The organism is Pseudoduganella albidiflava (assembly GCF_004322755.1).
Lineage (GTDB): Bacteria > Pseudomonadota > Gammaproteobacteria > Burkholderiales > Burkholderiaceae_D > Rugamonas > Rugamonas albidiflava.
In genome coordinates this window covers 1712819-1770489 of record NZ_CP036401.1, presented here as the reverse complement: position 1 = coordinate 1770489, position 57671 = coordinate 1712819, and the positions used below count along the sequence as shown (strand labels likewise).

General features: G+C 67.1%; 42 protein-coding genes and 9 tRNA genes (2 of these 51 running past the window's edge). 16 read left to right on the top strand and 35 right to left on the bottom strand.

From position 1 onward, the window contains the following. Positions 1 to 97, top strand: partial view of a GH39 family glycosyl hydrolase gene (locus tag EYF70_RS07595; RefSeq protein ID WP_131144861.1) — the 3' end only. Its footprint begins 1499 nt before the window's first position; only the last 97 of its 1596 coding nucleotides appear in the window; the start codon falls outside the window, past its left edge; its stop codon occupies positions 95 to 97. On the opposite strand, the gene EYF70_RS07590 is transcribed toward EYF70_RS07595, so the two are convergent. Beyond that, complete coding sequence (locus EYF70_RS07590) at positions 60 to 2909, bottom strand: ATP-binding protein (RefSeq protein WP_131144860.1); 2850 nt, start codon at positions 2907 to 2909, stop codon at positions 60 to 62. The two genes, EYF70_RS07595 and EYF70_RS07590, sit on opposite strands and share 38 nt — an antisense overlap. A gap of 132 nt (positions 2910 to 3041) precedes the next feature. On the opposite strand from EYF70_RS07590, the gene EYF70_RS07585 reads away from it, so the two are divergent. From EYF70_RS07585 to EYF70_RS07575, 3 genes are all read left to right on the top strand, one after another. Next, positions 3042 to 4172, top strand: coding sequence for an aldehyde dehydrogenase family protein (locus tag EYF70_RS07585; RefSeq protein WP_131144859.1), 1131 nt, complete (start codon positions 3042 to 3044; stop codon positions 4170 to 4172). Positions 4173 to 4182: 10 nt separating this feature from the next. Continuing rightward, positions 4183 to 4557: a hypothetical protein gene (locus tag EYF70_RS07580; RefSeq protein WP_131144858.1), complete on the top strand. Its 375-nt coding sequence runs from the start codon at positions 4183 to 4185 to the stop codon at positions 4555 to 4557. 165 nt (positions 4558 to 4722) lie between these two features. After that, positions 4723 to 7521 (top strand): ATP-binding protein, encoded by a 2799-nt coding sequence (locus EYF70_RS07575; RefSeq protein ID WP_165497587.1) that lies wholly within the window; start codon positions 4723 to 4725, stop codon positions 7519 to 7521. On the opposite strand, the gene clpB is transcribed toward EYF70_RS07575, so the two are convergent. From clpB to EYF70_RS07545, 6 genes are all read right to left on the bottom strand, one after another. Then, positions 7511 to 10120, bottom strand: a complete 2610-nt coding sequence (gene clpB, locus EYF70_RS07570; protein WP_131144856.1) for an ATP-dependent chaperone ClpB — start codon at positions 10118 to 10120, stop codon at positions 7511 to 7513. The two genes, EYF70_RS07575 and clpB, sit on opposite strands and share 11 nt — an antisense overlap. A 99-nt stretch (positions 10121 to 10219) precedes the next feature. After that, a complete protein-coding gene (gene moaE / locus EYF70_RS07565) occupies positions 10220 to 10702 on the bottom strand; it encodes a molybdopterin synthase catalytic subunit MoaE (protein ID WP_229420742.1) in 483 nt (160 codons plus the stop codon). After that, a complete protein-coding gene (locus EYF70_RS07560; protein ID WP_131144855.1) occupies positions 10699 to 13416 on the bottom strand; it encodes a DUF349 domain-containing protein in 2718 nt (905 codons plus the stop codon). Before EYF70_RS07560 ends, moaE begins: the two co-directional genes overlap by 4 nt. A gap of 108 nt (positions 13417 to 13524) precedes the next feature. Beyond that, positions 13525 to 14202 (bottom strand): hypothetical protein, encoded by a 678-nt coding sequence (locus EYF70_RS07555; protein WP_131144854.1) that lies wholly within the window; start codon positions 14200 to 14202, stop codon positions 13525 to 13527. A gap of 245 nt (positions 14203 to 14447) precedes the next feature. Further along, positions 14448 to 16889, bottom strand: a complete 2442-nt coding sequence (locus tag EYF70_RS07550) for a bifunctional acetate--CoA ligase family protein/GNAT family N-acetyltransferase (protein ID WP_131144853.1) — start codon at positions 16887 to 16889, stop codon at positions 14448 to 14450. 4 nt (positions 16890 to 16893) lie between these two features. Next, positions 16894 to 17886, bottom strand: coding sequence for a DUF2804 domain-containing protein (locus EYF70_RS07545; protein ID WP_229420741.1), 993 nt, complete (start codon positions 17884 to 17886; stop codon positions 16894 to 16896). Positions 17887 to 18181: 295 nt separating this feature from the next. Between EYF70_RS07545 and EYF70_RS07540 the strand changes: the two genes are divergently transcribed. The 8 genes from EYF70_RS07540 (at position 18182) to EYF70_RS07505 (ending at position 29316) form a co-directional block, all read left to right on the top strand. After that, positions 18182 to 20425: a diguanylate cyclase domain-containing protein gene (locus EYF70_RS07540; RefSeq protein WP_131144852.1), complete on the top strand. Its 2244-nt coding sequence runs from the start codon at positions 18182 to 18184 to the stop codon at positions 20423 to 20425. Between the two features lie 91 nt (positions 20426 to 20516). Beyond that, positions 20517 to 21266, top strand: a complete 750-nt coding sequence (locus EYF70_RS07535; protein WP_229420740.1) for a PEP-CTERM sorting domain-containing protein — start codon at positions 20517 to 20519, stop codon at positions 21264 to 21266. A gap of 119 nt (positions 21267 to 21385) precedes the next feature. Then, positions 21386 to 22618 (top strand): exonuclease SbcCD subunit D C-terminal domain-containing protein, encoded by a 1233-nt coding sequence (locus EYF70_RS07530; protein ID WP_131144851.1) that lies wholly within the window; start codon positions 21386 to 21388, stop codon positions 22616 to 22618. Beyond that, a complete protein-coding gene (locus EYF70_RS07525) occupies positions 22615 to 26397 on the top strand; it encodes an AAA family ATPase (RefSeq protein WP_131144850.1) in 3783 nt (1260 codons plus the stop codon). Before EYF70_RS07530 ends, EYF70_RS07525 begins: the two co-directional genes overlap by 4 nt. 45 nt (positions 26398 to 26442) lie before the next feature. Further along, on the top strand, positions 26443 to 26652 hold the full coding sequence (locus EYF70_RS07520) for a hypothetical protein (protein WP_131144849.1): 210 nt from the start codon (positions 26443 to 26445) through the stop codon (positions 26650 to 26652). Between the two features lie 60 nt (positions 26653 to 26712). After that, complete coding sequence (locus EYF70_RS07515; protein ID WP_131144848.1) at positions 26713 to 27759, top strand: hypothetical protein; 1047 nt, start codon at positions 26713 to 26715, stop codon at positions 27757 to 27759. Between the two features lie 90 nt (positions 27760 to 27849). Continuing rightward, positions 27850 to 28992 (top strand): methyltransferase, encoded by a 1143-nt coding sequence (locus tag EYF70_RS07510; RefSeq protein ID WP_131144847.1) that lies wholly within the window; start codon positions 27850 to 27852, stop codon positions 28990 to 28992. A 247-nt stretch (positions 28993 to 29239) separates the two neighbouring features. Further along, a tRNA-Met gene (locus tag EYF70_RS07505) sits at positions 29240 to 29316 on the top strand. A gap of 165 nt (positions 29317 to 29481) precedes the next feature. Here EYF70_RS07505 and EYF70_RS07500 read toward each other — a convergent pair. The 9 genes from EYF70_RS07500 to EYF70_RS07460 all read right to left on the bottom strand — a co-directional run bounded on the left by EYF70_RS07500 (position 29482) and on the right by EYF70_RS07460 (position 41290). Then, a complete protein-coding gene (locus EYF70_RS07500; protein ID WP_131144846.1) occupies positions 29482 to 30273 on the bottom strand; it encodes a hypothetical protein in 792 nt (263 codons plus the stop codon). Between the two features lie 57 nt (positions 30274 to 30330). Further along, the gene (locus tag EYF70_RS07495; protein ID WP_131144845.1) at positions 30331 to 31107 is read right to left on the bottom strand and encodes a hypothetical protein; all 777 of its coding nucleotides are present in this window, start codon (positions 31105 to 31107) and stop codon (positions 30331 to 30333) included. Between the two features lie 57 nt (positions 31108 to 31164). Next, entirely contained in the window at positions 31165 to 31953 is a 789-nt protein-coding gene (locus EYF70_RS07490; protein WP_131144844.1) for a hypothetical protein, read from the bottom strand. Between the two features lie 97 nt (positions 31954 to 32050). After that, a complete protein-coding gene (locus EYF70_RS07485) occupies positions 32051 to 32839 on the bottom strand; it encodes a hypothetical protein (RefSeq protein ID WP_131144843.1) in 789 nt (262 codons plus the stop codon). Positions 32840 to 32991: 152 nt separating this feature from the next. Beyond that, the gene (locus tag EYF70_RS07480) at positions 32992 to 33780 is read right to left on the bottom strand and encodes a hypothetical protein (RefSeq protein WP_131144842.1); all 789 of its coding nucleotides are present in this window, start codon (positions 33778 to 33780) and stop codon (positions 32992 to 32994) included. A 112-nt stretch (positions 33781 to 33892) separates the two neighbouring features. Beyond that, entirely contained in the window at positions 33893 to 34684 is a 792-nt protein-coding gene (locus EYF70_RS07475) for a hypothetical protein (RefSeq protein ID WP_131144841.1), read from the bottom strand. Positions 34685 to 34687: 3 nt separating this feature from the next. Continuing rightward, positions 34688 to 37540, bottom strand: a complete 2853-nt coding sequence (locus EYF70_RS07470) for a T6SS effector BTH_I2691 family protein (protein ID WP_307722128.1) — start codon at positions 37538 to 37540, stop codon at positions 34688 to 34690. Positions 37541 to 37589: 49 nt separating this feature from the next. After that, entirely contained in the window at positions 37590 to 38471 is an 882-nt protein-coding gene (locus EYF70_RS07465) for a DUF4123 domain-containing protein (RefSeq protein ID WP_165497586.1), read from the bottom strand. Continuing rightward, on the bottom strand, positions 38471 to 41290 hold the full coding sequence (locus EYF70_RS07460) for a type VI secretion system Vgr family protein (protein WP_131144838.1): 2820 nt from the start codon (positions 41288 to 41290) through the stop codon (positions 38471 to 38473). Before EYF70_RS07460 ends, EYF70_RS07465 begins: the two co-directional genes overlap by 1 nt. A 272-nt stretch (positions 41291 to 41562) precedes the next feature. Between EYF70_RS07460 and EYF70_RS07455 the strand changes: the two genes are divergently transcribed. Both EYF70_RS07455 and dbpA read left to right on the top strand, forming a co-directional pair. Next, complete coding sequence (locus tag EYF70_RS07455) at positions 41563 to 41787, top strand: hypothetical protein (protein WP_131144837.1); 225 nt, start codon at positions 41563 to 41565, stop codon at positions 41785 to 41787. Positions 41788 to 41861: 74 nt separating this feature from the next. Next, entirely contained in the window at positions 41862 to 43268 is a 1407-nt protein-coding gene (gene dbpA, locus EYF70_RS07450; protein ID WP_131144836.1) for an ATP-dependent RNA helicase DbpA, read from the top strand. Between the two features lie 10 nt (positions 43269 to 43278). Here dbpA and EYF70_RS07445 read toward each other — a convergent pair whose 3' ends face one another. Beyond that, positions 43279 to 44424, bottom strand: a complete 1146-nt coding sequence (locus EYF70_RS07445) for an MFS transporter (protein ID WP_229420889.1) — start codon at positions 44422 to 44424, stop codon at positions 43279 to 43281. Positions 44425 to 44633: 209 nt separating this feature from the next. On the opposite strand from EYF70_RS07445, the gene EYF70_RS07440 reads away from it, so the two are divergent. Continuing rightward, positions 44634 to 45428, top strand: a complete 795-nt coding sequence (locus EYF70_RS07440) for an AraC family transcriptional regulator (protein ID WP_131144834.1) — start codon at positions 44634 to 44636, stop codon at positions 45426 to 45428. A gap of 235 nt (positions 45429 to 45663) precedes the next feature. On the opposite strand, the gene EYF70_RS07435 is transcribed toward EYF70_RS07440, so the two are convergent. From EYF70_RS07435 to gltX, 17 genes are all read right to left on the bottom strand, one after another. Next, positions 45664 to 46239: an elongation factor P gene (locus tag EYF70_RS07435; RefSeq protein ID WP_130188430.1), complete on the bottom strand. Its 576-nt coding sequence runs from the start codon at positions 46237 to 46239 to the stop codon at positions 45664 to 45666. Positions 46240 to 46306: 67 nt separating this feature from the next. Beyond that, positions 46307 to 47503 (bottom strand): elongation factor P maturation arginine rhamnosyltransferase EarP, encoded by a 1197-nt coding sequence (earP, locus tag EYF70_RS07430; protein ID WP_131144833.1) that lies wholly within the window; start codon positions 47501 to 47503, stop codon positions 46307 to 46309. A 73-nt stretch (positions 47504 to 47576) separates the two neighbouring features. Then, a tRNA-Glu gene (locus tag EYF70_RS07425) sits at positions 47577 to 47652 on the bottom strand. 70 nt (positions 47653 to 47722) lie between these two features. Then, a tRNA-Glu gene (locus EYF70_RS07420) sits at positions 47723 to 47798 on the bottom strand. Positions 47799 to 47894: 96 nt separating this feature from the next. After that, positions 47895 to 48200 (bottom strand): cytochrome C oxidase subunit IV family protein, encoded by a 306-nt coding sequence (locus tag EYF70_RS07415; RefSeq protein WP_131144832.1) that lies wholly within the window; start codon positions 48198 to 48200, stop codon positions 47895 to 47897. Between the two features lie 9 nt (positions 48201 to 48209). Continuing rightward, positions 48210 to 48911, bottom strand: a complete 702-nt coding sequence (locus tag EYF70_RS07410; protein ID WP_131144831.1) for a heme-copper oxidase subunit III family protein — start codon at positions 48909 to 48911, stop codon at positions 48210 to 48212. An 11-nt stretch (positions 48912 to 48922) separates the two neighbouring features. Further along, complete coding sequence (locus tag EYF70_RS07405) at positions 48923 to 49588, bottom strand: cytochrome c oxidase subunit 3 family protein (RefSeq protein ID WP_229420739.1); 666 nt, start codon at positions 49586 to 49588, stop codon at positions 48923 to 48925. Then, on the bottom strand, positions 49585 to 51453 hold the full coding sequence (ctaD, locus tag EYF70_RS07400; protein ID WP_131144830.1) for a cytochrome c oxidase subunit I: 1869 nt from the start codon (positions 51451 to 51453) through the stop codon (positions 49585 to 49587). The genes EYF70_RS07405 and ctaD overlap by 4 nt, the downstream gene beginning before the upstream one ends. 161 nt (positions 51454 to 51614) lie before the next feature. Next, the gene (locus tag EYF70_RS07395) at positions 51615 to 52754 is read right to left on the bottom strand and encodes a cytochrome c oxidase subunit II (RefSeq protein WP_131148947.1); all 1140 of its coding nucleotides are present in this window, start codon (positions 52752 to 52754) and stop codon (positions 51615 to 51617) included. A 13-nt stretch (positions 52755 to 52767) separates the two neighbouring features. Beyond that, complete coding sequence (locus tag EYF70_RS07390; RefSeq protein WP_229420738.1) at positions 52768 to 53301, bottom strand: hypothetical protein; 534 nt, start codon at positions 53299 to 53301, stop codon at positions 52768 to 52770. A 193-nt stretch (positions 53302 to 53494) separates the two neighbouring features. Then, positions 53495 to 53570 (bottom strand) — tRNA-Glu (locus tag EYF70_RS07385). Positions 53571 to 53602: 32 nt separating this feature from the next. Next, a tRNA-Ala gene (locus EYF70_RS07380) sits at positions 53603 to 53678 on the bottom strand. A gap of 58 nt (positions 53679 to 53736) precedes the next feature. Continuing rightward, positions 53737 to 53812 (bottom strand) — tRNA-Glu (locus EYF70_RS07375). A 44-nt stretch (positions 53813 to 53856) separates the two neighbouring features. Beyond that, a tRNA-Ala gene (locus EYF70_RS07370) sits at positions 53857 to 53932 on the bottom strand. Between the two features lie 145 nt (positions 53933 to 54077). Next, a tRNA-Glu gene (locus EYF70_RS07365) sits at positions 54078 to 54153 on the bottom strand. Positions 54154 to 54210: 57 nt separating this feature from the next. After that, positions 54211 to 54286 (bottom strand) — tRNA-Ala (locus tag EYF70_RS07360). A gap of 76 nt (positions 54287 to 54362) precedes the next feature. Further along, a complete protein-coding gene (gltX, locus tag EYF70_RS07355) occupies positions 54363 to 55796 on the bottom strand; it encodes a glutamate--tRNA ligase (protein WP_131144829.1) in 1434 nt (477 codons plus the stop codon). An 86-nt stretch (positions 55797 to 55882) separates the two neighbouring features. Between gltX and EYF70_RS07350 the strand changes: the two genes are divergently transcribed. Next, positions 55883 to 57331, top strand: a complete 1449-nt coding sequence (locus EYF70_RS07350) for a serine hydrolase domain-containing protein (RefSeq protein WP_131144828.1) — start codon at positions 55883 to 55885, stop codon at positions 57329 to 57331. A gap of 27 nt (positions 57332 to 57358) precedes the next feature. On the opposite strand, the gene EYF70_RS07345 is transcribed toward EYF70_RS07350, so the two are convergent. Further along, positions 57359 to 57671: the end of a WD40/YVTN/BNR-like repeat-containing protein gene (locus EYF70_RS07345; protein ID WP_131144827.1), read on the bottom strand. 740 nt of this gene lie beyond the right edge of the window; 313 of the gene's 1053 nt are visible here — the last part of the coding sequence; its start codon lies beyond the right edge, outside the window; its stop codon occupies positions 57359 to 57361.

Below are 57671 nucleotides of genomic sequence, written 5' to 3'. Positions count from 1 at the left end.
CGGCGGCGACGGCAAGTTCAGCGTGGCGCTGCCGCTGCGCGAAAACGATGTGGTCCTGCTCAAGCTGAGCAGCGCTCCAGGCAAGCCTGCGCGGTGATCACGTCGCGCGAGGCACCGCCTTCGCGGTAGCGCGCCAGCACCGGCGCCAGCACGGCGGCCGCATCGCCGCCATGCCTGCCCGTGTCGTCGCAGGCATGCTGGCGCGACAGCAGTCCCGCCAGGCTGGTGCCGGCACGCAGTTCCCAGGCCAGCGCGCCCTGGCGATGTGCCAGCGCCAGCGCCTGGCGGAATACCCGTCCAGCCTGCGCACCGGCGCCCACCCGCGCCAGCTGTTCGCCCCAGCAGCGCAACAGCTCCGGCGCGGCCCAGCCGGCCCGGCCATCGCGGGCACGCGCCAGCGATGCCGGCGTCATCAACCCGGCGTGCAGCGTGGGCAGCATGTCCAGGTGCAGGCCGGTGCACGATGGATGGCGCAGCAGCGCATCGGCCGGTTCGGCCGTGTTGACCGAGAGGGCCACTTCCGCCCCCATGCCATCCGTCCCGCCATCGTGGCGCTGCAGCGCGGCGCGGAACGCGCGGGCCCAGAATGCCCAGTGGGCCAGGCGGTCGCGCGCCGCGCGCTCGGCCATCATGGCGATGCAGCGCCGCGCCATCGGCAGGTCGCCGCTCCACAGGGCCACCGGTATCGCCAGCACCAGCGCGAAGCACAGCGACACCGAATGATCCAGCCGCAGCGCCTCGTCGACGCCCTCGCGCGCGGCCAGCAGGGCCTGCTCCGGCATGCCTTGCAGCCACAGCACGCGGCCATGGATCGCCAGCGACGACACGCGCTGGTCGAACTGGAACCCGGCGGCACCAGGGGCGCGCCGCGCCGGATGCACCACCGCGTCCGCATGCGCGCGCGCCGCGTGCTGGTCGCCCAGGTAGTGCCGGGCGCGGGCCAGCAGCCGCTGCTGCGCCTGGCCGCCGTCGTCCATGCCGGCGGCGCGGGCCAGCGGGCCGAAGCGGCGGGCCAGCTCGAACGCCCGGGCGTAGTCGCCCTGCAGCAGCGCATCGGCATAGCAGCCCCACAGCGCGCGCACCGCGGCGCCGTGGTCGCCCAGCCGCTCGGCCAGCGCCAGCGCCCGGCCAAAGGCCTCGGCGCGCGGTGCGGCCACGTCGCCGGCGTGCAGCAGTGTGTGGCCGAGCGCCAGGTTCAGCGCGGCCGCCAGCGGCAGGCCGGCCGACCCGGCCGCGGTGGCGCAGGCCAGCGCCGGGCCGAGGCGGGCGCGGTAATCCTCCATCATCGAATGGCGGTACCACAGCGGCGCCGAGGCGGCGGCCAGCCGCGCCCCCAACAGCGGCGCGCCGCCCGGTCCGAAGGCCCAGTCGAGGGCGGCCCGCACGTCATCCAGGCGCAGCTCCTGCACCACCGCGTCCAGCGCGCTCGCATCATGGTCGGCGCGGGCCAGCAGCATGCAGCAGTAACGCAGGTGGCGCTCGGCCACGGCGCCCTCCTCGCCGGCCGCGCGCAACTGCTCGAGCGCATAGGCGCGGGTGGTATCGAGCAGGCGGTAGCGCCCGTCCGTGTCGGCGGCGAGCATCGATTTCGCCGCCAGCTGCCCCATGTGGCCGGCCAGCGCGGGTGTGCCGAAGTCGCCGCAGCCGGCGACCGCCGCGGCACCTTCGGCCGTGAAGCTGCCGCGGAACACGGCCAGGCGCCGCAATACTGCCTGCTCGGCGGGCGCCAGCAGCGCATGGCTCCAGTCGAGGGTGGCGCGCAAGGTCTGGTGGCGCGGCAGTGCCGTGCGGCGGCCGCGCGTCAGCACGGCGAAGCGGTCGGACAGCCGGCGCGCCAGTTCCTGCACGCCGAAGAAGGCCGCGCGGCCGGCCGCCAGTTCGAGCGCCAGCGGAATGCCGTCGAGCCGGCGGCAGATCTCGGCCACGGCAGCCGCGTTGTGCGCATCGAGCACGAAGCCGCCATCCGCGCTGGCGCGTTCGACGAACAGCTGCACCGATGGATAGGTGCCCAGTGCCGCAGGGTCGGCGAACTGCGAGGAACACTGCGAGGGCGGCTGCGCGGAAACCGGCGCGGCCGGTACCGCCAGCGGTGGCAGCCGGAACACCCGTTCGCCGTCGGCGCGCAACGGTTCCCGGCTGGTGGCGAGGAGGTGCAGCTCGCGCGTCTGCCCCAGCAGGGCGGTGGCCAGCGCGCGCGCCGCATCGATCAGGTGTTCGCAGCCATCCAGCACGAGCAGCCCGCGGCCGGTGCGCAAGGCCTGCGGCAGGGAGCCGGCCAGCGCCTCGGCGGACAGCGGCGCGGCCAGCCCGAATGCCCGCGCCACCGCCCCCGGCAGCAGCGCCGGGTCGGCCAGCGGCGCCAGGTCCGCCACATACACGTGCCGGCCGAAGCGTGCCGCGGCGCGCCCGGCAAGCGCCTGCGCCACCGATGTCTTGCCCATGCCGCCCGGGCCGGCGATCGTCAGCAGGCGCGTGCCGGCCAGCTCGCGCACCAGATGGTCGAGCACCTGGGCGCGGCCCACCAGCCGGGGCTGCGCCGGCAGGAGCGCGCAATGTGGCGCCACGATCGCCGGCTCGCGTGGCGGGTGCAGGGGCGCGACGAAGCTGTAGCCCCGGCCCACCACGTTCTCCACATAGGGCTGGTCGTTGCCCAGCGCCTTGCGCAGCGCGCCGATGTGCACGCGCAGGTTGCCTTCCTCGACCACCGTGTGCGGCCACACGCAGGCGATCAGTTCATCCTTGCCGACCACCGTGCCGGCCCGCTCGACGAGCGCGACCAGCAGGTCGAAGGCGCGCCCGGTCAGGCGCACCGGCATGCCGTGCCGGTACAGCGCGCGTTCATGCGGCACCAGGCGGAATGCGCCGAAGGCCACCTCGCCGATCGGAGGCCGCCACTGCTGTCGGTCCATGTTCCCTTACCTCGAAAGCCGGATTGATTTCCGGCCCGGCTGATTTTAACGTAACGCTTACCCGGCGTTCATCATCCGCCATCGTGAATCAGTCGTCATCGTTAGCCATCCACCACCTGAAAGAGGGATCCCATGATGTACACGTCCGCCACATTGCCGCTGGCGCAGGCGGGCGCCGAGCAGCGCGCCCGCCTGCTCGACGGCCTTGGCGCCGGGCTGGACGGCGTGCGGCACCGTTTGCCGCGCCAGGCCGCGTTCGATGCGGGCGTCGAACCCGCCATTGCGCTGCGCCAGCACGACATGCTGCGCGAGTGGCTGCGCACGCTGGCCCTGGCCCTGCGCGCCGACACGGGCGGCCCGCGCACCGTCCCGCTGGGGCCCGTCGCGGCGGTGGGCGCGCATGGCAGCGCGTACGGGCTCGCCGGCAGCTATGCGATGGCAGCACTGGCGGCGGGCTGCCCGGTGCTGGCGCGCGCGGCGCCGGCGCCCAGTTGCACCGAGCTGGCTGGATTGATCGCGGTCGCCGCGGCGGCGGCCCGGCTGCCGGACACGCTGTTCGAACTGGCCGTCGACGACGATGCGCTGCTGGCCCGGCGCACCGTGCGCGGCGTGATCTGCCGCGCCGGCGCGCGCCCGGTGCCCCGGCTGCTGCCGGCCCTGGCGGAACTGGACGGCAGCGAAGCCGCCTTCGTGCTGCCGTCCGCGCTGAACGGCCGCGCCGAATACCTGGGCCGGCAGTTGCTGGCGCAGCCCGGGGCATGCCCGGTGGTCGTGGCGATCGACGGCGACGGCTTCATCGACCTGCGCGAAACCATCATCGACCAGCTGGCCGATGCCGGCGCGACCTGTACCAGCCACGCCGGCGGTGCCGCCTTGCCCGCCGCCGGCGAGGTCCGCATGCTGGGCGATGCGCGCGACGGCCGCGCAGCCGCTTTCGCCGAAGTGCCGGCTGCGGCGCTGATCGCCAATCCGGCCCTGTGCGGCGCGCGCCACGCCGGGTTGCTGGTGCGCTGCGCCGATGCGGGGGAACTGCTGGCGCTGGCGTGGGCGCTCGGTCCGCTGGCCTGCGCCAGCCTGCACGTGGCATCCGGCGACGCGGCGTTGTCGGCCCAGTTGCTGCCGGTGCTGGAGCTGGCCGCGCGGCACATCCACGTGAACCGCTTCGGCAGCGCGCTGCGGCCCACGCGCGCCGCGGCGCTGGATGCGATCGGCAGGTTCCGCCGTCCAGTCTTCCACCATGCCGACGCGCCGCATGCCTCCTGAGCCGCCCGCCATGACAAAGCCCACGATGGAAACTCACCCGTTCGCGCGGGCCGAAAAGGTCGGCGTCGCGCAAATCCGCATCCGCAAGGCCGAGCACAGCACCGCCGTGCTGGGTTCCTTCATCGCCGCCGACAAGCTGCTCAAGGCCTGGGCCGCGGCGCACGACTGCAGCGAATGCGAGTTTGAAATCCGCTACCTGGACGGCTACCGCCTGTCCGGCCTCTATCCCATGTGGCAGAAAAGCACTAGCCGCCAGTCGCTGGGCGCCCACGTGCGGCGCCTGCTCGTCGGCCCCCGCCTGCCCTCCACACTGCACTTCCCCCCCGGCAGCGGCCCCGACCAGTTCCTCGACCAGTACGAGGTCGAAGACTTCGCCGAACCCTGAAAAACCGTAGCAATTTCACCACACCCGCCGGTTTTGGGAAATGTTTCCAAAAATCGGGGTCTGACCCCGGTTTGGGGAAATATTGCCGGGTCGTGTCAGGCTGTTGTAAAGATAGTCACTTACCATGCGGCGATGACGGCGATCCGCCGTGCCAACGAGAATGCCATGACACTCCCAGCCCCCGAGTGGTCGGTTGCGCATGCGTCGTTCGGGCCCTTCCGCCTCTATCCGGCGCAGCGCGTGCTGCTCGAGGATGGCCGGCCGCTGAAGCTGGGCTCGCGTGCGTTCGACATCCTTGCCGTGCTTGCCGAGCGCGCCGGCGCGCCGGTGTCGAAGAGCGACCTGATCGCGCGCGCCTGGCCCGATACCATCGTCGAGGAAGCGAACCTGCGCGTGCACGTCGCGGCGCTGCGCAAGGCGCTGCGTGAAACGCCCGAGCGCCGCTATATCGGCAACCTGGCCGGCCACGGCTATACGCTGCTCGCCGCCGTCCAGTGGCACGCCCCCGCCAGCGATCCCCCGCATGACAACCCGGCCGATGGCGGCGCGCTGGCCGATTCGCTGGCGGCGCTGGCGCAGCAACACCTGCTGGTCACCCTGACGGGCACCGCCGGCGTCGGCAAGAGCACCTTGGCGCACGCGCTGGCACGCCAGCTGGCGACGCAGTTCCGCACCTGGAGCATCGACCTGGCCGAGGCGGCCGATCCCTGGGCCGCGCTGGCCGGGACCATGGGCCTGTCCCGCGGCACCGATCCGGTTTCCGCCTTGCTGGCGCACGTGCGCGAATGCCCGGTGCTGCTGGTGCTCGACAATTGCGACCGCATCGTCACGGCCGCCGCCGCGCTGGCCGAACAGCTGCTGCGCGACGTGCCGGGCCTGTGCATCGTGGCGACCTGCCGCGAAGCGCTGCGCGCCGCCGGCGAGCGCGTGCAGCGCGTCGCACCGCTCGACTGCCCGCCACCCGGCACCGAGCCGGCATCGGCAGCGGCGGCGCTGGCCTACCCGGCCGTAGCGCTGTTCGCCGCGCGTGCCGCCGCCCTGCACGGCGGTTTCACATTGGCCGATGCCGATGCGCCGGCCGTGGCGGAACTGTGCCGCCGCCTCGACGGCGTGCCGCTGGCGATCGAGCTGGCGGCCGGCCGGCTGGACCTGTTCCACCCGCGCGAACTGCTGGCCCGCATCGACGAACGCCTGGAAATCCTGAAAGGCGGCCGCCGCACCGCGCCGCCGCGCCACCGCTCGCTGCGCGCATCGCTGGAATGGAGCATCGACACGCTGTCGCCGGTGGAGCGCACGGTGCTGTGCCGCGTGGCCATGTTCACTGGCCCGTTCACGCTGGCGCGCGCGGTCCGCGTGGCGGCAGGCGAAGCGGTGACCGGCCAGGACGTGGAAGACGCCCTCGCCACGCTGGCCGCCCGGTCCCTGCTCGCGCCGCACCGCGCGGACAGCGCGCCGCAATGCCTGCTGTACGACAGCGTGCGCACCTGCGCGCTGTCGCTGCTGGCGCCGGACGATGCGGCGTTCGCCCGCTTCACCGCCGATTGCGCGGCGCTGGCCGGCGTGGACAGCGATCCGCGTCACTTGCCCGATGTCCGCGCCGCGCTGGCATGGGGCTTCGGCGCGCACGGCGACCCGCAAGCCGCCGCCGCGCTGCTGGCCGCGTCCATCCCGATGTGGTGGGAAGCCGCCGAACTGGCCGAACTGCGCGACTGGCTCGCCATGGCGACGACGCGCGGCACCGGACCAGCCGAACCCGCGATGCGGCACATGCCGGGGCAGGCGCCGCTTCCCTCCTTGCCGCCGTCGACGCAAGCGGTGCTGCACACGGCCCTGGGCACGGTCAGCGTCTACCTGGAAGGCGCCGGCGCCGGCCAAGCCGCCTATGCCCGCGGCTTCGCACTGGCCGAAGCCTGCGCCGACACCGAGCGGCTGGCCGACGCCTTTTCCGGCCTGGTGCTGGAACACGTGCTGACCGGCGATTACCCTGCCGCGGTGGCGCTGGCGCAGCGCTTCCAGCATGACATCCGCCACGCCGGTTCGCGCCCCGCGCAACTGGTGCATGACCGCTTCGCCGCCCTCGCCCTGCACCTGTCGGGCGAGCAGGCACTGGCCGCGCCGCTGGCGCACGCCGTGCAGAACGGCACGGTGCCGGCCGTGTGCACCCGGCGCCGCACTGCCCTGCACACGGATGAAAACGTTGCCGCGAGCGCCGTGCTGGCCCGCGCGCGCTGGCTGCTCGGCTACCCGGACGAAGCCCTGCGCCTGGCCCGCAACGGCGTGCTGCGCGCGCGTGCGGTGGGGGCCGACGCGCCGCTGTGCCAGGTGCTCGCGTTCGCCATGTTCCCCGTGGCGTGGTGGTGCGGCGACCGGCCGGCCGCGCTGGCCGCGCTGGCGGAACTGGAAGACGCCGCGCGCCGCTTTCCGCACTGGGAAACGCTGGCACGCCAGTACCGGCATGGCATCGTCGAGGATGCGCCCGGCGGCTGGCTGGCTCAGGCACCCACCGCTGGGCCGCACCGCGAAACGCTGGCCACGCTGAATCCGCGCTACCTGGACGAGACCCTGCTGCTGCGCGCCGACCAGGGCGGCGCGCGCTGGTGCGCCCCCGAGCTGCGCCGCCTGCAGGGCGAACGCCTGCTGGCCACCGGCGGCCCGGCCGCCCGCGATGGCGCCGAACGGCAGTTCCGCGCCGCGCTGCTGCTGGCCCGCAACCAGGGTGCGCTGTCCTGGGAACTGCGTGCCGCCACCAGCCTGGCACGCCTGTGGCACGGCCACGGCGCGACATCCGGCGCCGAGGCGCTGCTGGAGCTGGTGCTGGCGCGCTTCACGGGGGGACACGGCACGGCCGACCTGCTGGCCGCCACCCGCCTGCTGGGCCAATGGCGGCTGCGAAAAAAAACCGGCGCCGCGTCCGTGGACGCAGCGCCGGTGCTGGAGCCGGGAATGCCGGTGCTTACTGCTTGACGATGTCGACCTTGCCCTCGGCGCCGAACACCAGGGCGCCGTCGCGTGCATCGATGCGGATCGTGTCCTTCGGCCCGAAGCGGCCCTCCAGGATCAGCTTCGACAGCGGATTCTCGATCTGCTGCTGGATCGCCCGCTTCAGCGGCCGCGCGCCGTACACCGGGTCGTAGCCCGCCTCGGCGATCTTCTGCAGCGCCGCGTCGCTGACCTGCAAGTCCATCTCCATCCTGCGCAGCCGGTTTTCCAGGATCTGCAGCTGGATCTTCGCGATCGCGCCGATGTTCTTCTCGTCCAGGCCGTGGAACACCACGATCTCGTCGATCCGGTTGATGAACTCGGGGCGGAAGTGGCCGCGCACTTCGGCCATCACGGCCAGCTTCGTCACCGCCGGATCGGAATCCTCCATCGACTGGATCTTCTGCGAACCGAGGTTCGACGTCATGATGATCACCGTGTTCTTGAAGTCCACGGTGCGGCCCTGGCCATCGGTCATGCGGCCATCGTCGAGCACCTGCAGCAGCACGTTGAAGACGTCGTGGTGCGCCTTTTCCACCTCGTCGAGCAGGATCACGCTGTACGGCTTGCGGCGCACCGCCTCGGTCAGGTAGCCGCCTTCGTCGTAGCCCACGTAGCCCGGCGGCGCGCCGATCAGGCGGGCCACCGAATGCTTCTCCATGAATTCGCTCATGTCGATGCGGATCATCGATTCCTCGGTATCGAACAGGAACGCGGCCAGCGCCTTCGACAGTTCGGTCTTGCCCACGCCGGTCGGGCCCAGGAACATGAACGAGCCGTATGGCCGGTTCGGGTCCGCCAGGCCGGCGCGCGAACGGCGGATCGCGTCGGCCACGGCGTTGATCGCCTCGTCCTGCCCCACCACGCGCTCGTGCAGCTTTTCCTCGATGTGCAACAGCTTGTCGCGCTCGCCCTGCATCATGCGCGACACGGGGATGCCGGTGGCGCGCGACACCACCTCGGCGATCTCCTCGGCGCCCACCTGCGTGCGCAGCAGCTTCGGCTTGTCCTTCGCTTCATCGCCGTTCGAGGATTCCGCCTGCTTCAGCTGCGCTTCCAGCTCGGGCAGCCGGCCGTACTGCAGCTCGGAGACGCGCTGCCAGTTCGATGCGCGCGTGGCTTCCTCCATCTCCTGGCGGATGCGCTCGATCTCTTCCTTGATGTGCGTGGTGCCCTGCACATTGGCCTTCTCGGCCTTCAGCACTTCCTCGAAGTCGTTGTACTCGCGCTGCAGCTTGGCGATTTCCTCGTCGATCAGGTCGAGCCGCTTGCGCGAACCTTCGTCCTTCTCGCGCTTGACCGCTTCCTTCTCGATCTTCAGCTGGATCAGGCGGCGTTCCAGCTTGTCCATCACCTCGGGCTTGGAATCGATCTCGATCTTGATCTTCGACGCGGCTTCGTCGATCAGGTCGATCGCCTTGTCGGGCAGGAAGCGGTCGGTGATGTAGCGGTGCGACAGCTCGGCCGCCGCGATGATGGCCGGGTCGGTGATCTCCACTTTGTGGTGCAGCTCGTACTTGTCCTGCAGGCCGCGCAGGATGGCGATGGTGGCTTCCACGGTGGGCTCGTCGACCAGGATCTTCTGGAAACGGCGCTCCAGCGCGGCATCCTTCTCGATGTACTTGCGGTACTCGTCCAGCGTGGTGGCGCCCACGCAGTGCAGCTCGCCGCGCGCCAGCGCGGGCTTGAGCATGTTGCCCGCATCCATCGCGCCCTCGGCCTTGCCGGCACCGACCATGGTGTGCAGCTCGTCGATGAAGACGATGGTCTGGCCCTCGTCCTTGGCCAGTTCATTCAGCACCGATTTCAGCCGCTCCTCGAACTCGCCGCGGTACTTGGCACCGGCCAGCAGCGCCGCCATGTCGAGCGACAGCACGCGCTTGCCGCGCAGCGAATCGGGCACCTCGTTGTTGACGATGCGCTGGGCCAGGCCCTCGACGATCGCGGTCTTGCCGACGCCGGGTTCGCCGATCAGCACCGGATTGTTCTTGGTGCGCCGCTGCAGCACCTGGATCGCGCGGCGGATCTCGTCGTCGCGGCCGATCACCGGGTCGAGCTTGCCCTGGCGCGCCCGCTCGGTAAGGTCCATCGTGTATTTCTTCAGCGCCTCGCGCTGGCCTTCCGCTTCCTGAGAATCGACCTTGCCGCCGCCGCGCACGGCCTCGATCGCCGTTTCGAGGGATTTGCGCGACAGGCCGTTCTCGCGGGCCAGCCGGCCGGCGTCGGACTTGTCGTCCGCCAGCGCCAGCAGCACCATTTCGCTGGACACGAACTGGTCGCCGCGCTTCTGCGCCTCGCGGTCGGCCAGGTTCAGCATGTTGACGAATTCGCGGCTGACCTGCACGTTGCCGCCGGTGCCGGACACCTTCGGCAAGCGCTCGATGGCGCCTTTCAGCGCCGCGGCCAGGCCGCCGACGTTGACGCCGGCGCGCTGCAGCAGCGAGCGCGTGCTGCTGTCGTCCTGGTTGAGCAGGGCCGTCAGCAGGTGCACGGGTTCGATATAGGGGTTGTCGCTGCCGACGGCCAGGCTCTGGGCGTCGGCAAGTGCTTCCTGAAGTTTTGTAGTAAGTTTGTCTTGACGCATGGCGCTTCGCTCCAAATTTTATCTTCCGATAAGGTGCGGCTGCGCAATCGCTATTTCAAGACGCCCTGCGAAATGGCTGGGTTCCGGCTGCAGCCGGGATCATTTCTCCCACTTGTCCAGCGCGTGGTCGTCGCTGACACGCGCATCGACCCAGCGCGCCCCTTCCGGCGTCTGTTCCTTTTTCCAGAACGGCGCCTCGGTCTTCAGGTAGTCGATGATGAACTCGCAGGCTGCGAATGCGTCGCCGCGATGCGCGGACGTGACCGCCACCAGCACGATCTGGTCGCGCGGCAGCAGCGGGCCGACGCGGTGGATCACCAGCGCATCGTGGACCGGCCAGCGCGTGCAGGCCTGGTCGATGATGCGCTCGATCGACTCTTCCGTCATGCCCGGATAATGCTCCAGTTCCATCGACGCCACCTGCGAACCTTCGTTCAGGTCGCGCACCGTGCCCACGAAGGTGACGATGGCGCCGGTCTTCGGATTGTCCGCGCGCAGCCGCGCCACTTCGGTGGAAAGGTCGAAATCCTCGGGCTGGACGCGCACCCGCGCCATCCCGCCATGGTTCTCCTGCCGGCTCATCGCCCCTCCGCGCCGATGCGGCGGAACAGCGCCTCGATGCGGCTGGCCGTGCGGTCGTCCAGCAGCGCCGGCAGCGCGCACAGCTGCACGAACTGGGCCGCCTGCGAACCCGCCGCGCCGGATTTCTGGCCGGACTTCAGGGAATCCTGCAGCACTTCGACCTGCATCTTCAGGCGGTCGCGCGCGAATTCCGGGCCGCTGTCGATGCCGGCCACGATTTCCTGGCGCAAGACCTCGGCCAGCAGCCGCGAACGGTTCGCTTCCAGCGTGCCGGCATACGCGCCGCGCGCGCCGGCATCCGCCGCGGCGGCCTGCAACGCGGCATGGAAGCGGCCATGCAAGGTGCGCTCGTGCTCGGCCGGCAGCGCTGGCAGCGCGGCCCAGCGGCCCTTCCACTCCTCGCTATCGACCGGACCAGGCGCTGCCACGGCATGTTCCAGCGCCTGCACCAAGCGCAGCTTGTCGCGCAGCGCGTTGGCCTGCGCCGTACCGGCACGCTTGCGCACGGCATCGGCTTCGCCCTGCAGCTTCGCCACGGCGGCGCGGTAGCGGCCTTCGATGCGCGCCTCGGCTGCGCGCGGCACGGGGCCGCTCGCATGCCACGCGGCGGCGGCATCGCGCAGCGCCTTGCCGATCGCGCCCTGGCGGGCCTTGTCGTCGCCCTCCGGCGCGAACGCTTCGAGCTGCGCGCAGATCGCCTCGCGGGCATGCAGGTGCGCCTTGCGCTCATGGTCGGCCGCGTGGGCCGATTCCTTGCGCTTGGCAAAAATCGTGTCGCAGGCGCTACGGAATTTCTGCCACAGGGCCTGTTCCTGCCGGCGCTCCAGCGGCAGCGCCTTGGCATGGCCCTGCCAGGCTTCCTGCAGGCCGCGCAGCGTGTCCACCGTGTGCCGGTCGGCCGGGTCGAGCTTGTAGACTTCCTCGATCAGCTGCTCGCGGCGCGCCACCTCGATCGCGCGCTGCTCTTCGAGCGGCGCCATCAGCGTTTCCATGGCCTTGCCGAACGCGGTATCGAGGCGTTTCTTGTCCTTGCGGTCGATCGTGCCCAGCCGGCTCCAGGCCTGGCGCAGCCGCTGCGACGCGGAAGCCAGGCCGCGCCAGTCCTCGCGCGTGGCCGGCGAATCGGCCACCAGCGCGTTGACTTCGTCGACCATGGCCTGCGCCTTGGCGGCGTTGGCGTGGCGCTCGTCCGCCAGGTGGCGGAAGTGCGCGGCGGCCGGCGCGTAGGCGGCGGTGCAGGCGGCATCGAACTTTTCCCACAAGCTCTTCGGCGCGGCGCCGGAAACGCTGTCCAGCGCTTTCCAGCGCTCGCGCATGGCGCTGACCTTCCTGGCCAGCTCACTCATCGGCAGGTTTTGTGCGGGCAATTCCTCGACGGCATGCACCAGTTCTTCACGGGATACATTGCCGCCCCAGCGAGCCCAGGCGGACAGCCGCTTGTACTCGGCGCGCACGTGCGCCAGGCGCTCCGATTGCTGGGCCGTCAGGCGGCCCGTCTTGCTGTCCTTCAGGGTCTTGTCGTGTTCGGCGGCGGTGTGCAACTGGCCCTGGGCCAGTGCCGCGTCCATGGCCTCGACCAGCGCCATGAAGCGCTCGTTCGCCTCGCGGTCGGCCGGCGTGACCTTCTTTTCCTTCGGCGGCCGGGCCGGCGCGGCACCCGGCTGAGCTGGCTGGCCATCCACGGCAGCCCCAGGCCCGCCCTGCGCCTGGCTGTTCGCCTCGCTGGCCGCCTTGCTGTCCTGCTCGTTTCCGCCACCTTGCGCCGTGGCATCAGGCTGATCCTCTGTGCCGCCCTGCGCCGTTGCGCCGGCCGGCGCCGTTCCGCTCTTCTGCTGATTTCCGCTGTCCGGCGCCATGGCTTGCCCCTCTTCCTGTTGCGCCGCTGGTCCGGCGGGTGCCGGGGTTGCGGGGGCGGGCGGTTCGGCAGCGGCAGCCACACGGGCCAGCGCGGCGCGTGCCGCCTCCAGCGCCGCTTCCACGTCCGTCAACAGGTGCCGCGGCAGCGTGCCATGCTCGGGCCCGGCCAGCCGTGCGGCGTGCTCGGCAGCGAGCCGTTCCAGTTCCTGCATCGAGTCCTCTCCGGCGGGAGCGGCGGCCAGTTTGCGCAGCGCCGCCAGCGCATCGATCGTGGCGCGCTGCAGATCCACCTGCGCTTCCAGGCGCGCGCGCAAGGCCGCGCGCAGGCGGTCGAACTCGGCAGCCAGTTGCGGCGGCGCATCGATCACTTTCCACAGGCGGTCCAGGTCGGCCACCTGGTTCGGCGCCAGCTTTTCTTCCTGCAGCAGGCGCTGTGCCTGCGCAATGGTGGCCTCGGCCTGGCGCTGCTCCATTTGCCGGTGACGGATCGCATCGAGCCGGCCCTGCATCAGCTTGGCCACGCGGCGGTCCGTGTTGCGCACCGCGGCCTGCACCTGCTCGAGCGCCGCTTGCGACACGACATGCTCGGCCGCGGCCAGCCGCACATCGGCGAACTCGCTCTGCAGGATCAGCGCAACGGCGGCGGCTTCGTCGCCGGCCAGCGACCTGGCCAGCGCGGCCTGTTCGGCACGGCGCGCTTCCTTGCCGTCGGCTCCACCTTGCGGGCCGCCCTTGGCGGCGGGGCCGTTGCCCTGGCCACCGCCCTTGTCGCCCCGCCCGGCCTCCGCGTGTTGCCCCTGCGCGGCCTGCGATTCGGTGCCCTTGTCGCCGGGCCGCTTGAAGAGGAATTCAAACATGATGTGCTATGGATGGATCAAAACCGCCATCATAGCGCAGCACCGGTTTTCGCGGCGTCGCATCCTGCGGCCGCGACCGGCAGAACCACAGGCACGGCCGGCAACGGCTCAGTCGGCGCCGGCGACGCGCGGCAAGGCCCGGGCGCGCGCCCTCACCGCGGGCATGCGCACGTCGATCGCATCCACCGGCTCGGCCGGCGGCGCCAGCCGCGGCACGAGGGAGATCACGGTGGCGTCGTCCGTCCCGCTGCGGCGGGCCTCGGCAACCTGGGCATCGTGCGCCAGCAGCTTGTTGGCGATGGCAAACCACGCATCGCCGCAGATCGCACTGCGGGCGATGGCGAACAATTCCTTCTCTTCCTTTTCCAGCCTTTGCAGCAGGGTCGTGCAAAAGCTGTCGATCGCCTCGCAAAACGTGGCGACATGGGCGATCTGCGGGTCCTGGCCCGGGTCCCCGCCCTCCTCGTGGCGCGGCGCCGCCCGGTCTTTCAGGCGGCGCACCACGTCGAGCGCGAGGCCGTTCAGGCGCGACAGTTCGTCCAGCAACTGGTCGGCGCGCTGGGTGGCCTGGCGCAGCGCGGGGATCAGGTACAGCTCCACCTTGCGCCAGCTGCAGGCCTGGTACAGGCGCTCCAGCGTTTCGCATGCGTATTCAAGCTGGGCCAGCGTGAGGCTCTGCTGGCGGGTCAGCGTCGATTGCACGTATTTCTGGAAAGAAAGCACACTGAGCCGAACATTGGCTTGTTCGACAGAAAGCGCGACCAGCGTATAAGTGGCGGTTAACATTGTCGCTCCCGGTTTTATAGGTTTATGCGATCGTTATGTCACCTTTATGTCACCTCTATGTGACCTCCACGTGACCTTCATGTGGCCTTCATGTGACCTTCATGTGACCTTCATTTGACAATAAGCGATCGCCGGTTGTCTCCATGCGATGCCGTCGCTCGACAACTCGCAGAACCAAAGTGTAAAGAACAGCGACATGGACACTTTGACACAGCGCAAGGTTGGCTGCGGAGTTTCCGACCGGACTAAGATGAATTCCCATGCAATGGGACGACCAGCGCCACGGTGCCCGGCTCGTTCCCCGGCTGCACCGTGCCGCCGAACCGGCGCACCAGTTTCTGCACTCCAACATTTTCAGCCAGCGCGTCGCCTGTCAGGCTGCCGGTGCCGCGCGCGCGGAAATAGTCGACCAGCTTGCGGAACAGGATCACCCCCAGTCCCTTGCCCTTCAAATCCGAGCGCACCACGATCGCGAACTCGGCGCGGCGCTCGTCCGGATCGGCCACCGCGCGCACCACGCCGAGCGTTTCGGCGGTGCCATCGGCGCCAGGCCGCGTGGCGATGAACGCCATCGCGCGGTCATAGTCGATCTGCGTAAGCCGCGCCAGCTGCGCCGGCGGCAGTTCGCGCAACGCGGAAAAAAAGCGCAGCCGCACGTCTTCCGGATCGAGCGCGGCGAAGAAGCGCACGTGGGCCGGCGCATCCTCGGGCCGGATCGGCCGCAGCACCAGCGGGGCGCCTTGCCAGTCCACCGTTTCGGCCAGTGCCTGCGGGTAGGGCCGGATCGCCAGCGCGGATTCGGGGCGCGGCGGGCCGAGCACGATGCGGGCACCCAGCGCGGCCAGCGTGGCGCCGCGCGGATCGCCCGCCGCCACCACCTGCACCGGATCCAGTTCCAGTTCGACCACGTCGGCCAGGTCCGTCACCAGGTCGGCCACCTGTACCAGCGCGCGGCACACGGCTTCCGTGCCGCCGAGCGCGGCACCGGCGCGGGTGCGCGCCACGATATCGCGCGCCAGTACCATGTTCAACGGCGGCAGGCCGGCGGCCCGGTCGCGCGCCACGCGGCCGGCGGCGCCGCCCAGCCCGAATTCGAGGGCCGGGCCGAATACGGGGTCCGTGTGCACTGCGATGCGCAGCAGCGGTGCCTCGCCGGCCGCAGGTTCGCCGGACGGCAGGCCCGATTGTCCGTCACATTGCCCGCCGCATTGCACCCCGCCCTGCACGCCGTAGGCAGACAGCACGCTGGCGCATTCGCCATCGTCCAGCGTGGCGCGGCCGGCATGGCGGGCAGCGGCCACGATGGCGCGCGCCGCCGCCCGTTCCGCTTCGCCGGCGGCCGGCACTCCGGCCGGCACCTCGATCAGCAAGGCCTGGTTGCGCCGGTACTGCACGATCTGCCGGAATGCCCGCACCGCTTTTTCCGGCGTGTCGTAGGTGGCCAGCCCGGCATCGGCGAATACGGCCCGCGCATCGGCCGCCTCGTCGCCGCCCAGCCAGCATGACAGCACGGTCTGCCGCGCCGCGCGCACCAGCGGCGCCAGCGCGCGCGCCACGTCGCTGCTGCCGGCGGCCGGCGTGGGCACGTGCACCAGCAGCAGCGCGTCGGCCTGCGGTTCGTCGAGCAGCGCACGCACCGCCGCCACGTGCCCGGCGGTGTCCGCGCGGGCGCCGATATCGAGCGGGTTGGCGGCCGCCACGCCTTCCGCCGCCACCGGTTTCAGCGCGCGCAGCGTGGCCGGCGACAACGGCGCCAGCTGGCCGCCGGTCCACGCCAGCGCGTCGGTGGCCAGCAGGCCCAGGCTGGCCGCGTTGCTGACGACGGCCAGCCGTTCGCCGCCCAGCGGGCGGGCGCGCGCCACTGTCTGCACCGCGTCGAACAGGTCGGCCGACGAATACACGCGCAGCATGCCGGCGCGGCGGATCGCCGCATCCACCACCAGGTCTTCGCGCCCGTCCCCGCGGCCCGACTTGAGCACCACGACCGGCTTGCCGCGCGCGGCGATGCGGGCGGCCGACATGAACTTGCGTGCACCATTGCGTGTCCCGCCGATACTCTCGATGTGCAGCACGATGGCCTGCGTGTCGGCATCGCCGGCCAGCCAGTCGAGCAGGTCGGCCACGTCGACATCGCCGCCCTCGCCCACCGAGACCACGCGTGAAAAACCGATCTGGTGCTGCCGCGCCCAGTCCAGCACGGCCGTCATCAGCATGCCCGATTGCGACACGAAGGCGGTGCGGCCCGTCCGCGCGCCGGTGTGCGCGACGCTGGCGTTGACGCCCGCCGCCGGGCCGATCAGCCCGATGCCGCCCGGGCCGAGGATGCGCAGCAGGTGCGGCCGCGCGGCCTTCAGCATGGCCGTGCGCAGCTGCGGCGGCAGCGCCGTCAGCACGATCGCCGCGCGGGTGCCGCGCGCGCCCAGTTCCGCCACCAGGCCCGGCACCGTCTCGGGCGGCGTGCAGATCACGGCGAGATCCGGCGCGGCCGGCAGCGCCGCCACCCTGGCATGGCAGGGGATGCCGAGCAGCGTGTCGTACTTGGGATTGACGGGCCACAGCGCGCCGGCGAAGCCGCTGCCGGCCATGTTGTCCAGCACCGTGGTGCCGAGCCGCCCTGGCCGCCGCGATGCGCCGATGATGGCCACGGAGCGCGGTTCGAACAGGCGGTCGAGGTGGCGGATGCTCATGGCGTCACCAGCGCGCGAAGTGCTGTTCGGTGACGCCGGCCAGGTTGCTCACCATGCGCTTCGGCGCGTCGGGCGCGCTGCGCACCCAGCCGGAGAACGTGCCGAGCGGCTGCACATAGCGGTTCGCGGCGATGCGCAGGTTGCGCTGGTCGCGCCGCGCGGCGACGGGCGTGAACACGAGGTCGAGGCAATCGTCCTCGGTAAACACGCGCCACGGTTCCAGCGGATCGTCGGCCGCATGGATGAAGCGGGCCGGCCCCAGCGGAAACAGGCCGCCGTCCAGCCACAGCGCATTTTCGTGGGCGCCGAAGAAGCCGGCCTGCAGGTTGAAGCCCACGCCGGCGCCGTGGCCGGAAGCCCAGCGCCAGGCCGTGCGCCGCGCCAGCAGTCCATTCGAATAGTCGATGCTGGCGGTGCCGCCGTGCAGCGGGTACTCGCCGCGCCACGTGCGCGCCTCGCCTTCCAGCGGCAGGCCACCGGTCTTCTGCGTGGCATGCACGGCACCGCCCTTGACGAGGCCCGAAGCGACCAGCGCCGGCGCCGGCGCGGTGCCGAAGCAGGCATCGATTTCCAGCCAGGGACTGCGCAGCGACAGCCCGGCCGGCCCCAGTTCGATGAACACGCCGCGGCGCGAGAAGGTGCTGGTGCCGCCCGCGTCGGCGGCCAGCGAGGCCGAGAAGCGCCCGGGCCAGCCATCCTGCGCGAAGTTGGCCAGCATGTCGCCGTCGCCGCGCTCGAAGGCGTAGGCGAAACAGCTGGTCATCCAGCCCAGGTCGGCGATGGCGACGGCGCAGAACATCTGCTCGGCCGCCAGCGCCACGTAGTGCCAGCGCTTGTGGTGCAACCGGCGCCACAGCGCGCCGCGCGCGTACGGCGGCGCCAGGCGCTCCCAGTCGCAGCCGCGCAGGATGCCGGCATGGCGGCCCAGCACGGGCTGGCCGTCGGCACCGACGATGCGTTCCGGCGCGGGCGGCAGCATGGCGGGCACGGCATTCATGCGCCGCGCTCCGCGGCCGGCAAATCACATGGCCAGCGCGCACATGGCCAGCGCGGCAACATGGGGTTCAATTCTGTCAAGGCGATGGTTCCTCTGGTGAGCAGCCCATTCTAAGGGATGTTGGCGGTGCGCCGCACCGTTCCTGCTGAACGCGGCGATTCCGGGCAAAATACTGGCGGGTAAGCAATCATCAGCCAGCAGCGCAGCAGTCAGCCGAACGTTCAGCCCGACAAGCAGCCCGACAGGCAGCCCGACAAGCCAAACAATCAGCGGAGAACCGGTGGGGAAGGATGGAATGAGCGCATGGCGCGAGCTGTACCGGGCGGCGCTGCTGCCGGCATTCGCGGCCGTGGTACTGGCGGCGATGTGGGCCGCGGTGTACTGGCAGGTGCGCCAGGAACGGGCCGCGGCACGCCACGAGGCGGTGTTGCAGAGCCACGCGCAGGCCCGCACCCTCGCCGAGAACACCGGCTTCCTGCTGCGCCAGGTCGAGCACGCGACGCATTTGTTCAAGCTGAAGTTCGAGGAAACCGAAGGCGCGTTGCGCGTGCAGGATTTCGGGCGCCGCGATGGCCTGCTGGCGTCGCTGCTGCCGCGCAGGCTGGCGCTGCCGGTCGCATTGTACGGAGCGGATGGCCGGCTCGCCGCCAGCCTGCATGGCAGGTTCGCCGCGCAGGCCGGGGCCGAAGGCTGGTTCCGCGCCCTGGCCGGATCGCACAGCGACACGGCGCAGTTTTCCAATCCGGCCGCCGGCGCTTCGCATGCATGGCACATCCGCATCGCCCGCCGCCTCGATGGCGCGGGCGGGCGCTTCGCCGGCGCCGTCGTGATACTGGTCGACCCGGCGCTTTTCGTCGACGACTACGATCGCCTGGAGCCCGGGCCGGGCGGCTATGTCGGCCTGCTGAGCAGGGATACCGGCCTGTCGACCAATCGCATCGACGAGCGCGTGTTCAATGACGGCACGCTGGCGTTCAGCGCGGCGCGCGGCGATGCGGCAGGCGGTGCGGAGGAAGCCGTGGCGCGGCGCCCGGTCGACGGCACCGAACGCATCTACGCCTTCCGCGACATGCCCCGCTTCGCGCTGACGGCCGTCGTCGGCCACGCGAAGGCGCATGCGCTGGCCCGCTTCGAGCGGCGCCGCGCGATCTACGTGGCCGCCGCCGCCATCGCTTCGGCCGTCGTGCTGGCCTTCGTGGCGGCCCTGATGCAGCAGGCGCGGCGCCTGCGCGACAGCACGCAGGCGGCGCACGAAGCGCAGCGCCAGCTGCGCGCCGCGGCCGATGCCAGCCTCGATGCGGTATTCCTGCTCAAGGCTTGCCGCGAAGCCTGCGGCGGCGACTTCATCCTGGTCGATGTCAACGAGCGGGGCGCCGCCATCCTCGGCCACCCGCGCGCCGCGCTGCTGGGCCACCGCATCGGCGCGCTGGTGCCGGCGTGGCGCGCCGAAGGCTTCCTCGACAAGTACCGCCGCGTGCTCGACACGGGCCAGCCGCTGGAAGAGGAATTCGAAACCCGCACCGGCACGCCACGCTGGCTGCAGCACCAGATCGTGGCGATCGACGACGGCGTGGCCGTCACCACGCGCGACATCACGGCCCGCAAGCAGGCCGAGCTGGCAAGCCGGCAGCAGCAGGCGCGCCTGCGCATGCTGGCCGACATGATGCCGGCCATGATCGCCTACGTCGACACCGACGAGGTGTACCGCTTCCAGAACCTGGTCTACGAACAGGAATTCACGCGCATGGGCGTGCAGGCGATCGGCCGGCGCGCGCGCGACATCATCGGCGAGCGGCGCTATGCGAGCTTGCAACCATGGGTGCGGCGGGTGCTGGCCGGCGAGACTGTCGCGTTCGAGGAAGTCGAGGATGCGCAGCCGGACGGCAGCGCGCGCAGCTTCGAGGTACGCTACATACCGCAGTGGGACGACGAGCACGGCGCCGTGGTCGGCTTCCATGTGGTGCGCACCGACGTTACCGCGCTGCGGCGCGAGAAGCAGCACCTGCTGCGCCTGTCCACCATCGATGCGCTGACGGGCCTGACGAACCGTGCGGGCTTCATGGACCGGCTGGGTGCCGCGATGGAACACAGCCGCGCGAACGGTTCCCTGATGGCGGTGATGTACATGGATATCGACCGCTTCAAGCCCGTCAACGATACCCACGGCCACGCGGTGGGCGATGCGCTGCTGAAGGCATTCGCCGGCCGCCTGACCCATGCGCTGCGCGATACCGACACGGTGGCACGGCTGGGCGGCGACGAATTCACCGTCATCCTGGAACGCCTGCACCGCTGCGAGGATGCCGAGCGCACCGCGGCCAAGCTGGTGGCCGCGGTGGCCGCGCCGTTCGACCTGGATGGCGTGCGGGCCGATATCTCGACCAGCATCGGCGTCGCCTTCTATGCTGGCGGCGACCTCGACGCGGCCGGGCTGCTGGCGCGCGCCGACGCGCTGCTGTACGAAGCCAAGCAGGCCGGCCGCAATACCTTCCGTACCGGCGGCACGCTGGCCGGGCTGCAGCCGGGCGCCGTGGCGTGACGAACGGCCTTAACAGTGCGCCCCGGAAATGCTCATCCATGTATATTTTTCGCAGTTGCCGTCCGCGGCCTGACTTTCAGGAGCCCTAACGATGAATGCTTTCCTCGATCACCCTTCGCTGCCGCGGCGCCGTATGCCGGCGGCACTGCGCGGCACCGCGGCCCTGCTGGCCGCGCTGGCCTGCTCCTCGGCAATGGCCGATATCTACACGATCACCACCCACACCGCCGGGTCGACCGCGGCATTCAACTTGCCGGGCCTGTTCCCGGAAGGCGATATCGTCGGCAGCCGTGCGTTCGACCTGACGGTGACGAGCGTCTTCGACAGCGCCAATGTGATGACCAGCGTGGACAACACCTGGATGCAAGCCACCGATGCGGACCTGCAGATCTCGCTGCGGCTGGACGGGCAGGTGTACAGCCTGGACGCGATCGGCCAGGTCAGCTCGCAGATCCTGTCGGATACGGATGGTGCCGGCCGCACCACGAAGCGCTTCTACCAGAGCATCAGTTTCGATCCCGACACGTACGGCGACCTGGCCACCATCCAGCAATACGTGTTCACGGCGGCCGACCAGTTCGGCATCAAGTCCGTCCTGGAGCCGGCCACCGCCTATTACGCGGACCCGCTGACAAAAGGCTTTTCGATCTTTGACTGGAAAGTGGCGCCGGACGTGGATCCGACCCTGCTGGGCGATGGCACCGGGCTGGCCCAGCGATTCGACTATAACCTGGTCGTGACCGTGCCGGAACCGTCCACGTACGCGATGCTGGGCGCCGGCATGGTACTGCTGGCGGCCGCGGCGCGCCGGCGCAGCAAGGCAGCCGCGACACCCGGCTGATCCGGCGCCCGGCTGCCAGCCACGGCGGAGGCGGCGCTATCCGCCACGGCCGGGATGCGCTACACTGTCGCGCTTCCGGCCCACCCCTCCATCGAGCCTTCGCTTCGTCTGGTACCTTCATGCGCCTGCTGCACACTTCCGACTGGCACCTCGGCCAGTCGCTCCACAGTTTCGACCGCCACTACGAACACCAGTGCTTCCTCGACTGGCTCCTCGATACGATCGTTGCCGAACAGGCTGACGCGCTGCTGATCGCCGGCGACGTGTTCGACAATGCCAATCCGTCCGCCGCGTCGCAGCGCCAGCTGTACCACTTCCTGCGCCAGGCCAGGGCCGCCGCGCCCGGGCTGGACATCATGCTGGTGGCCGGCAACCACGACTCGCCCGGCCGCATCGACGCGCCCGGCCCGCTGCTCGAGGAACTGGGCACGCGCGTGGTCGGCAATGTCGAGCGCACGGCCGATGGCGCGATCGACGTGGCCCGCCTGGTGCACCCGCTGACCAACCGCGACGGCGCGGTGGCCGCCTGGTGCCTGGCAGTGCCGTTCCTGCGGCCATCCGACGTGCCGCGCGTGGAAGGCGGCGGCGACCCGTACCTGGCCGGCATCGCCGAACTGTACCAGCGGGCGCTGGCCCATGCCGAGGCGCTGCGCCAGCCCGGCCAGGCCATCGTGGCGATGGGCCACTGCCACATGGTCGATGGGCAGATGTCGGCCGATTCGGAACGCCGCATCGTCATCGGCGGCACCGAGATGCTGCCGGCCGGGATCTTCGGCCCGTCGATCGCCTATGCGGCGCTGGGCCACCTGCACCTGGCCCAGCAGATCGGCCGCCATGCCCACATCCGCTATTGCGGCAGCCCGCTGCCGCTGTCGTTCTCCGAAGTGCATTACCAGCACCAGGTGCTGCGCGTCGACCTCGACGGCGGTGCCCTGCGCGAAACGGTGGCCGTTCCGGTGCCGCGCGCGGTCCACCTGCTGCGCGTGCCGACGCGGCCCGCGCCGCTCGACCAGGTGCTCGACGAACTGGAAGCGCTCGACTTTCCGCTGGCGCCAGCGTATGCGCAGCCTTACCTGGAAGTGCGCGTGCTACTGGACGCCCCCGAGCCCGGCCTGCGTGCCCGCATCGAGGCGGCCCTGGAAGGCAAGCACGTGCGGCTGGCGAAGATCGAGACCAGCAGCGCGCGCCGCGGCGGTTCCCTCGACGAGGCGGCAGTCTCGCTGGACCAGCTCGCGCAACTGCAGCCGGCCGACGTGTTCTCGCGGCTGTACCGGCAAAAGTTCGGCAGCGATGCGCCGGACGAGCAGATGGCCGCGTTCGCCGAACTGCTGCTGGCGGAGCCGGCGCGATGAGGATCCTGCGTATCGGCGGCCGCAACCTGGCCTCGCTGGCCGATGAATTCTCGGTCGATTTCGGCAGCGACCCGCTGGCTTCGGCCGGCCTGTTCGCGATCAGCGGCCCCACCGGCGCCGGCAAGAGCACGCTGCTCGACGCGCTGTGCCTGGCCCTGTACGACCGCACGCCGCGCCTGGTGCATGCGCGCGGCAAGACGCCCGACGTGGGCGACCCGATCGGCTCGGACGACTCGCGCACGCTGCTGCGCCGCGGCACCCCGGAAGGCCATGCGGAAGTCGATTTCGTGGGCAGCGACGGCATTGCCTATCGGGCGCGCTGGAGCGTGCGGCGCTCGCGCACCAAGGCCACCGGCGCGCTGCAGCCGACCGCGATGACGCTGCACCGGCTGCCCGAACTGCAGCCGATCGGCGGCACCAAGACCGAGGTGAAGGCCGAGATCGAAACACGCATCGGCCTGAATTTCGACCAGTTTACGCGCGCCGTGCTGCTGGCGCAAAACGAGTTCGCCACCTTCCTGAAGGCGCAGGACGACGAGCGCGGCCTGCTGCTGGAAACGCTGACCGGCAGCACGATCTACAGCGACCTGTCGCGCCGCGCGCACGAGCGCCACAAGAGCGAGGCGCAGGCGCTGCAGCAGATGCTGGCACGCCTGGCGGACCAGAAGCCGCTGTCCGGCGACGAGCGCGCGGAAACGGAAGCGCAGGCGCGGCAGGCCGAAGCGGCTCTGGCCGTGCTCGACACCCGCAAGGCCGCGCTGGAAACGGACTTGCGCTGGCACGAGGGCGCGGCGCGGCTGGCCGAGGGCATCGCGCAGGCCGAGGCCACGCGGCAGGCGCGCATTGCCGACGTGGCGGCGGCCGCGCCGCGCCGCGCGGCACTCGACAAGCTCGATGCGGTACAGGAAGCGCGGCCACTGCACGACGCGGTCCAGCGCGTGGCGCTCGACACGGCCGGCGCACGTGCCGCCATCGAGCGCTGCCGCCAGGAGGCGGGACAGGCCGAACTGGCCCAGGCTGCCGCCGCGGCCGCGCAGCAGCAGGCGGCGCAGGGGGTGGATGCCGCCGAAGCCGCCCGGCGCGACGCCGGCCCGCAGCTGGACCGGGCCAAGGCGCTCGACGCCCGCATCGAGGCCATGCAGCCGCAGCACGCGCAAGCCCGTGCCGCGCGCGACGCCGCCGTGGCGGCCGTGACGGCGGCGGCGGCCGCGCTGTCGGACAAGCGCAATGAACGTCGCGGCCTCGTCGCCGCGCAGGAATACGGCCACGCCTGGCTGGAATCGCACCGGCACTGGGCCGTGCTGGCGCAGCAGTGGCCACGCTGGGAAGAACTGTTCACGCAGGCAGGCCGCGCCGCCCACCACGGCGCGGCGATCGCCACGAAACTGGCCGACGCGCAGCGCCGCGCCGCGCATCACCGCAACGAGGAGATGGCGGCCCAGGCCGGCCTGGCCGGCGCGGCGGAAAAGCTGCGCGCGGCCGAAGCGGAACGCGCCGCGGCCGTGGCGGCGCTGGCCGCCTTCGATGCCGAGGCGCTGGGCACGCGGCGCACGGTGCTGGAAGCGCGCCGCACCGCGCTGCAGGATGGCGAACGGCTGTGGCTCGACCTGGCCGCGCGCAACGACCGCCATGCCGCGCTGGTGGCGCAGGCCGGACAGCTGGAGGGCGCGCGCGCCGCGGCGCAGGCGCTGGCCGAAGCGGCCCGCACCGACCTCGCCGCCGGCAAGGCCGCGCTGGCCCAGGCCGAACGGTCGCTGGCGCTGGCCGAGGCGGCATGCGGCGAAAGCGTCGAGCAGCTGCGCGCCACGCTGGAAGACGGTGCGCCCTGCCCCGTGTGCGGCTCGGCCGACCATCCATACCACGGCAACGACCAGCTGCGCGGCATGCTCGCCGCGTTGCGGGCCGACGTGGCGCAGTGGCGCACGGCGCAGGAACGCACCATCGAACAGGAGGCGACGCAGCGGGCGCTGGCGGCATCGAACGCGGCGCGGCTGGCGCAGGTGCGCGAGGAGCTGGCGTCGCTGGCGCCGGCGCTCGCGGCGCTGGCGCAACGCTGGAACGCCGCGCTGGCAACGCTAGACGACGGCATCGCGGTTGGCGACGGCGAGCGTGCCGCCTGGCTGTCCGGCCGGCTCGCCGCTGCCAGCGCGGCGCTGCAGGACGTGGCGCGGCAAGAGCAGGCGATGCGCCAGGCCGCCGCCGTGCGCGACCGCGCGCAAGGCGCCTGCGAACGGGCGGCCGCGGAACAGGCGCGCAGCCAGGCCGCCCTGTCGGCCGCCGCGACCGCGCTGGCCCAGGCACAGGCCCAGGCCGAAGCGCTGCGCTCGCAGCACATCGACGCGGTCCACCATCTCGATGCGCTGCTCGACGATCTCGATGCCGCCTTTGCCGATGCGCCGGAAGCGGGAGCCGATGGCTGGAAGGATCACTGGAAACAGAACCCCGAGCACTTCCACGCGCTGCGCCAGGCCGAAAGCCGCCAATGGCAAAAGCAGCACGCCGACCTGGATGAACGGGCCGCGAAGATCGCCGCCCTGGACATCGAACTGGCGGCCCTGCAGGAAGCGCACGCGAAAGTGGCGGCCGACGAGCATGCCGCGCGCGCCGCCTTCCTGGCGGCGGACGAGGCGCTGCAGGCGGCGCGTGCCCAGCGCGTGGCATTGTGGAATGGCGCGCCCGTGGGCGAAGTGGAAGCGCGGCTGCGCACCGCCTGCGAAGCGGCTCATGCCGCCCTGCGCGCGCAGCAGGAAGCGGGCCAGCAGGCCGCCCAGGCGCGGGTCCGCTGCGACGAGGCGCTGGTGCACGCGCAGCGCCGCCTCGCCGAACTGGACGAAGCGGCCGGCATCGCGCACCGCGACCTGGCCGCGTGGCTGGAAACGTTCCGGCACGCCCATGCCGAGCCGGACCTGTTCGCCCCGCCGGTGGACGGCGTCGCCTCGATGGACGAGCTGCTGGCATTGCTGGCGCATCCACAGGAAGCGATCCGCGCCGAACGCCACGCCTTGCAGGCGCTCGATGGCGCAGTGGCGCAGGCAGTGGCGGTGCTGCGCGAGCGCGAAGCCCAGCTGGAACAGCATCGCGCCACGGCGCCGGCCGGCGCCGAAGGCGGCCCGCAGCCCTTGCGCGAAGCACTCGACGCGCTGGCCACCGAACGCCGCGCCGCCCAGGAAGGCGTGTCCGCCCTGAAGGTGGCGCTGGCGCAGGACGACGAGCGGCGCCGCCGCGCCAGCGCGATGCTGGCCGGCCTGGAGCGGCAGGAAGCCAGCGAGCGGCGTTGGGCCCGGCTGGCTGAGCTGATCGGTTCGGCCGATGGCAAGAAGTTCCGCAACTACGCCCAGCAATTCACGCTCGACGTGCTGCTCGGCTATGCCAATGCCCACCTGCGCCAGCTGGCGCCCCGCTACCAACTGCTGCGCATCGACAATCCGTCGCAGCCATCGCTGGGTTTGCTGGTGCGCGACCTGCACATGGGCGACGACCTGCGTTCCGTGCACTCGCTGTCGGGCGGCGAATCGTTCCTCGTGTCGCTGGCGCTGGCGCTGGGGCTGGCCTCGCTGTCGTCGAACCGGGTGCGCGTGGAATCGCTGTTCATCGACGAAGGCTTCGGCAGCCTCGATGCGGAAACGCTGCGGGTGGCGATGGACGCGCTCGACAACCTGCAGGCGATGGGCAGGAAAGTAGGCGTGATTTCGCACGTGCAGGAGATGACGGAGCGGATCGCCACGCGGATCATCGTGCAACCCGGTGCAGGCGGCCGCAGCCACGTGAGCGTAGCCTGATAAAATGGCTCCTTACCCTAAACCGTTGTTGGCGTTGTTGAAAACATGTTGAAAGCACCACGTACCCTGACGTTCAAGTGCGCGAAATGCGCGAAGGCGGTCAAAGTCACCGTCCAGAAAGTATCCGCCTGCTCGCATATCACGCCGTATTCCGGCGTGTGCGCCTGCGGCGAAGTGAAGCTGCATGCCATCGGGCAGCCGGATGCCGTGCAGGCATACCTGGCCTCGAACGGCCTGTGGACCCACCACCACTGATTTCCTCAAGTAATCGGCGCGCATGCCGATGTAGAGGGACATTGTAAAAAGAGGCCAGCCATGTCTTCGCTCTCTCCACTCGGCACCCGCCAGTACCAGAACACCGCCCTGTCCGGCTCGACCCAGCAGCCGGCGCGCGGCAACAGCACCGTGCAGCAGCCGGCGGCCACCAAGGCCAGCAGCAATGTCGCCTTGTCGTCCGGCGCGGTCGACCTGCAGCAGCGCATCGATGCGCTCGGCAACAACACGATCGACCTGGCGCAGAACCTGCTCGGCAAGTTTGCCCAGCAACTGCTGGGCGACAGCGCGAAAGGCGCGACGATCGACTTCGATTCGGTGGCGCTCGACACGTCGTCGACGCTGGCGGCCGGCACGCTGCGCAGCGAGGGTGCCAATGGCATCGGCAAGGCTTCCGCCTTCAGCCTGAATGAAAGCTCCCATTTCATGGGCAAGGGCACCATCACGCTGGCCGATGGCAGCAAGTACGATTTCGAAGTGGAAGTGCAATACGAGGCGTCGATGACGGCCGGTTTCGCGTCCGACGAGAAAGTGGCCGGACAGGATCCGGCGAAGTCACTCCCGTCGTTCGACTTCCCGGACATCGACTGGCCGGGCGGCCTGGGCGACCTGTTCAAGCTGATGGACAAGCGCATCTCCGGCGACGTGAAGAACGGCGAAAACGGCGACGTGCTGGGCAACCTGTCGATGCGGCTGATGCAGCTCGTCAAGAATACCCAGTCGCTCGATACCTATGCCCCGCCCTCGCCCGTGAAGGCCTACCTGCCCGATCCGGCGGCGGAGGCGACTGACAAGATCAAGTCGCCCATCAAGGTACCCATGACGGAATTGCCGGCTCAAGCCCCGGCGGCCGACCAGGCCACGGATAAGACCCAGGCACCGATCAAGGTACCCATGACGGAGTTGCCAGCCCAGGGCCCGGCGGCCGACCAGGCGACGCAAAAGACCCGGGCGCCGATCAAGGTGCCCATGACGGAATTGCCGGCTGCGCCGCCGTCCTCCGGCCCTGTCGACGTGCCGCTCGTCAAGACGGCCGGCGACATCCCGCTGACCATCTCGACCACGCCACCGAAGGACGACGCGGCCTGACCCGCTATAATAGGTGCCACAGTCCGAAACCGCCGTGCAGGCGGTTTCGCCGTTTACCACCCAGCAGCACCTTTGCAGAACCGGACGCACATGGACAACTCCCTCCTCCACTGGACCGAACAAGGAACCGACCGTTCCGCCCGCTGGCATTCGGAGGCGGGCATGCCGCCGCCGAAGCGCGTGGTGGTTGCCGACGACACGCTGAACGCCGATACCGCCTTCCGCCTGGCCTGCGAAGGCACGGCGCTGCTGTGGCGCGGCGACTTCCAGAATGCCCGGCAACTGCTGCAGGCGCTGGCGCGCCGCGCCGACGGCAAGCAGGGCAAGCCGAAACGCAAGGCCGCCAAGGTCCCGGCCACGCCGACCGAAGCTTTCCACCTGCACCGCCAGGCGCAGTCGCAGCGGGCCCGCACGCTGGCCATGCTGCTGATCCCGTTCGAACCCGGCTACACGATTCCGCTGCGCCGCGCGCCGGACGTGAAACTGGCCTGCAACGAAGCCTACGGCCGTAGCGAGGATGCGTTCGTGATCTCGCTGCGCGAGCTGCTCGGCGTGATCGGGGCGCATGAATGGCGCAAGACGGGCGTGGAGATCCCCGCGATCGATGCGCGCATCCACCCGCACTACGGCGTGTTCTCGCCGGTGCGCGGCGAATACGTGCAGCTGGTGGCGGAAACCCCGCTGCCGAAGAAGACCACGGTGGCCTTCGACATCGGCGCCGGTACCGGCGTGCTGAGCGCCGTGCTGGCGCGGCGCGGCGTGCCGCGCGTGGTCGCCACCGACATGGACCGCCGCGCCCTCTCCTGCGCGCGCGACAACCTCCACAGGCTCGAACTGGACGAGCAGGTCGAACTGCTGGAAGCGGACCTGTTCCCGCCGGGCCGCGCGCCGCTGGTCGTCTGTAACCCGCCATGGCTGCCGGCACGTCCCAGCTCGTCGATCGAACACGCGCTGTATGACCTCGACAGCCGCATGCTGAAGGGTTTCCTGGCCGGCTTGAAGGATCACCTGACCGAAGGCGGCGAAGGCTGGCTGATCCTGTCAGACCTGGCCGAACACCTGGGCCTGCGGCCCCGTGAGCAGCTGCTCGAGTGGATCTCGGCAGCCGGCCTCGTCGTGCTGGGCCGGCAAGATGTAAAACCCGTGCACCCGAAGGCCGGCGATGCCGAAGATCCGCTGCATGCCGCCCGCTCGGCCGAGGTAACGTCGCTGTGGCGGCTGGCGGCTGCCTGATCCTGTTGTTTTACAACCAGCCCAGCAGCACTCTCCAGCTGCCAAGTGCTTGATTTTACTGATGTTGCTAAAATTCGGGGACAGTCCCCGAATTTTAGCAACAGTTGCGTTCCGAACTATTGGCGACTGCCGGAGCGCGGTACTGCCCCGTTTCCTTGCAATAATCGCATTCCTGGCCTGGCTGTTCCGGCATCGTAAAAGGTGCCTTGCACAATGGGAAGTGAAGGTATATAATTCTTGCCTCAGACGCGGGGTGGAGCAGTCTGGCAGCTCGTCGGGCTCATAACCCGAAGGTCACAGGTTCAAATCCTGTCCCCGCAACCAGAATTCAGAAAAGCCTTTGATTCGTTCGCGAATCGAAGGCTTTTTGTTTTATGTGGCCATGGTGTCCGCTGCGTTATTGTCGAGCCACCTCGGCCAGGTCGTCCGCGCGGCCTGCCCGGGCGCCGGTGCGGTGTCATCGGGGAGATTGGCTGAGTCGATGGTCGATCAACGCTCCGCCGGATCCGCCAGCTTCAGCTTGCCATCCTTCACGGCTTGCTGGTAGCAGTGGACATCGTTCAGGTTGCAGAACTGTTCGACGCCGTGCATTACTTCATGAAAATTCCGGTATTTGTAGAGGTAGCCACCGAGGTTCACGTGCTCCGGATCGGCAAAACCCAACTGGCGCAGGATTTCAGTGGTCTCATCGGCGACGCCATTCAAGTTGATACTGTCCCATATCGCGAACCATAAACACGGCGCTCCCGTCGCTAGCGTCCCCCAGCCCAGCACGCGGAGCTTTCCGATTCCGAAATCCACGTCCTGCAGGAGCACGAACGGAATCTCGAAGACCATGGCGCAGCAGAACCACCACCAGGCAACCTTGAAATTGTTCCTTCGTTCGGCTGTGCCGCCACGTACGTGGCGCAGCCATGCCAGGCCCGTGTCTTCGCTGATCATGCCGCGCGCGACCAGTACATCGCCGTGCTGCTCGACCACGGCCTTGATCTTTTTACCGACCGGCAGTTTATTGGCACCGCTGATTCCCCCCCACAGCACTTGCTGGCCCACCAGGCAGACAAAGTAATCGTCGTATTCGCCGCATCCCATGATGCCCGGCGAAGGGGGAATCCGGCCATACGATCCGGCCTGCATCGCATCGCCGCCGGCTACCGCCGTACCGACCCGGCAATGCTTGCTGATCTTGTCGAGCAAATCGTCCCATTCGCTTGCTACAAGCAGGTCCGTGACGATACCTTCGATCACACGGGTTTCGTTATCGGGCAGTTCGGTTTTCACTGTTTATGGATGTGATGACGCTGGCAGTTCATGTTCATTGGATCGTTGCGGCCACGATCAGCGCGCAAACTTCAGTTTTCCATCTTCGATAGCCTGCTTGTAGCAGTAGACATCGTTCAAATTCCCGTAAATGTCCGTGACAGGGCTCCCGAGATACCCATGCACCGAAGTGTAACTGTAGTGGCCAAGGTCTACCCGTTCCGGATCAGCAAAGCCGAATATGCGGAGAATCTCGGTGACCTCGTCGGCCAGCCCACGCCAGTTTTGAATGCACATCCTCGCCAGCCAAAAACACGTGGCGCCAATCGCGCCCGCGATCCAGCTCATAAGTTCGAGCCGGCTTAATCCCGGCTGAGGCGGCAGGAGTGTGAAGGGAAGCGCGAACAACATCATGAGGCAGAAAAACCACCACGACATCTTGTAGGATACTCTGCGATTGGCTTCACTCCCCTGGGCGCAGCGCAACCACGCCAGACCTGCCTCTTCGCTGATCATGCCCCGCGCGATGAAGACACCCCCATGTATCTCGACCACTGCCTTGACTCTTTTGCCAACCGGCAGTCTTCTGGCACCACTGATTCCACCCCACATGGGCTGCTGGCCAACCAGGCAAACGAAATATTCGTCGTACTCGCCGAAAGAGATCATGTGCGGCGATGCATGAACCTGGCCATGTGATCTGGCAGGGGATGCCTCTGCCCCGACCGCCGCCGAGCTGGCCTTGCAATGCTTCTCGATCTTGTCGAGCAAATCGTCCCATTCGCTTGCTACAAGCAGGTCCGTGACGATACCTTCGATCACACGGGTTTCGTTATCGGGCAGTTCGGTTTTCACTATTTATGGAAGTGATGACGCTGGCAGTTCATGTTCATTGGATCGTTGCGGCCACGATCAGCGGGCAAGCTCAAGCTTGCCATCCTCGATGGCCTTCTTATAGCAGTGGATATTGGAATAGTTTGCACTTGATTCAGAACTGTTCGCTACTTCGTTGAAGTTTACAATGCCGTATTGGTAGCTGCTCAGGTTGATACATTCTGGATCAGCAAACCCCAGCTTTCGGAAAACGTCAGTCGCAGGGTTTGCCAGAGCGTTCATGGTCCCACTGGACCATAACGCGTTGCCGAAACAAAGCACGCCTGCTATAACCGCACCCAATGCCAAGGTTTCAAGTTCGCTCATCCAAGGATTCACACCGAAGAAATATATACAGGCTGCCTCGCAGATCATGGCGAAGCCAAAGGCCCCCCAAGCCATCTTCAAATTGGCCTTGCGTTCGGCTTTGCTGCCCCATGCATGACGCACCCAGACCAAGCCCATATCCTCGCTGAGAATGCCGTGCGCAATCAGCACGTCGCCGTCCCTGGAAACAACCGCCTTGACCTTCTTGTCTACTGGAAGTTTGCTGGCGCCACCGAATGTGCCGCACATGACCTGCTGGCCAATCAGGCATGCGAAATTCTCCGTGTCTTCGCCGTCGTACATGGCGACAGACGCGGCTGCCGCGACTTGTCCATGGAATTCCCCCACCGCGGTACCCAGTCCCGCCGCCGCGCTGCCAGCCCGGTAATGCGGGTTGATCTGCGCAAGCAGATTCTCCCTGCCGAGGGCGACGTGCAGATCGGTGAGAACTCCTTCGATGACATACGTGTCACTGGCAGGTGCAGATACAGGATTTTCCATGACTCGCCGGACGTTGTAACAGATGAGAGCGCAACGGCATTAGAGAACTCTAGCCATACAATTCTCGTGTCCCGGTTTCAGGCTCAGAGAATAAAGGTTAGGTCCGAAACTTCAATTTGCCATCCTTCATTGCCGCCCCAAAACTGTAAATATTGGAGTGATTAGCTTCCGCATCACCAGGAAGCAAAAGCTCATCGTGCGCAGTAGAATATCGGTAGCGGTTCAGATTCACACTTTCTGGATTAGCAAAACCCAGCTCGCTAAAAATCTGCGTTGCTGGATGGGCAAGCGCATTCATTGTCGAGCTATTCCAAAGTACCATGACAAGCAAGATCAGACCCATGCCGAAAAAGCTGATCGTCATCAGTTCCCAAAATTTCTCTGTCCCAAAGCCAGCAACTGCCCATCCGACGATAAACATGCACAGGAACTGGAACCAGAACCCCCACCATGTAATTTTAAGGTTGGCATTCCGCTCAGCTTTACAGCCCAATGGGTAAGTAATCCATAGCAGGCCATCGCTTTCGTACATGATTGCTCGCGCCACCCACAAGTCATCCCGCTTCTCCACAACTGCCTTGACCACCTTACCAACCGGCAATTTACTAGCGCCACCAAATGTCCCACACATCACGTGATCATTGAAGAGGCAAAGGAAGTTTTCGGTATCGTCGCCGTCGTACATGACCAGCGATGCAGCGCCGGCAACTTGACCGTACAGATCACCCAGAGAAGCGCCGAGCCCTGTTACCACACTTTGCGCTTTGTAGTTGCTGGAGACCTTTTGTAACAGATTTTCTTTTCCAATCGAAAAGTGAAGGTCTGAAATTACACCTTCCACGATAAATAATTTGCTATCTTCCTTATGCGCCTCAATTTGAAACACGTTTCGTTCCACCCTCGTCGCCCTACACATTCCTTGGGTTCTATACCTGTTTCGTTGGTGCGGCTGGCACTTCGAAAATCCGCCAACTGAGCAGACCCGCTGAAAAATTCGCGGATGATTAATCGAACCAACGGGCACACGAATCAGACCTGCTACGCAAGCTTCAGCTTCCCATCTTCAATTGCCTTTTTATAACAATGGATATTGGCATAGTTGGCGCGCATATCCGGGCTATGTATTACTTTAAAGCGATGCACGATGCCGTATTGGTAGCTGTTCAAGTTCACACGCTCAGGATCGGCGAAACCTAGTTTCCGGAAGACATCAGTCGCGGGATCAGCCAGCGCATTCATGGTGCTACTGGACCATAACGCGTTGCCAAAGCACAGCACAGCTGCCGCAACCGCTCCCAGAGCGATGGTTTCAAGCTCGCTCAGTCCGGGATAGACATTAAGAAAGAACGTAAAGCCGGTGATACAAAGCACGACAAAGCAGAAGCACCAAAAAGCAAGCTTGAGGTTGGCCATGCGCTCGGCTTTGCTGCCCCAGGCGTGGCCGACCCAGACCAGACCTGTGTCCTCACTGAGAATCCCGTGCGCAACGAGTACATCTCCACGCTTCGATACCACGGCCTTCACCTGCTTACCGACCGGCAGCTTGCTGGCGCCGCCGAACGTGCCACACATGACTTCCTCGCCGATCAGGCATGCGAAGTTCTCCGTATCTTCGCCGTCGTACATGGCGACAGACGCGGCTGCCGCGACTTGTCCATGGAATCCCGCCAGCGCGGTACCAAGTCCGGCTGCCGCGCTGCCAGCCCGGTAATGCGGGCTGATCTGCGCGAGCAGATTCTCTCTGCCGAGGGCGACGCGCAGATCGGCGAGAACGCCTTCGATGACGAAGGTTTCGCTGGCAGGCGTGGCAAGAGGATCTCTCATCATTCGTAGCTTTCCACCAAAATCTGCGGATCAGCTTGAGCCAAGGTCCGTGTCTCGTTTTTCACGGGACGAATCCAACGCATCGTCTCGCGAACCGACGGGTGAAGAAATCAGGCTAGTGAGTCAGCTTGAGCTTGCCATCCTCGATCGCCTTCTTGTAGCAATGGACATTCCCATGGTTGGCGCGCGATTGCGGATTTTGCACCAGTTCGTGGATATGGACGATGCCATATTGGTAGCGGTTCAGGTTCACGTGCTCCGGATCGGCAAAGCCCAGTTTGCGGAAGATATCCGTGGCCGGGTCGGCCAGCGCATTCATGGTGCCCCCCATCGACAACGCAACGCCAACACAAAGAACGCCCGCTACCACTGCTCCCCATCCCAGGGTCTCCGACGGGCTCATCCCGGTGTCGATGCCAAGCACGAACGTGCAGACGCCCAGGCACAGCATGGCGAAGCAGAAGCACCATAAGGCGATCTTCCAGTTGGCCTTTTGCTCGGCTTTGCTGCCCCATGCATGAGACACCCACACCAGGCCAGTGTCCTCGCTGAGGATGCCGCGCGCGACCAGCACGTCGTCATGTTTGGAGACCACCGCCCTAACCTTCTTCCCGACAGGCAGCTTGCTGGCCCCTCCGAACGTACCGCACATGACTTGCTGGTCGATCAGGCAGGCGAAGTGTTCGGTGTCTTCGCCGTCGTACATGGCAACCGACGCTGCCGCTGCGACCTGGCCGTGGAAGCCACCCAGCGCCGTACCGAGCCCTGTCGCAACACTGCCAGCCTCGTAGTGCGGGGAGATCCTGGCGAGCAGATTTTCCCTGCCGAGGGCCACCTGGAGTTCCGTAATGATGCCTTCGACCACGAAGGTTTCGCCGGCATTGTATTTCGGGATCGGTTTCGTCATCTCTTACCTTCCAACGCCAACAACGCGCGATGATTTCTCGAGTTCCTGCAGTTCGACCGTCGCGTCCGTGAAACTGTCGTTCACGGCCACCCGGCCCAGCCAGTTCGTGGTTTTTTTCTGCAGCCGGAAGACCGATTTTTCGCACCAGTTCTGCAGGTCGTCGTCCTTCAACAGCAGATAGCCGATTTCCGCTGCGGTGAGTGCCAGGCCGATCCAGTTGAAGCGGGCGACCCACACCAGCAAACGGACCCGCGCGGCATACGTCGCGGCTCTTGCCGCGGCGCTGGTCAACAGTTTGTAGCGCAACTGATGCTGTGCATATCCCTTGGCCCTGTGCAGGAAAAATGACTCCGTGTACGAAAATGCCGCGAGTATCGTCAGGCCAGCACTGATGAAGCCGGTAACGGCCCTGATGAAAAAGATCGAGCGCAAGATCGGGTCTTTTTCGCTACCCAGTTTCCCCAGGTCGAGAATGGCACCACATGCGGAGGATGCCATCGACATCACCCCGGCACCGAGCTTGAGTCCGCCGCGGACGATGTCGGCGCCATCCTTGATCGCCTTGATGCTCTTGTAGGGGGCGATCTCTCGGATCGACTTGGCGCCCGAATAGTACATATCCATCACGACGCTGCCGATGGCCATGACCGACCCGAAGATACCGATACCGTCTTTCCATCCCCACTTGTTATTGGCGATCTTTTCGCCAAGGCCGATCAATTCGATACATGCCAGCACCGCGCCGATGCGCACGTGATGATAGTTATTGGTCGGCGGGTTGCTGTTGCCGACCAGCTCATCGAGCTTGACCTTCACCTTGTTCTTTTGCTGCGCATCGGCCACGAGGTCGTCCAGCGACGGCGCCAGCTCTTTCTGGATCGAAGCGGCGGCCTTGCCTTCGACCTTGCGCCCGGCCAGCTCCGCGTTCCGTTCCGCGCTTCGACCCTTGTAGCCCTCGGCCAGCTTGCTCTTGTCGATCTTCAGCATGAGTTCGTCGTAGCGCAGCCTTCCCGCAACGTCGCCCAGGCGGGCATACAGGATGCCGCTCAACCGCGCGACCAGGATTTTATCGACCGACGTTCCCAGGCCTTTGCGGAACACGGTGCGGGTGATTTCCGAGACCTTGTGGAACAGGACGATTTCCACGCCAAACTTCTGCCCCGCCCCCTTGCTTGCCATGGAGGGCGTTACCCACTTGTCGGAAAACTTTTCCTTGCCCTGATTGCGCACCCATTCGTCGAATGCCGAATCGGTGCTCTTGAAGGCGCTCACCAGGCCCTTGGTGGCCTTGATCATCGTGGCAGCGGTGATTTCGGAAGCTTCCGTCACCTTCGAGGCTTCGGCCTTGATATCGGCATACGCCTGCCTGGCCGCATCGATGATCTCGCGCTGGTTCTGGTAATAACCGCGCATGTACAGGTTCTTGCGATCGATGACGGTCGCCTGTACCCACTCGTCGATTTTTGCTTCGCCAACCTTGCATCCGGACAGGCCGAAACTGCAGATCGCGGACTCGATCGCGAAGTCGAATCCGGCCCCATGGGATTGCTGGTCATACGCATCGAACGCATCGAGCAGGCGCTCCGCGAGGAACCACTGCATATGATCGGCCGCCCGCTTGTTGGCCTTCTCGAAGGCCGCCGTGGTGTGGCGGTCCAGCATGGTCCTGAAATCCTTGATTTCGTTGACATCCAGGCGCGCGGCGTACTTGCGCTGCCATTTCTCGGCGCCTCGCGCCTTGCTTTCTTCGATGGCTTTCCGATAGTTTTCGGCGCGCCTCTTAAGGCTTTCATCGACGTCTTTTTCAATCGCCTCGGCGTCCTGGATACGCCCTTGCGCACGCAAGGTGCGGGCGACAGTGCGCTGCCGCTGGAACCATTGATCGCTGCCCTGCTGGTGCTGGTCGATGAAATCCTGCGTGCTTTGCACGATGCCGTTCTCAAAGCCGTTCCTGATTTCCTCGATCGCCTCGCTGACCTGCAGGCGCTGCTGGTTGGTGGCGCCATATTCATCGGTCGCCACCAAGTAGTTCTGCACCCCCTCCAGCGGAGCATTACGGAAATCATTCAATTCCTGCGTAACGCCGATGTGATCCCATAAAACCAGCGTCGCAAAGCCGCTCTTCTTGATGTAGTTGAACAGCGAACCGAGGCGACCATAGTATTCGCCCTTGGCATTCGGAGGGGCGCCGGCATAAGCGTCCCGGCTGGCCGGGAACAATTGCTTCTCCATGGCGACACCGAGCGGATCGGTGAGCGCAGCGCCGCCCTTGGCGAACAGCAGATACTCGACCACTTTCTTGAACAGCTCCGGCGCCAGCAGGCTGTGCGGCTGGTCGGTCGTGCCATCGAGCCAGCCGGCCGGATTGAAGGTCTGCATCTTGCCGTCGGCGGCATAGGCGTCGGCGTTCTGCTTGTACTCGGCCAGCTTCGCCTTGGTCATGGCCGATGGCGTGAACAGCGACCAGATCCTGGTGACTTCCCGGGCATTGGGGATCGCCACCATGCTTGCGTTGACGCCGCATACGGAGCGGTCGCAACTGAATTCGGGCGTGACCTGGGGCGGCTGCTCGGGCTCGAACTGGTACAGGAACGCATCCTGGAGCACTTGGTAGGCGGTCCAGTACTTGATGCCCTGCCGTTCGATCAGCACATACAGGTAACCGGGCCGCAACAGGCGCACGCCATACTTGGCTTCCGTCAGCGCCAGGTCCGTCACACCCTTGCCGAGCGTTCCGCCCAGGGCCGGCAGCGAAGCGAGATCGGCCGGTTTGTCCGCCACGACGGCGCTGTAGCGCAGCGGGAGCCACAGCAGCCCTTTTTTGTCGCAGAACTTGCAGTCTTTCTTGTTAATCATTCAGGTACCCGCTGTCCATCGTTGAACGAAGAGTGAATCGAGGGAATAGTCACAGGGAACGCCCGATGTGCTGCTCCAGCACGTCGGCGAGCGGAATGCCGTTGTCGACCGCGGTGCCGATGCTTGCCGCCAGGTCAGGCCGCGACCGGAAGGCATCGCCATGCGCGACGCTCCAGGCGGCATAGGTCGCCTGGTCGGCGCTGGACGCCAGGCCGGCCGCCTGCGCAGCCCGCAATGCATGGTGGATGTCCTGCTCTGTGCCGTCGTCCAGTAAATGGCCGGCTTGCCGCAGCAGGCGCACCGCAAGGTTGAAGGCTTCGATGCGTGCCAGTTCCTGCCATTGCGCGGCCGTCAGCGTTGGCGCAAACAGGCCGGGAGGGGCGGCCGCGTGATCGGCGATCCGCAAGCGGCCCGCGGGATCGACGTATGCCCAGTGCCGTACGCCTGGAAAAATGCCGGCCAGCTGTTCGGGCGTGAGGATGCGCGCCAGGTGATGGGCGACGCGCGGATCGAAGAAGCGGAAGTAGATGTTTCCCTGCCCTTCCACGCGCAGGTTCATCGACCGGGTCAGGTGCGCCGCCAGCCTGTCCAGGCCGAGCTGGCTGAACACGAAGGCGCAGATGGGCCGGGTCTGGACGGCGGGACTATCCGCATCGGCAAGGGCCTGGGCCAGGATTTGTTCGATCAACGCGATCTCGCCAACGGGCAGGCGCACCAGCAACGGCGCCTGGTCGGGCGACTCCTCGAAGATGGGATCGGCCAGCGCACGGCGCGGCGCCACGCTGTCGGCCAGCGCCACGATCTCGTCCCGGAACGGAAAGCCGGCCATCCGGTCGACCAGCACGTCGCAATACTGCTGGTCGCGCAGTGTCCGGTACAGCAGTTCGTGCGGCGAACATGGCTCGCGCATGGCGCCAGTGACAGGCGCCATCAGCGTGCCACTCCCGCCGCGCCGGACTGGGTGGCATCGGCCAGTTTCAGCGCGCATCCCTTCAGTTCGCCGACCTTGAATTGCGGCGGCGCAGCCGAAGCGCTTTGCGGCCCGGCCAGCTCCTTCTTGCTGGCCTTGAAGGACATCGTTCCCGGCCCATGGATCATGATGTTGCCGCCCTCGATCTTCAGGTAGGCGCCCTGCGCCGTCAGCATCACGTGCCTGGGCGCGCTGATCGCCACGCTCTTGGCGATGCTGGCAACCGTGATCAGCTTGTCGGCCGTGATGCGCGTGGCGTCCGACTGGCTTTGCGTGCTGACCTTGCCGCTGGCCGCGTGCAGCCGGATGCCGGTCTCCTGGTTAGGCTTGTCCGCGGCGCTGGCTTTGCCATAGGTAAACAGGCTGATGCCACGGGCGACCTGGTGGAAGCTGTTGGCCTGCGATGCGAAGTTGATGTCCTGCCCCGCGGCCAGGCCCGTGGTGGCGCCGGCGGCGACGATGGCGCTGGCCGGCGTCAGCGCCGCGATGCCGGCCGGGCTGGACAGTTGCAGCTGCGGCTGGCCGTAGGCGCTCGCTTCGCCGCCACCGCCGTGGTCGCCGCCGCCGTTGCCGCTGGCCCGCTCCGCCAGCATCTTGCCCGCATGGTCGAGCTGTTCGATGGCGGGCAGCTTGGCCGGCTCGGGCTCGTCCTTCAGTTTGGCATTGTGCTTTTGTGCCGTTTCCGCCAGGGCCGTCTGCAGCGACAGGCTGGCATCGAGCTGCGTTACCGCTTCGCTCGCGTCGATATGGCTGGCCCCGCCGTGCCGGGCATCGGTCGACAGCAGCAGCCCCTGCCCGGCCCTGAGCGCGGCACTGTGTTCGGTCTTGAGCTCCGCGCCGAACCCGGCGGGATCGAGCCGCTGGTTGTCCGCCTGGTGGCGCAGGTGCCCGAGGTTCAGTTCATCGGTGCCTTCGTGCGCGGCCGCGTGGCGTTGCAGCGCGACGCGCGGTTCACCCCGGGTATCGTCGAACACCAGCTGGTTGTAGGCCCCGCCGCCGCTCTGGCTGGCGGCCATCGCCTGGGTCTTCAGGCCCGACAGCACCGCCGCATGCGCGTGCGGGCCCGCCTGGCCGGGGAACCAGGTAGGGGCATTGCCGGTCGCGGCGCCCGCGCCGGCGCCCACCCGGTTGTTCTGGGCATCCGTTTCGCCGCCACCGTTGTACAGGCTGCCGATCACCACGGGGCGGTCGATATTGCCGTCGATGAAGTCGACCAGTACTTCCTGGCCGACGCGGGGCAAGCCGTGCCCGCCCCAGTTGGCGCCGGCCACCGGTGCCAGCGGCGTGACCACCCGCACCCAGGTGCCCGCCAGGTCGTCGGCCGGTGCGCCGGTGTGGCCGTCCGGTGCCGGGTGCGCCAGGCGGCTGTGGCTCTGGTTGCCGCGCTGCCAGTGGAACTGCACCTTGATGCGATGGTCGCGGTCGGTATAAACCGGTGCGCCGGACGGGCCGACCACGATGGCCGTCTGCTGGCCGGCCACCTTCGGACGCGAGTGCAGCAGCGCGCCGCGCCCGTCGACCCATGGGCTGCGGTAGGGCGTGCTGGCCCGGATCGCGTCGATCCGGTTGCGGTACACCGGCCGCTCGCCCTCGGCGCGCCCCGTGGCATGCAGGCTGGTCGCCAGATCGGCCAGGCTGGCTTGCCTGACCGGGCAGGCGCCGAGCAGGCGCTCGAGCGCGTTGCTGGTGTCGGCATTCAGGTTGTTATGGGCCAGGTGGCGCACCCGCACCACGGCGAAGCGGGCATCGTCGCCGCCATCGAACTTGCTGTGCTCGTGCAAGGTGAACGTGGTGCCGGGCGCCATGCCGCGCACGGTGCCCGCGCCGACATAGGTTTCCCGGCTTGCCTGCAGCGCTTCGAGCTGGCGCGCGGCGATGCGGTCGCCGTGGGTGCTGGAGGGATAGGCGTAAGCGCCCGGCATGTCGCGGCTGGCCAGCTGCACCGGCGACGCGGCCGTGGCCGAGACCGGCCGCGTGCCCAGCGTGCGGTAGTCCCAGCTGGCCACCTCGACCGCGCTGGCCTGCAGCCGCATTTCCGTGCGCCAGCGGTCCATGCTGTCCTCGCGCATCACCGTGCCGGGCTGGGTGAAGCGCACCGCGGCCTGGGCATTGGGCTGGAAGGCCCCGTTGTGGTCGGCGATCACGAGGGCATGCCGGCCCAGGCCCGGGCTGGCCGCGTCGCCTTCGTGCTCGAAGAAGTAGAACAGCCCTTCCTCGCTCATCAGCCGTTCCACGAAGGCCAGGTCGCTCTCCTGATATTGGGTGGTGATGCTGCGCCTGGCGTACACCTCGGGATCGGCGATGTCCAGGCGCCAGGCCGGGGCCAGCGTCCCCTTGCCATCGTAAGCAGCGAACACGGTCTCGAAAATGTCGAGCACGCTCTGGTCCTGGAAGATACGGCTGTCACGGCCCAGCCGCAGGAACGCGGTCCAGGGTTCGATGGTCAGCTTGTAGCGGGCGAAGCCGCCGTTGGATCCCACCAGTTCGGCCGCGCTGACGTGGCCATGGAAGGGGCGCATGCCGGGACCGCTGTCGGTGCGCAGCTCCAGCAGGGCTGGCAGGCCCAGCAGGGACTTGAGCGGGATGCCGGCGTCGAGGGAGAGCGCCGCCACCTCCAGGCGGTAGCCCCGGCTGAGTTCTTCTTCGCCATGCAGGCTTTCGGCCAGCAGCACGTCGCTGAAGCCCGGCAGGGTCAGGCGCAGGATGCGCTGGTGCTGGGTGTACTCAGCGGCCAGGGCACGCACTGCCGAGAGCAGCGATTCAACGGAGTGTCCGGACATCGGTAGGCCGCCAGAGTTGTTCAAAACGCATTAGTATAATGCAGGCGGGCTGTTCCGCTCTCCGATACTGCCCGGTTACTTCATCCACCACCTCCTTGCCATCTCCTGTGCGATGTCCCGACGGGCCTGGCAACGACGTCCCAGCGATGCGCCAGTTGTGAATGCCGGCCGTGGCCCGCCGCACAACTGGTTGCCGCTGTGTTACACTGCGCGCCGCTTCAGATGAAAAGCCCGACTGCCATAGCCGGGCTTTTGTTTTTGCACGCCACACGATGAGAGACAAGAAAGACAACGCGACGCTCGACCTGCCCGGCTTCGGCCCGGCCGAACCGATGGAGCCGGAGCCGAAGGCGCCGCCTGCTCCACGCGCGCGCCGCATCCCGCTCAGGCAGGAACAGCTCGAACTGCTCGAGGCAACCGATGCCAGCGGCCTGCCAGTCTGGCAGCGCGATGCGCAACTGGACGTGACCGGCTTGCCCGTCTGGCGCAAGGACTGAGTTCCCCGCCGCCGTGCGGCATGCCGCCGCACCGCTCTGTTAGACTGATTTACCCTTTTGCCCACGGGCCCGCCATGACTTCCTTTGCTTCCCTGCCCCTGTCCGACGCCTTCCTCGCCAACCTTGAAACGCTGGGCTACAGCACGATGACGCCGATCCAGGCCGAGAGCCTGCCGCCCGTGCTGGAAGGCCGCGACCTGATCGCCCAGGCCCAGACCGGCAGCGGCAAGACCGCCGCCTTCGGCATTGGCCTGCTGTACACCATCAATCCGGCATGGTTCGCCACGCAGGCGCTGGTGATGTGCCCGACCCGCGAGCTGGCGGACCAGGTGGCGAACGAACTGCGCCGCCTCGGCCGCAGCATCGCCAACCTGAAGGTGCTGGTGCTGACGGGCGGCTCGCCGATGCGGCCGCAGATCGCTTCGCTGGAGCATGGCGCGCACGTCGTCGTCGGCACGCCGGGCCGCATCCGCGATCACCTGTCGCGGAAGACGCTGGACCTGTCGTCCATCCGCACGCTGGTGCTGGACGAGGCCGACCGCATGACGGACATGGGCTTCTACGACGACATCGCGGCGATCGTGAAGGAATGCCCGAAACGGCGCCAGACGCTGCTGTTCTCGGCCACCTACCCGGACGATATCCGCCACGCCACCGAAGCCTTCCTGGCCGACCCGGTGGAGGTGGTGATCGAGGCGCAGCATACGTCGCTGACGATCGAGCAGCGCTTCTATGAAATCGGCTTCGACTCGCGCGACGAAACGGTGGCGCGGCTGCTGCGGCATTTCAAGCCCGCTTCGGCGATCATCTTCTGCAACACCAAGGTGCATTGCCGCGAACTGGTCGACACGCTGCGCGCGCAGGGCTTCTCGGCGCTGGCGCTGTACGGCGAACTGGAACAGCGCGAGCGCGACGAGATCCTGGTGCTGTTCGCCAACCGCAGCTGCCAGATCCTGGTGGCCACCGACGTTGCCGCGCGCGGCCTGGACATCTCCGACCTGGAAGCGGTGATCAACGCCGACGTGTCGAAGGATGCCGAAGTGCACGTGCACCGCATCGGCCGCACCGGCCGTGCCGGCGGCAGCGGCCTGTCGCTGACGCTGTGCGCGCCGAACGAAAAGAAATGGGTCAAGCTGATCGAGGAATACCAGAACACGCCGGCCGAATGGCATGAATTGTCGGAACTGGACGAGGACGACCCCGGCCACGGCGATCCGGCGCCGATGATGACGCTGTGCATCAGCGGCGGCAAGAAGGACAAGCTGCGCGCCGGCGACGTACTGGGCGCGCTGACGGGCGATGCGAAACTGGCCAAGGAACACGTGGGCAAGATCAACGTGACCGAATTCCAGACCTACGTGGCGATCGACCGGCGCGTGGCGTATGAAGCGTTCGATCGGCTGAGCGCGGCCAGCAAGCTGGCCGGCGACTTCGGCAGTTTCAAGGGGCGCAACTTCAAGATGCGCTTTATTGAAATCTGAGTTTCAAGTTCTAGCGTTCCATCTTCGGCAGCAGCGCGGCCATCAAACCCAGCAGTGGCAGAAACGACGCGATCCGGTACACGTACTCGATGCCGGACACGTCGGCCATGTGGCCCATCGCCGCGGCGCCGATGCCGCTGACGCCGAACATCAGCCCGAAGAAGATCCCGGCGATCATGCCGACCTTGCCCGGCACCAGTTCCTGCGCGAACACGACGATCGCCGAGAACGCCGACGACATCACCAGCCCGATCACCACCGACAGCACGGCGGTCCAGGCCAGGTCCGCGTACGGCAGCGCCAGCGTGAACGGCGCGGCACCCAGGATCGACGCCCAGATCACGCGCTTGCGGCCGATGCGGTCGCCGATCGGGCCACCGGCGAACGTGCCCGCGGCGACCGCGGCAAGGAACAGGAACAGGTACATCTGCGCCGTGTCGACCGATACGTGGAACTTCTCGATCAGGTAGAACGTGTAGTAGCTCGACAGGCTGGCCATGTAGATGTACTTCGAGAACACCAGCATGGCCAGCACCGCCAGCGCGGCGATCACGCGCCCGCGCGGCAACGGTGCCACGTGCTGCACGCCGGCCTTGCGCACGGCACTCTTCAGGTGGCCGCCATACCAGCGGCTGACGCCGACCAGCACCACCACGGCGACCAGCACGAGCAGCGTGAACCAGGCGATCTTGCTCTGTCCATGGCCGACGATGATGGCGGCGGCCAGCAGCGGGCCCAGCGCCGAGCCGGCGTTGCCGCCCACCTGGAACAGCGATTGCGCGAAGCCGAAGCGCCCACCGGAAGCCAGGCGCGCCACGCGTGACGCCTCGGGATGGAAGGTCGATGAGCCGACGCCGATCATGCCCGCGGCAAGCAGCAGCATGGCGAAGGTGTCCGCCGTGGCCAGCAGGGCAACGCCCACCAGCGTCACGCACATGCCGATCGGCAGCAGGAAGGGCAAGGGCCGCTTGTCCGTGTACAGGCCGATCCATGGCTGCAGCAGCGAAGCGGTGCACTGGAATGTCAGCGTGATCAGGCCGACCTGCGTGAAAGTCAGCGCGAACTGGTCCTTCAGCAGCGGATAGATGGATGGCAGCACGGCCTGCACGCAATCGTTGAGCAGGTGGACGAAGGCAACCGAAAACAGGATCTGCATGACGGCGCCCTGGTGCACCGGGGTGGCCGCCGGGGTAGTGGCCGCCGGGGTGGTGGCCGAGGCGGTGGCAGTCGAGGTGTCGGCAACAGCACTGGTGGCGCCCGAAGCGTTGGATGCGTTGGATGCGGTAATCATGGCTGGGAAATCGATGATGGATCGCCAGTGTATGATGTTCGGCTCGAAGTCATCTTCCAATTTTCGTCGCCAAAGTGACACTCACCGCTTCCACCGTCTACTGCCCGAGGTTCCTGGCCCTGCCGCGCGCGGTGACGGCCGTGCCGTCCGAGGCGCAGCACGGCGAACACGTGGTGCCGCACAGCCACCCCTGGGTGCAGCTGCTGTATGCCAGCGAAGGCGTGGTGCGGGTGCGTACCGAGCTCGGCGTCTGGATCATCCCGCCCCGGCGCGCGCTGCTGATCGCGCCCGGCATCGTGCACGAGCTGACGATGCTGTCGCGCGTCAACATGCGCACGCTGTACATCGACGCGGCGGCGGGCGCCGGGCTGGTCGACGGTTGCCGCGTGCTGGAAGTGAGCGCGCTGCTGCGCGAGCTGATCCTGGCGCTGTCGGCCGAGCCGGTGGACTATGCCGTGCCGGGACGCGGCGAACAGCTGGCGCAGCTGATCCTGTCCGAGCTGGCGTCGATGGAGACCGTGCCGATCGCCGTGCCCTGGCCGCGCGACCGCCGGCTGCGCGCGCTGTGCACCGACATCATGGACGACCCCGGCAGCCGCCGCGCGCTCGAAGACCGCGCCCTGGACGCCGGCGCCAGCGCCCGCACGCTGATCCGGCTGTTCCCCAAGGAGACCGGCCTGCACTACCGCCAATGGGTACAGCAGGTACACCTTGCCCATGCCTTCCCCATGCTCGCGCGCGGCGAAAGCGTAGGCACCATCGCGGCCAGCCTCGGCTACGCCAGCCCCAGCGCCTTCACCAGCATGTTCCGGCGCCTGCTCGGCAAGACCCCGCAGCACTACCTGACCGAATGGCGCGGACCGGGCTGACATTCGTCGCAAGAAAATTGCTCAACTCCGGGGTCAGACCCCGTTTTCTGGAAATATTGCCCAGCTTCGGGGTCAGACCCCGGCTTTTTGGAAATATTGCAAACCTGGCGGGGACAGTCCCCGATTTCAGGAAACATTTCCGCAGAATGGGGACAGTCCCCGATTTCAGGAAACTTTTGGCAGGGCGAAAAAAAACGCTGCACGAGGCAGCGTTTTTCGGAAGCGGCGCAATGGCTTAGTTGCGGATCACGCGCTTGTATTCGTTGGTGCGGGTGTCGATTTCGATGGAATCGTCCTGGCTCACGAACAGCGGAACCTGCACGGTGTGCTGCTTCGATTCGATCGCGTTTTCGATCTTGGCTTCTTTCAGCACGTTACCCGAGGTATTGCCCTTGACGGCCGGTTCCGAGTAAACGATCTGGCGCACGATGGTGGTCGGCAGTTCGACGGAAATCGCCTTGCCGTCATAGAACACGGCTTCGCATGCCATGCCATCTTTCAGGTAGTTCAGCGCGTCGCCCAGGTTTTCTTCTTCGATTTCGTACTGGTTGTACTCTTCATCCATGAACACGTACAGCGGATCGGCGAAGTACGAGTAGGTCACCGGCTTCTTGTCGAGGACGACCACGTCGAACTTGTCGTCGCCGCGGAAGACGTTTTCCAGCGGGGCGTTCGTCAGAAGATTCTTCATCTTCCACTTGTAGGTGAAGCCCGTGCGGCTCGAACCGTTGACGTCGGAGCGCAGCACGATGAAGGGCTTGGCGTCAACCATGATGATGTTGCCAACACGAATTTCTTTTGCGGGTTTCATAAGAGAGAGTACCTACTAAAAATGGGTTTCACTAACCGCTCATCATATCATGTTCTCGATACGGCGCCTACCGCATGGATCGGGCGAATGCGAGGACATTGGCCGCCAGGTCGCCATTTGCCAACAGCGCATTTTGCCAATTGGCAGAGCGGCATGCCAATTGGTCGAGACTACCGGACAAGTTTTGCCAAAGGGCTGGCCAATCCGCATTTTGTTCGACGCCGTTGAATGCCAGCGTGAATCGCTCGAGCGCTTCGGCATGATTATCAGACTGCGCACCGGACTGCGTGCCGGCCTGCGCGCCTAACTGCGCGGCGCCATAACGCAGGAGGAAAGCCCGCAGTTTTTTATGATGCAGGTTTTCATCCTGCGGATAAATGTGCCAGGCAAATGGACGATTTGCCCACTGTGCCCGCACGAAAGAATCCTCGCCGCGCACGATATTGACATCGCAAGCCCACAGCAGGCGGTCGTACTCGGCCTGCGGCACGAACGGCAGCACCCGCACCGTCAGCATGCCCCGCGTGCACACCGCACCGCGCACCGGTTCGGTGCCGAGGAAGGCCCGCACCTCATCCTTCGCCACGCCGTCCGGCACCAGGCACGCCACCGGCGCCCCGCCCTGCCGCCACGCGTCGAACAGGCTGGCCACCGGCGCATGCGGATAGCAGAACAGTGACACCTTGCAGGCCGCCTGCTCGGCAGCAGAGAGGCCGAGACCGCCGAGGAAGGCGGACAGCGCCGCGGGATCGCGCTGGAACTGGTCGCGCTCGTCCAGCAGGTCCGCCTCGCGCAGCAGGCCGCCCGTCTTTCCTGTAAAGCCGGGAAAGAAGAAATGCTTGGTGAGCGGCAGGCGCGGATGCATCGACGGCAGCATGTGGCAGCCTTCGACCCACTCCTCGGCCGTCAAGCCTTCCAGGTTCAGCCACACGGGCTTGGCCTGCCGCTGCGCCATCGCCGTCACGTAGCCGGGCGGGATATCGACCGCGAAGAATTCGATGACGATGTCGGCCACGTCTTCCGGGTAATACGTGCCTTCCTGGTCGCGCCAGTGATAGACGGAGACGCCCGCTACCTGCTGGACGGCAAGCAGCGGATCGACCTGCGGGCAGATGCGGGCGAAACTGTCGAGGTCATCGACCCACAGCGTGACGGCGATGCCATGCTCGCGCACCAGCTGCCGGGCCAGGCGCCAGCAGATACCGATGTCGCCGTAGTTGTCGACGACCTTGCAGAACAGCGCAAGCGTGATGGGTTGGCTCATGGGGGAACGGTAAAAAGCAGAAAAGCCGCGACGGGCGGCTTTTACGGACGGCACTGCATGCCATGAATATTCTTGGCGTCCCCACGGGGATTCGAACCCCGGTACTCACCGTGAAAGGGTGATGTCCTAGGCCTCTAGACGATGGGGACCCTGGACGACTTTTTACGTGCTCAAATTTTTGATAGTGCACGGAAGGCATGAAGCGATCCCGGCAAAACCTGGCGTCCCCACGGGGATTCGAACCCCGGTACTCACCGTGAAAGGGTGATGTCCTAGGCCTCTAGACGATGGGGACGTCGTAAAAGCGTGCGCGCATTATAGCACCGGGCCACATGCCGTTACAAGGGTGAAACTCGTACTATCCGGCAACGCCAATTGCGGCCTACGTGCCCTAGCGTGGATACAGGCTGCGCAGCGAGAAGATGTAATCGGACTCGGTTGCCATCATTCCCGCCAGTACCAGCAGGGCCGCGGGGGGAATCACGACCACGCAGACCAGCGCCAGCCGTTCCCAGCGCAGGTGCATGAACACGGCGACGATCAGCGCGGCCTTTGCCATCATCAGTGCCAGGATCAGCGTCCACCGCAGCAAACCTTCCACGTGCAGCAGGTCGACCAGGTACGACAGCGCGCTGAGCACGAACAGCAATCCCCACACCTTCAGGTACAGCCCAACCGGATGTTGCTGGCCTTCCATGGCGCCTCCTTACCACAGGTAGAACAAGGCAAAGATGAAGACCCAGACCAGGTCGACGAAGTGCCAGTAGAGTCCGGCGATCTCGACGATCTCGTAGCCCTTGCGTTCGTATGCGCCGTGCGCGACGCGCCACGCGACGATGGCCAGGTAGATGACGCCGGCCGTCACGTGCATGCCGTGGAAGCCGGTGATCATGAAGAAGCTGGCGCCGAACTGGGCCGAGCCCATCGGATTGCCCCACGGCCGCACGCCCTCGGCGATCAGCTTGCTCCATTCGAACGCCTGCATGCCGACGAACAGCGCGCCACAGACGGCCGTCCCCGCCATCAGCGCCGCGCAGCGCCTGCGGTCGCGGCGGTAGGCGTAGTTCACGGCCATCGCCATCGTGCCGCTGCTCGAGATCAGCACGAAGGTCATGATGGCGATCAGGATCAGCGGCAGGTGTACGCCGCCGATCGTCAGCGCGAACACTTCGCTGGGGTTCGGCCAGCCGGTGGTGGTGGCCATGCGCACCGACATGTAGCCGGTGAGGAAGGTGCCGAAGATGAAGGTGTCGCTGAGCAGGAAGATCCACATCATCGCCTTGCCCCAGGGGACGTAGAACATCTGCCGGTCGCCCGACAGGTCGGACACGAGTTCGGCCGCCCTGCCAGGCCAGCCGGCGCGCGGCGGCTCCGGATCGGACGGGACGGCTCCAGGCTGCGCGGACATGGCCTCTCCCTTCAACGGATCGTGATGCCGACGGCCGCGCACACGTCGCGCACCAGCTCCGGCGTCAGCCCGAACAGCAGGCCGAACACGGCGCACCACAGCAGCAGCAGTGCATGCCAGTAGCGCGCGCACAGGGCCAGGCTCTCGCGCAGCCACAGGCCGTCGTCCGGCCGGCGCCGCGCCAGCACCCAGGCGGCGGCGAGCATGCCGCCTGCCACGTGGACGATGTGCAAGCCCGTCAGCATGTAGAAGAAGCCGGCGGCGGGCCCCGCCGAGATGACGACCCGCTGCGCGGCCATGGCATCCCAGGCCCACAGCTGGCTGGCCACGAAGGCCGCGGACAAGGCCCAGCCGAGCAAGCCGAACCGGTGCGCCAGCCGCAGGCGCCGCCGCGACGCCGCGCGTGCCGCCAGCGGCCAGGCCACGTCGCCGGCCGCCAGCAACGCCGTGGACAGCCACAGCTGCCATGGCACCGGCGGCAGCAGGCGCCAGTCCTCGTAGCCGATGCGCATCAGGTAGGCCGCGCCGAACAGCGCGAACAGGGTGCAGACAACGCCGATGAACGTCCACAAGCCCACCTCGCGAGTGCCGTACGGCGCCGGCCCGGAACCGGGCCAGTAGCCGTCCGGCTGGAATGAGCAACGGAGATCACAGAACCACAGCATGCGCATCGTCATGTTCGTTGCCCTCCTTCGGTCGGGCCGGCCGGCCCTGGCATCGGCGCTCCGGCGCGCCCGGCCTTGCGGTCGGGCTCATCGGGCTCATCGGGCTCATCGGGTTCATCGGGCCCCACGTTCTGCGGCAGGTAATCACCCTCGGGGCCGCTGCGGCCATAGCCGTAAGGCCCGCGATACACGACGGGCAGGCGCGCGCCCCAGTTGCCGTGGGCGGGCGGCGTCTGGGGCGTGTGCCATTCCAGGCTGCCGGCACGCCACGGGTTGCCACCGGCCGGGCGGCCGCGCCGCGCGCTCCACGCCAGGTTCGCCAGGAACAGCAATTGCGCGATGCCCACCACGAGCGCCGCCACGGTGATGAAGGCATTCAGCGATTGCGCCGAGGGCGGGATGAAGTTGTAGTTGTCGTAGGCGTAGTAGCGGCGCGGCATGCCGAGCAGGCCCAGGTAATGCATCGGGAAAAAGATCGCGTACGCGCCCAGGAAGGTGATCCAGAAATGCAGCTGCGCCATGCCTTCGTGGTACATCCGGCCAGTCACCTTCGGGTACCAGTGATAGATGCCGCCGAACACGGCCAGCACGGGCGAAACGCCCATCACCATGTGGAAGTGGGCGACGACGAAATAGGTGTTCGACAGCGGGATGTCGACGCTGACATTGCCGAGGAACAGGCCGGTCAGTCCGCCGATCAGGAAGGTGCTGATGAAGCCGAGCGCGAACAGCATCGGCGCGGTCAGGTGGATGTCGCCGCGCCACAGCGTCAGCGTCCAGTTGTACACCTTCAGCGCGGTGGGCACGGCGATCACGAGCGTGCTGACCGCGAAGAAGAAGCCGAACCATGGATGCATGCCGGACACGTACATGTGGTGTGCCCAGACGACGAACGACAGGGCGCCGATGATCACGATCGCCCACACCATCATGCGGTAGCCGAAGATGCACTTGCGCGCGTGCACGCTGATCAGGTCGGAAATGATGCCGAAGGCGGGCAGCGCCACGATGTACACCTCGGGGTGGCCGAAGAACCAGAACAGGTGCTGGAACAGCAGCGGGCTGCCGCCGCTGTAGTCCAGCTGCTGGCCCATCGACACGATCGCCGGCATGAAGAAGCTGGTGCCCAGCACGCGGTCGAGCAGCATCATCACTCCGGACACGAACAGCGCCGGGAAAGCCAGCAGCGCCAGGATCGTGGCGATGAAGATGCCCCAGACGGTGAGCGGCATGCGCATCAGGGTCATGCCGCGCGTGCGCGCCTGCAGGATCGTCGTCACATAGTTCAGCCCGCCCATGGTGGCCGCCACGATGAAGACCAGCAGCGACGCGAGCATGACGACGATGCCGGCTTCGACACCCGGCGTGCCGGGCAGGATGGCTTGCGGCGGATACAGCGTCCACCCCGCACCGGTGGGCCCGCCCGGCACGAAGAAGCTGGCGACCAGGATCAGCACCGCGAGCAGGTAGAACCAGAAGCTCAGCATGTTCAGGTACGGGAACACCATGTCGCGCGCGCCCACCATCAGCGGGATCAGGTAATTGCCGAAGCCGCCCAGGAAAATCGCCGTCAGCAGGTAGATCACCATGATCATGCCGTGCATGGTGATGTACTGGTAATAGGTGGCCGGGTCGATGAACTCGAACTTGCCGGGGAAGCCCAGCTGCAGGCGCATCAGGTCGGACAGCACGATGCCGATCACGCCCACCACCAGCGCCGTGATCGTGTACTGGATGGCGATCACCTTGTGGTCCTGGCTCCACACGTAGCGGCGCAGGAAGCCCGTGGGCGCATGGTCCTCTTCCGCTTCGCCATGGGCGCCGCCGGGGAGCACGTCGCCAGCGGCGCCATGGAGTTCTTCGGTCTCGTCGGACATCCGTCCTCCCGTGCGCCTGGTTGAAAAGCCCGGTGCGTGGCCCGGTGCGCTGCTCAGTGCATTGCCCGGGGCATTGCCCGGTGCATTGCTCGATGCATTGCTCAGTGCATTGCCTGGTACATCGCTCGGTGCATTGTTCGGTGCTATGCCCGGTGCATTGCTCAGCGCACCGTCTTGATATAGTCGACGACAGCCGCCAACTCCGCGTCCGTCAGCCCTGCCGGCGGCATCACCGGCGGATAGCCGCGCACCACGCTGGCCTGCGGCGCATTGATCGCCTGCCGCAGGTAGGCGTCGTCCACCTTCGCCGTGGCGCCGCCTTCGAGCGCCTCGGTGCTGCCGTACAGGCCTTTCCACGACGGGCCGACGCCGCGGCTGCCATCGACGCTGTGGCAAGCCATGCAGCCCTTCTGCTGCGCCAGCAGCTGCCCTACCTTGCCAGGCTCGGCAGGACCGCCGGGGGCGCCTGGCAGGCCGGAAGAGCCCGGAGCGCCCGATCCTCCCGCTCCGCCGGACGATGCGCCGGCGAAGGTGGGCTGCTGCGCCAACCACTCGGCATATGCGGCGGGCTCGTCGATGACGACCCAGCCGCGCATGTTCGAATGGCCCACGCCGCACAGTTGCGCGCACAGCACCTCGTAGCGCCCGGTGCGCTCGGGCGTGAACCAGAACTGCGTGGTCATGCCGGGCACCATGTTCATCCGCGTGCGGAACTGCGGCACGTAGAAGTCGTGCAGCGTGTCCTGCGCGCGCAACAGCGCCAGCGCCGGACGGTTCAGCGGGAGATGCAGCTCCTGCCCCTGTACCAGCACGTCGTCCTGGCCGTGCGCATCCTTCGGATCGATGCCGAACGGGTTCGCGCCGGTGATGAACCGTGTGCTGGCCCCGCCCAGCTTGCCATCCTGCCCGGGCAGGCGGTAATGCCATTGCCATTGCCGGCCCATCACCTCGAACACCTGCGCACTCGCGGGCGGGTCGATCAGCTTGGCGTATACGACCAGGCCCGGCGCCAGCAAGCCGATGATGCCGGCCGTGGTGACGGCGATCAGCCACCACTCGAGCCGCCGGTTGCCATGGGCGGCCGAGGCGCGGTGGCCCGCGCGGTGGCGGAAGCGCACCAGCGCATACGCGACGAACAGGTGCAGCACGACGAAGGCGACACCGGTGATCACGAAGGTCAGCCACAGCGCATCGTCCATCGCATGCCAGTTCGACGCGATCGGCGTGAGTTGCCACGGGCTGACGAAGTGGAACACCACCGCGCCGACGGCGATCAACACCAGCGTGACTGCCAGCGCGATGGCCATGTCCGCCTCAGCGCCGCCGTTCCAGCATCCGGTAGATCAGCCCCGCCATCACGCCGAACTCGATGTGCCCCAGCACGGTGACCCATCCACGCATCTCGGCGAACCACGGCAATACGCTCGTGATCACATAAAAATTGAACAGGTATAGCAGCAGCCCGAACACGATGCCGGTGGTGACGGCCATGACGACGCTGGAGTCGAGGCGGAACGGCGCCATGAGCGCGGCCAGCACGAGCCCGAAGAAGGTGCCGAGCAGGTAATGCACGGCGAGCGCGGCCACCAGCACTTCGAGGCTGTAGCCGCCTACTTGCAGCACCGACGAGCCCAGCGCCAGGGCGGCGACCAGCCGCGGCGTGCGCCACGGATCCGTGCCGATGGCCGCCGCGAACGCCAGCTCCACCAGCATCACGATGCCGCCGGCCCCGAAGCCGGCCAGTGCGCCGATCGCCCAGTCGGGTTCGCGCGCCGTCCAGCGATGCGATTGGGCGCGCATGCGGTGGAGATAGGTGTTCAGGAACGAACCGAAGCCATGCATTTCCATATGCGCCTCCCTCCAGGCATTCACGACGGGGAATGCTTTGAGTGTAGGTCGGAACCGCGCAGGAACAAGGAGAGAATTTCGAGCTGGAAGAGGAACTTCGGCGGAAGGCTGGCGGAAGGCCGGAGGAACTTCGCGACGCGTGGCGCGAAAAACAAAAAAGCCGCTCGGGGCGGCTTGATCATCGCAACTGCTTTGGCGTCCCCACGGGGATTCGAACCCCGGTACTCACCGTGAAAGGGTGATGTCCTAGGCCTCTAGACGATGGGGACCTTGGAACTTCCGTGACTGCTTGTCCGCGCGGTGGTGGAGGTAAGCGGGATCGAACCGCTGACCTCTTGCATGCCATGCAAGCGCTCTCCCAGCTGAGCTATACCCCCCTGGCACAGACAATGTACTGCTACTGCTATTTCTTTCTACTGCTGCCAGCATCGCTGCTGGCGTCCCCACGGGGATTCGAACCCCGGTACTCACCGTGAAAGGGTGATGTCCTAGGCCTCTAGACGATGGGGACCCTGGACTGCCCTAAGCTACTTCAACCTGCTTCATCTGCGCCTCTGGTGGAGGTAAGCGGGATCGAACCGCTGACCTCTTGCATGCCATGCAAGCGCTCTCCCAGCTGAGCTATACCCCCGCTGGCACAGACAAAATAAAAGCCGCTCACGCGACTTTTGTTACCACCGCCGCGACTGGCATAACTACTTGCCGCGACAGTTACAACAAACTTCGACAACAAACTTCGACTACCAACTTCAACCTCAACTTCAACTTCAAAACCTTGGCGTCCCCACGGGGATTCGAACCCCGGTACTCACCGTGAAAGGGTGATGTCCTAGGCCTCTAGACGATGGGGACCCGGAACTTCCGCGCTGCTACTTTACTACTCTTTACTGCTACTGCCCTTCGCCAAACTGGTGGAGGTAAGCGGGATCGAACCGCTGACCTCTTGCATGCCATGCAAGCGCTCTCCCAGCTGAGCTATACCCCCGTTTGCGAAGAGACAGAAGTATAGCAGCGGTTTAAGAAAACGCAAATACCCGAATGAAAGATTTCAATGCTTTCGCTTACAAATATTTGCCGACGCGTGCCAGCACGACGTCGCGGCCGAACAACTGCAGCACGGCATCGATCGCCGGCGTCTGCAGCTGGCCGGTGACGATCAGGCGCAGCGGCATGGCCAGCTGCGGCATCTTCAGGCCGTTGGCGGCCAGGACTTCCTTGATCATCGCGGCGATCGCCTCCTTGGTCCACTCGACCGTGGCGATGCGCTCGGCGAACAGCGCCAGCGCCGGCTTCACGGCACCGGTGAAGTGCTGCGCCATCAGCGCCGCATCCGGCTGCGGGTCGCGGTAGAACAGCATCGCCGCATCGGCCAGTTCGTTGACGGTGTTGGCGCGCTCCTTGAACAGCGCCAGCACGGTGGCCAGCTCGGGAGCACCGTCGAACACGGCACCCGCTTCCCGCATGCGCGGCCCGGCCAGTGCGGCCAGGCGCGCATTGTCGGCCTGCTTGATCCAGTGATTATTCAGCCACGCCAGCTTTTCATTGTTGAACTGCGCCGGCGACGCGGTCAGGTGCTCCAGGTTGAACCATTCGCAGAACTGCGCCATCGAGAACACTTCGTCGTCGCCATGGCTCCAGCCCAGGCGCGCCAGGTAATTGAGCATCGCTTCCGGCAGGAAGCCCTGGGCCGGGTATTCCATCACACTGACGGCGCCGTGGCGCTTCGACAGCTTCTGGCCGTCCGAGCCGAGGATCATCGGCAGGTGGCCGTATTCCGGCAACTGGGCACCGATCGCGCGCAGGATGTTGATCTGGCGCGGCGTGTTGTTGACGTGGTCGTCGCCGCGCAGCACGTGGGTGATGCGCATGTCCCAGTCATCCACCGCCACGCAGAAGTTGTACGTGGGCGTGCCGTCGGTGCGGGCGATGACCAGGTCGTCGAGCTCCTTGTTGGAGATCGTGATCGGGCCCTTCACCACGTCGTGCCACGTGACGTCGCCGTCGAGCGGATTCTTGAAGCGCACCACCGGCTTGCGGCCTTCCGGGATGGCGGGCAGCGCCTTGCCTTCTTCCGGGCGCCAGGTGCCGTCGTAGCGGGGCTTTTCGCCCGCGGCGCGGAAGCGTTCGCGCATCGCCTCCACTTCTTCCGGCGTGCAATAGCAGTGGTAGGCGGTGCCCGCCTCCAGCATCTGGCCGATCACTTCGCGGTAGCGATCCATCCGCTGCATCTGGTAGAACGGGCCTTCGTCATGGTCCAGGCCCAGCCACTGCATGCCGTCGATGATCGCCTGCACGGCTTCCGGCGTGGAGCGTTCCAGGTCGGTATCCTCGATGCGCAGCACGAAGGTGCCGCCGAAGTGACGCGCATAGGCCCACGAGTACAGCGCCGTGCGGGCGCCACCCAGGTGGAGGAAGCCGGTCGGGCTGGGTGCAAAGCGGGTACGGACCGGGGTGGCGGGCGGGTTGGCTGGAGTCTTTGCTGGAGCAGTGGTCATTTCAGTCTGAGGCGATGGATATAAAGGAGCTATTTTAACTCGCATCTGACTTATACTCGGACGTCCCCCGACTTCCGGAGCCGCCCTTGAACCACCCATCGCGCCTGCCACTCCTGCCCCTTCTCCCTCTCCTGTTCTGCGCGCTGCCCGCGCCTGCCGCCACCGACCCCGGCCTGGCGGCGCGCATCGCCGCCGTGGAAAGCGGTTTGCAGCCGGCCGTCGTGATCGAGGGCGCCGCGCCGGTGCAGCGCCGGCTGGCCGATGAAATGGCCCGCCTCGGCGTGCCGGGTGCCAGCATCGCCGTGATCCATGCCGGCGAAATCGAATGGGCCAAGGGATATGGCGTGGTGACGCCGGGCGGCGCCCCCGTCACGCCGGGCACGCTGTTCCAGGCCGGCTCGATCAGCAAGCCGGTCGCCGCGCTGGCCGCGCTGAAGCTGGTGGAAGGGGGCACGCTGGCGCTGGACGCCAACATCAATGGCTACACCCAGTGGTGGAAGCTGCCGAACAAGGTCGACAATTCTCCTGTCACGCTGCGCCAGCTGCTGTCGCACACGGCCGGCACCACCGTGCATGGCTTCCCCGGCTACGCGGCGGGGGCCAAGGTGCCGACGCTGGTGCAGCTGCTGAACGGCGCCGCGCCGGCCAATACGCGCGGCGTGCACGTGGCCACGAAACCGGGCACGAAGTGGCGCTATTCCGGCGGCGGATACGAGGTCATCCAGTATGTGATCGGCGAACGCACCAAATCCGGATTCGCGCAGGTGGCGCAGGATACCGTGCTGAAACCGCTGGCGATGAACGACAGCACGTTCGCGCAACCGCTGCCACCCGCGCTGCTGGCACGCGCTGCCCTGCCCCACGACGGCAGTGGCAAGCCGATCGCCGGCGGCCCGCACACCTATCCGGAACTGGCGGCGGCCGGCCTGTGGTCCACGCCGTCCGACTTGGCGAAACTGGCGATCGAGGTCAGGCTGTCGGCGGCGGGGCAATCGAACAAGGTGCTGTCGCAATCGATGACGCAGCTGATGCTGGCGCCGGTGCTGGACGACTTCGGCCTGGGCTGGCGCATCGACGGCACCGGCCAGGCGCAATCGTTCAGCCACGGCGGCGCCAACGCGGGGTACCAGAACACCTTGATCGCGTACACGGAACGGGGCGACGGGGTGGCCGTGATGACCAACGGCGACCGGGGCGGCGAACTGGCGGGCGCCCTCGTGCGCGCGGTTGCCAGCGCCTACAACTGGCCGACCCAGCGGGCCAAGGTGCGCACGGCGATCGCCACGCCCGCAGCGGCCCTGGCGGCGCTGCCCGGCAAGTACGTGATCGAAGGCCTGGGCGACTTCACGATCGCCCGCAGCGGCGACGGGCTGACCGTCGCGCTGCGCGAAGGCGCCGCGGAACCGCTCTACGCGGCGCCGGACGGTGCCTGGTTCGTCACGTCGATGGATGCCGAACTGCGTTTCGCCGCCACCAATGACCGCGGGCGCGTTACCGCGCCGGGACTCGATACGGCGTTTGCAAAAGCAAAGTGATCTACAAGGGTAAAGCAGCAGGCGTTGTCACTTGCCCAGCGGCGCGCCCGTGTACTTCAGGACGATACCTTTCGGCCCGACGGCCCAGCCGGCCGACGGCGAAGCGAAGCCGACGGTGTTGACCGGCGTGCGGTCCAGCACCGTCCAGCTCTTGTTGGCATCGCCGGAATAACCGGAACCGGCCAGGCCCGCGGCCACGAACGTGTCGGCGGCGCCGCGCACCGGCACCACCACCGACATGTAGCCGGCCGGCAGTACCTGCACGGGCGTCCAGCTGGCACCGCCATCCTCGCTGCGGGCACCGTTCACGCCCGCCATGGCGACTTCCTTGTAGTCGCCA

Bases quoted from the DNA above. Each gene is read 5' to 3' on its own strand.
- EYF70_RS07555 (WP_131144854.1), bottom strand. From the start codon at position 14,202: ATGTTAACCGCCACTTATACGCTGGTCGCGCTTTCTGTCGAACAAGCC.
- moaE (WP_229420742.1), bottom strand. From the start codon at position 10,702: ATGAGCCGGCAGGAGAACCATGGCGGGATGGCGCGGGTGCGCGTCCAG.
- EYF70_RS07435 (WP_130188430.1), bottom strand. From the start codon at position 46,239: ATGAAACCCGCAAAAGAAATTCGTGTTGGCAACATCATCATGGTTGAC.
- EYF70_RS07470 (WP_307722128.1), bottom strand. From the start codon at position 37,540: ATGATTAACAAGAAAGACTGCAAGTTCTGCGACAAAAAAGGGCTGCTG.
- earP (WP_131144833.1), bottom strand. From the start codon at position 47,503: ATGAGCCAACCCATCACGCTTGCGCTGTTCTGCAAGGTCGTCGACAAC.
- ctaD (WP_131144830.1), bottom strand. From the start codon at position 51,453: ATGTCCGACGAGACCGAAGAACTCCATGGCGCCGCTGGCGACGTGCTC.
- gltX (WP_131144829.1), bottom strand. From the start codon at position 55,796: ATGACCACTGCTCCAGCAAAGACTCCAGCCAACCCGCCCGCCACCCCG.
- EYF70_RS07540 (WP_131144852.1), top strand. From the start codon at position 18,182: ATGAGCGCATGGCGCGAGCTGTACCGGGCGGCGCTGCTGCCGGCATTC.
- EYF70_RS07490 (WP_131144844.1), bottom strand. From the start codon at position 31,953: ATGGAAAATCCTGTATCTGCACCTGCCAGTGACACGTATGTCATCGAA.
- dbpA (WP_131144836.1), top strand. From the start codon at position 41,862: ATGACTTCCTTTGCTTCCCTGCCCCTGTCCGACGCCTTCCTCGCCAAC.
- EYF70_RS07410 (WP_131144831.1), bottom strand. From the start codon at position 48,911: ATGTCCGCGCAGCCTGGAGCCGTCCCGTCCGATCCGGAGCCGCCGCGC.
- EYF70_RS07405 (WP_229420739.1), bottom strand. From the start codon at position 49,588: ATGACGATGCGCATGCTGTGGTTCTGTGATCTCCGTTGCTCATTCCAG.
- EYF70_RS07515 (WP_131144848.1), top strand. From the start codon at position 26,713: ATGTCTTCGCTCTCTCCACTCGGCACCCGCCAGTACCAGAACACCGCC.
- EYF70_RS07590 (WP_131144860.1), bottom strand. From the start codon at position 2,909: ATGGACCGACAGCAGTGGCGGCCTCCGATCGGCGAGGTGGCCTTCGGC.
- EYF70_RS07460 (WP_131144838.1), bottom strand. From the start codon at position 41,290: ATGTCCGGACACTCCGTTGAATCGCTGCTCTCGGCAGTGCGTGCCCTG.
- EYF70_RS07530 (WP_131144851.1), top strand. From the start codon at position 21,386: ATGCGCCTGCTGCACACTTCCGACTGGCACCTCGGCCAGTCGCTCCAC.
- EYF70_RS07525 (WP_131144850.1), top strand. From the start codon at position 22,615: ATGAGGATCCTGCGTATCGGCGGCCGCAACCTGGCCTCGCTGGCCGAT.
- EYF70_RS07535 (WP_229420740.1), top strand. From the start codon at position 20,517: ATGAATGCTTTCCTCGATCACCCTTCGCTGCCGCGGCGCCGTATGCCG.
- EYF70_RS07475 (WP_131144841.1), bottom strand. From the start codon at position 34,684: ATGACGAAACCGATCCCGAAATACAATGCCGGCGAAACCTTCGTGGTC.
- EYF70_RS07465 (WP_165497586.1), bottom strand. From the start codon at position 38,471: ATGGCGCCTGTCACTGGCGCCATGCGCGAGCCATGTTCGCCGCACGAA.
- EYF70_RS07455 (WP_131144837.1), top strand. From the start codon at position 41,563: ATGAGAGACAAGAAAGACAACGCGACGCTCGACCTGCCCGGCTTCGGC.
- EYF70_RS07560 (WP_131144855.1), bottom strand. From the start codon at position 13,416: ATGTTTGAATTCCTCTTCAAGCGGCCCGGCGACAAGGGCACCGAATCG.
- EYF70_RS07575 (WP_165497587.1), top strand. From the start codon at position 4,723: ATGACACTCCCAGCCCCCGAGTGGTCGGTTGCGCATGCGTCGTTCGGG.
- EYF70_RS07510 (WP_131144847.1), top strand. From the start codon at position 27,850: ATGGACAACTCCCTCCTCCACTGGACCGAACAAGGAACCGACCGTTCC.
- EYF70_RS07390 (WP_229420738.1), bottom strand. From the start codon at position 53,301: ATGGAAATGCATGGCTTCGGTTCGTTCCTGAACACCTATCTCCACCGC.
- EYF70_RS07520 (WP_131144849.1), top strand. From the start codon at position 26,443: ATGTTGAAAGCACCACGTACCCTGACGTTCAAGTGCGCGAAATGCGCG.
- EYF70_RS07580 (WP_131144858.1), top strand. From the start codon at position 4,183: ATGACAAAGCCCACGATGGAAACTCACCCGTTCGCGCGGGCCGAAAAG.
- EYF70_RS07585 (WP_131144859.1), top strand. From the start codon at position 3,042: ATGATGTACACGTCCGCCACATTGCCGCTGGCGCAGGCGGGCGCCGAG.
- EYF70_RS07550 (WP_131144853.1), bottom strand. From the start codon at position 16,889: ATGAGCATCCGCCACCTCGACCGCCTGTTCGAACCGCGCTCCGTGGCC.
- EYF70_RS07445 (WP_229420889.1), bottom strand. From the start codon at position 44,424: ATGCAGATCCTGTTTTCGGTTGCCTTCGTCCACCTGCTCAACGATTGC.
- EYF70_RS07480 (WP_131144842.1), bottom strand. From the start codon at position 33,780: ATGATGAGAGATCCTCTTGCCACGCCTGCCAGCGAAACCTTCGTCATC.
- EYF70_RS07545 (WP_229420741.1), bottom strand. From the start codon at position 17,886: ATGAATGCCGTGCCCGCCATGCTGCCGCCCGCGCCGGAACGCATCGTC.
- clpB (WP_131144856.1), bottom strand. From the start codon at position 10,120: ATGCGTCAAGACAAACTTACTACAAAACTTCAGGAAGCACTTGCCGAC.
- EYF70_RS07415 (WP_131144832.1), bottom strand. From the start codon at position 48,200: ATGGAAGGCCAGCAACATCCGGTTGGGCTGTACCTGAAGGTGTGGGGA.